Annotated in this window: 46 protein-coding genes, 1 tRNA gene and 1 riboswitch; of the genes, 25 read left to right on the top strand and 22 right to left on the bottom strand. The window is 45.3% G+C overall.

The features are described from left to right. Nucleotides 1-413: 413 nt before the first annotated feature. The 9 genes from QT996_RS20565 (at nt 414) to QT996_RS20525 (ending at nt 11,147) form a co-directional block, all read left to right on the top strand. Entirely contained in the window at nt 414-2,513 is a 2,100-nt protein-coding gene (locus QT996_RS20565) for an SPFH domain-containing protein (protein ID WP_333048604.1), read from the top strand. A 297-nt stretch (nt 2,514-2,810) separates the two neighbouring features. After that, on the top strand, nt 2,811-3,485 hold the full coding sequence (locus tag QT996_RS20560) for a leucine-rich repeat domain-containing protein (RefSeq protein ID WP_333048603.1): 675 nt from the start codon (nt 2,811-2,813) through the stop codon (nt 3,483-3,485). A gap of 394 nt (nt 3,486-3,879) precedes the next feature. Then, nucleotides 3,880-4,686 carry a PspA/IM30 family protein gene (locus QT996_RS20555; protein WP_333048602.1) on the top strand — a complete coding sequence of 269 codons (807 nt, stop codon included), beginning with the start codon at nt 3,880-3,882 and terminating at the stop codon, nt 4,684-4,686. A gap of 102 nt (nt 4,687-4,788) precedes the next feature. Next, nucleotides 4,789-6,186 carry an ABC transporter substrate-binding protein gene (locus tag QT996_RS20550; RefSeq protein ID WP_333048601.1) on the top strand — a complete coding sequence of 466 codons (1,398 nt, stop codon included), beginning with the start codon at nt 4,789-4,791 and terminating at the stop codon, nt 6,184-6,186. A 108-nt stretch (nt 6,187-6,294) separates the two neighbouring features. Continuing rightward, entirely contained in the window at nt 6,295-7,710 is a 1,416-nt protein-coding gene (locus QT996_RS20545; protein WP_333048600.1) for an ABC transporter substrate-binding protein, read from the top strand. 207 nt (nt 7,711-7,917) lie between these two features. Further along, complete coding sequence (locus QT996_RS20540) at nt 7,918-8,496, top strand: Uma2 family endonuclease (protein ID WP_333048599.1); 579 nt, start codon at nt 7,918-7,920, stop codon at nt 8,494-8,496. 38 nt (nt 8,497-8,534) lie between these two features. After that, a riboswitch (cobalamin riboswitch) is annotated at nt 8,535-8,679 on the top strand. Between the two features lie 156 nt (nt 8,680-8,835). Beyond that, a complete protein-coding gene (locus QT996_RS20535) occupies nt 8,836-9,276 on the top strand; it encodes a hypothetical protein (RefSeq protein ID WP_333048598.1) in 441 nt (146 codons plus the stop codon). A 19-nt stretch (nt 9,277-9,295) separates the two neighbouring features. Next, complete coding sequence (locus tag QT996_RS20530; protein WP_333048597.1) at nt 9,296-10,162, top strand: methyltransferase domain-containing protein; 867 nt, start codon at nt 9,296-9,298, stop codon at nt 10,160-10,162. Between the two features lie 136 nt (nt 10,163-10,298). Continuing rightward, nucleotides 10,299-11,147, top strand: coding sequence for an ABC transporter ATP-binding protein (locus QT996_RS20525; RefSeq protein WP_333048596.1), 849 nt, complete (start codon nt 10,299-10,301; stop codon nt 11,145-11,147). 156 nt (nt 11,148-11,303) lie between these two features. On the opposite strand, the gene QT996_RS20520 is transcribed toward QT996_RS20525, so the two are convergent. After that, nucleotides 11,304-12,005 carry a diacylglycerol/polyprenol kinase family protein gene (locus QT996_RS20520; RefSeq protein WP_333048595.1) on the bottom strand — a complete coding sequence of 234 codons (702 nt, stop codon included), beginning with the start codon at nt 12,003-12,005 and terminating at the stop codon, nt 11,304-11,306. A 392-nt stretch (nt 12,006-12,397) separates the two neighbouring features. On the opposite strand from QT996_RS20520, the gene QT996_RS20515 reads away from it, so the two are divergent. Beyond that, nucleotides 12,398-12,679 carry an antibiotic biosynthesis monooxygenase gene (locus QT996_RS20515; RefSeq protein WP_333048594.1) on the top strand — a complete coding sequence of 94 codons (282 nt, stop codon included), beginning with the start codon at nt 12,398-12,400 and terminating at the stop codon, nt 12,677-12,679. Nucleotides 12,680-12,735: 56 nt separating this feature from the next. Here the strand turns inward: QT996_RS20515 and QT996_RS20510 are convergent, their stop codons facing one another. Next, on the bottom strand, nt 12,736-13,692 hold the full coding sequence (locus QT996_RS20510; RefSeq protein ID WP_333048608.1) for a glycosyltransferase: 957 nt from the start codon (nt 13,690-13,692) through the stop codon (nt 12,736-12,738). A 135-nt stretch (nt 13,693-13,827) separates the two neighbouring features. Continuing rightward, a complete protein-coding gene (locus QT996_RS20505; RefSeq protein ID WP_333048593.1) occupies nt 13,828-14,298 on the bottom strand; it encodes a tetratricopeptide repeat protein in 471 nt (156 codons plus the stop codon). A gap of 76 nt (nt 14,299-14,374) precedes the next feature. Between QT996_RS20505 and QT996_RS20500 the strand changes: the two genes are divergently transcribed. Next, entirely contained in the window at nt 14,375-15,706 is a 1,332-nt protein-coding gene (locus QT996_RS20500; protein ID WP_333048592.1) for a glycosyltransferase family 4 protein, read from the top strand. Between the two features lie 37 nt (nt 15,707-15,743). Further along, entirely contained in the window at nt 15,744-17,663 is a 1,920-nt protein-coding gene (locus tag QT996_RS20495) for a hypothetical protein (RefSeq protein ID WP_333048591.1), read from the top strand. 305 nt (nt 17,664-17,968) lie between these two features. Here QT996_RS20495 and QT996_RS20490 read toward each other — a convergent pair whose 3' ends face one another. Together QT996_RS20490 and upp are read right to left on the bottom strand one after the other, a co-directional pair. Next, nucleotides 17,969-18,115 (bottom strand): hypothetical protein, encoded by a 147-nt coding sequence (locus tag QT996_RS20490; RefSeq protein ID WP_333048590.1) that lies wholly within the window; start codon nt 18,113-18,115, stop codon nt 17,969-17,971. A 320-nt stretch (nt 18,116-18,435) separates the two neighbouring features. Then, nucleotides 18,436-19,071 (bottom strand): uracil phosphoribosyltransferase, encoded by a 636-nt coding sequence (gene upp / locus QT996_RS20485; RefSeq protein ID WP_333048589.1) that lies wholly within the window; start codon nt 19,069-19,071, stop codon nt 18,436-18,438. Nucleotides 19,072-19,679: 608 nt separating this feature from the next. Here upp and QT996_RS20480 point away from each other — a divergent pair. Beyond that, the gene (locus QT996_RS20480; RefSeq protein ID WP_333048588.1) at nt 19,680-20,252 is read left to right on the top strand and encodes a DUF4360 domain-containing protein; all 573 of its coding nucleotides are present in this window, start codon (nt 19,680-19,682) and stop codon (nt 20,250-20,252) included. Between the two features lie 35 nt (nt 20,253-20,287). Here the strand turns inward: QT996_RS20480 and QT996_RS20475 are convergent, their stop codons facing one another. The 4 genes from QT996_RS20475 to QT996_RS20460 form a co-directional block, all read right to left on the bottom strand. After that, a complete protein-coding gene (locus QT996_RS20475; RefSeq protein ID WP_333048587.1) occupies nt 20,288-20,503 on the bottom strand; it encodes a hypothetical protein in 216 nt (71 codons plus the stop codon). Continuing rightward, entirely contained in the window at nt 20,484-21,725 is a 1,242-nt protein-coding gene (locus QT996_RS20470; protein ID WP_333048586.1) for a URC4/urg3 family protein, read from the bottom strand. The genes QT996_RS20475 and QT996_RS20470 overlap by 20 nt, the downstream gene beginning before the upstream one ends. Nucleotides 21,726-21,727: 2 nt before the next feature. Beyond that, nucleotides 21,728-22,810, bottom strand: coding sequence for an adenylate/guanylate cyclase domain-containing protein (locus tag QT996_RS20465; protein ID WP_333048585.1), 1,083 nt, complete (start codon nt 22,808-22,810; stop codon nt 21,728-21,730). 89 nt (nt 22,811-22,899) lie between these two features. Next, the gene (locus QT996_RS20460; RefSeq protein ID WP_333048584.1) at nt 22,900-24,147 is read right to left on the bottom strand and encodes a GTP cyclohydrolase II; all 1,248 of its coding nucleotides are present in this window, start codon (nt 24,145-24,147) and stop codon (nt 22,900-22,902) included. Between the two features lie 416 nt (nt 24,148-24,563). Between QT996_RS20460 and QT996_RS20455 the strand changes: the two genes are divergently transcribed. Then, nucleotides 24,564-25,898, top strand: a complete 1,335-nt coding sequence (locus QT996_RS20455) for a cytosine deaminase (protein ID WP_333048583.1) — start codon at nt 24,564-24,566, stop codon at nt 25,896-25,898. Between the two features lie 207 nt (nt 25,899-26,105). Continuing rightward, entirely contained in the window at nt 26,106-26,780 is a 675-nt protein-coding gene (gene queC, locus QT996_RS20450) for a 7-cyano-7-deazaguanine synthase QueC (protein WP_333048582.1), read from the top strand. A 140-nt stretch (nt 26,781-26,920) separates the two neighbouring features. Here the strand turns inward: queC and QT996_RS20445 are convergent, their stop codons facing one another. Both QT996_RS20445 and QT996_RS20440 read right to left on the bottom strand, forming a co-directional pair. Then, nucleotides 26,921-28,351 carry a hemolysin family protein gene (locus QT996_RS20445; RefSeq protein ID WP_333048607.1) on the bottom strand — a complete coding sequence of 477 codons (1,431 nt, stop codon included), beginning with the start codon at nt 28,349-28,351 and terminating at the stop codon, nt 26,921-26,923. A 116-nt stretch (nt 28,352-28,467) separates the two neighbouring features. Next, on the bottom strand, nt 28,468-29,160 hold the full coding sequence (locus QT996_RS20440; RefSeq protein WP_333048581.1) for a hypothetical protein: 693 nt from the start codon (nt 29,158-29,160) through the stop codon (nt 28,468-28,470). Between the two features lie 184 nt (nt 29,161-29,344). Here QT996_RS20440 and QT996_RS20435 point away from each other — a divergent pair. Beyond that, nucleotides 29,345-29,417, top strand: a tRNA-Ile gene (locus QT996_RS20435). Between the two features lie 55 nt (nt 29,418-29,472). Continuing rightward, on the top strand, nt 29,473-29,745 hold the full coding sequence (locus QT996_RS20430; RefSeq protein ID WP_333048580.1) for a hypothetical protein: 273 nt from the start codon (nt 29,473-29,475) through the stop codon (nt 29,743-29,745). A 96-nt stretch (nt 29,746-29,841) separates the two neighbouring features. Here QT996_RS20430 and pyrR read toward each other — a convergent pair whose 3' ends face one another. From pyrR to QT996_RS20410, 4 genes are all read right to left on the bottom strand, one after another. Continuing rightward, on the bottom strand, nt 29,842-30,375 hold the full coding sequence (pyrR, locus tag QT996_RS20425) for a bifunctional pyr operon transcriptional regulator/uracil phosphoribosyltransferase PyrR (RefSeq protein WP_333048579.1): 534 nt from the start codon (nt 30,373-30,375) through the stop codon (nt 29,842-29,844). A gap of 362 nt (nt 30,376-30,737) precedes the next feature. Continuing rightward, nucleotides 30,738-31,817, bottom strand: a complete 1,080-nt coding sequence (gene cbiB / locus QT996_RS20420) for an adenosylcobinamide-phosphate synthase CbiB (protein WP_333048606.1) — start codon at nt 31,815-31,817, stop codon at nt 30,738-30,740. A 352-nt stretch (nt 31,818-32,169) separates the two neighbouring features. Continuing rightward, nucleotides 32,170-32,553 carry a GFA family protein gene (locus QT996_RS20415; protein ID WP_333048578.1) on the bottom strand — a complete coding sequence of 128 codons (384 nt, stop codon included), beginning with the start codon at nt 32,551-32,553 and terminating at the stop codon, nt 32,170-32,172. Between the two features lie 37 nt (nt 32,554-32,590). Continuing rightward, nucleotides 32,591-33,034 carry an Rrf2 family transcriptional regulator gene (locus tag QT996_RS20410; protein ID WP_006635345.1) on the bottom strand — a complete coding sequence of 148 codons (444 nt, stop codon included), beginning with the start codon at nt 33,032-33,034 and terminating at the stop codon, nt 32,591-32,593. Between the two features lie 265 nt (nt 33,035-33,299). On the opposite strand from QT996_RS20410, the gene QT996_RS20405 reads away from it, so the two are divergent. Further along, nucleotides 33,300-33,692, top strand: coding sequence for an AbrB family transcriptional regulator (locus QT996_RS20405; RefSeq protein ID WP_006635344.1), 393 nt, complete (start codon nt 33,300-33,302; stop codon nt 33,690-33,692). Between the two features lie 108 nt (nt 33,693-33,800). Beyond that, nucleotides 33,801-33,977, top strand: a complete 177-nt coding sequence (locus tag QT996_RS20400) for a hypothetical protein (protein ID WP_333048577.1) — start codon at nt 33,801-33,803, stop codon at nt 33,975-33,977. A 26-nt stretch (nt 33,978-34,003) separates the two neighbouring features. Here the strand turns inward: QT996_RS20400 and QT996_RS20395 are convergent, their stop codons facing one another. After that, nucleotides 34,004-34,138, bottom strand: a complete 135-nt coding sequence (locus QT996_RS20395) for a hypothetical protein (protein ID WP_333048576.1) — start codon at nt 34,136-34,138, stop codon at nt 34,004-34,006. A gap of 486 nt (nt 34,139-34,624) precedes the next feature. On the opposite strand from QT996_RS20395, the gene QT996_RS20390 reads away from it, so the two are divergent. The 3 genes from QT996_RS20390 to QT996_RS20380 all read left to right on the top strand — a co-directional run bounded on the left by QT996_RS20390 (nt 34,625) and on the right by QT996_RS20380 (nt 35,583). Beyond that, nucleotides 34,625-34,768 (top strand): hypothetical protein, encoded by a 144-nt coding sequence (locus tag QT996_RS20390; protein WP_333048575.1) that lies wholly within the window; start codon nt 34,625-34,627, stop codon nt 34,766-34,768. A gap of 58 nt (nt 34,769-34,826) precedes the next feature. Beyond that, complete coding sequence (locus tag QT996_RS20385) at nt 34,827-35,228, top strand: cache domain-containing protein (protein ID WP_333048574.1); 402 nt, start codon at nt 34,827-34,829, stop codon at nt 35,226-35,228. A 121-nt stretch (nt 35,229-35,349) separates the two neighbouring features. Continuing rightward, a complete protein-coding gene (locus QT996_RS20380) occupies nt 35,350-35,583 on the top strand; it encodes a hypothetical protein (protein WP_333048573.1) in 234 nt (77 codons plus the stop codon). A 407-nt stretch (nt 35,584-35,990) separates the two neighbouring features. Here the strand turns inward: QT996_RS20380 and QT996_RS20375 are convergent, their stop codons facing one another. Further along, entirely contained in the window at nt 35,991-37,382 is a 1,392-nt protein-coding gene (locus QT996_RS20375; protein WP_333048572.1) for a hypothetical protein, read from the bottom strand. Between the two features lie 183 nt (nt 37,383-37,565). Next, nucleotides 37,566-38,669, bottom strand: coding sequence for a site-2 protease family protein (locus QT996_RS20370; protein ID WP_333048571.1), 1,104 nt, complete (start codon nt 38,667-38,669; stop codon nt 37,566-37,568). Nucleotides 38,670-39,121: 452 nt separating this feature from the next. Between QT996_RS20370 and QT996_RS20365 the strand changes: the two genes are divergently transcribed. After that, the gene (locus QT996_RS20365; protein WP_333048570.1) at nt 39,122-40,198 is read left to right on the top strand and encodes a DUF3616 domain-containing protein; all 1,077 of its coding nucleotides are present in this window, start codon (nt 39,122-39,124) and stop codon (nt 40,196-40,198) included. 81 nt (nt 40,199-40,279) lie between these two features. On the opposite strand, the gene QT996_RS20360 is transcribed toward QT996_RS20365, so the two are convergent. Then, complete coding sequence (locus QT996_RS20360) at nt 40,280-41,917, bottom strand: AAA family ATPase (RefSeq protein WP_333048569.1); 1,638 nt, start codon at nt 41,915-41,917, stop codon at nt 40,280-40,282. 188 nt (nt 41,918-42,105) lie between these two features. Then, the gene (locus QT996_RS20355) at nt 42,106-42,390 is read right to left on the bottom strand and encodes a DUF2470 domain-containing protein (RefSeq protein ID WP_333048568.1); all 285 of its coding nucleotides are present in this window, start codon (nt 42,388-42,390) and stop codon (nt 42,106-42,108) included. A 161-nt stretch (nt 42,391-42,551) separates the two neighbouring features. On the opposite strand from QT996_RS20355, the gene QT996_RS20350 reads away from it, so the two are divergent. Together QT996_RS20350 and QT996_RS20345 are read left to right on the top strand one after the other, a co-directional pair. After that, entirely contained in the window at nt 42,552-42,860 is a 309-nt protein-coding gene (locus tag QT996_RS20350) for a type II toxin-antitoxin system HigB family toxin (RefSeq protein WP_333048567.1), read from the top strand. A 134-nt stretch (nt 42,861-42,994) separates the two neighbouring features. After that, nucleotides 42,995-43,414, top strand: a complete 420-nt coding sequence (locus tag QT996_RS20345) for a transcriptional regulator (protein WP_333048566.1) — start codon at nt 42,995-42,997, stop codon at nt 43,412-43,414. A gap of 82 nt (nt 43,415-43,496) precedes the next feature. Here the strand turns inward: QT996_RS20345 and QT996_RS20340 are convergent, their stop codons facing one another. Both QT996_RS20340 and QT996_RS20335 read right to left on the bottom strand, forming a co-directional pair. Then, nucleotides 43,497-45,659, bottom strand: coding sequence for a flotillin family protein (locus QT996_RS20340; RefSeq protein WP_333048565.1), 2,163 nt, complete (start codon nt 45,657-45,659; stop codon nt 43,497-43,499). A 141-nt stretch (nt 45,660-45,800) separates the two neighbouring features. Continuing rightward, the coding region (locus QT996_RS20335; RefSeq protein WP_445304583.1) for a response regulator at nt 45,801-46,609 on the bottom strand (809 nt) is incomplete at its 5' end.

Here is a 46,609-nt window from a genome sequence, read left to right as displayed (position 1 = left end):
TTGTTCGTAATTCATATTATTAATCTAATTTTTTCTTTTATTTTACCTAGAACGAGCGCACTTTCGCAAGAGGTCTAATGTCGCAAAAAACCCCGTTTCTGCCCACGCACACGTCCAAGACTATTGTTGATAATTCTCGTATTCTCGTTGGTTTAGCGGGCAGGATTTGCATAAGGGCGAGCGCACAATCTGTCAAAAAGTGCGCTCGCCTTCCATTTCCAATATTGGGCGAGAGATATCTTACGCTCATTTTCGAGTACAAACGCTCGCACTTTATGACACAACTCTTATAAATATGACTTTTATGAACTAAATTAATGAATTATATGAATTGACGTTCAAAGAAATTAGTTGAATACTGATTGTAGATAACAACTCTTCGGTACATCTTAGATTAAATCAGGTAGAAAAATATGACTAAGTTAACAGGTTGGTTTCGCAAACTTTTACCCCTAACAGTATCCTTAGCAACAACGATCGCACTAGCAGGCGCGATCGCCCCACCAACTTCTGCACAAGTCAAATCGCCACCTCCGCAACCCCAAGAAGTCCAACCATTGCCAGAAGAAGGGTTTAGCATCCCGATTTGGATTTATCCCGTCGGCGCAATGTTCCTGGTTTTCATCTTTATCCCCAAAATTGGTTGGACTTTAGGCTTGATCGCGATCGGCGAACGAGAAGTAGGAATTGTAGTCAAGAAATTCTCCAGCAAAAACTTACCATCCAGTAGATTGATTGCTCTCGATGGCGAAGGAGGTTTGCAAGCAGATACCCTTCCTCCCGGCTGGCATTTTGGTTATTTTCCCTGGCAATATAGCATTCGCAAAGAACCAGTTGTTGTCGTTCCTCAAGATGAAATCGGTTTAATTATTGCCAATGACGGAGCCACGATTCCTCCCGATCGCATTTTAGGCAAAGTCGTCGATTGCGACAATTTCCAAAATGCCCGCAAATTCCTCACCGACGGTGGAGAAAAAGGACGGCAACTAGCAATTATTACAACTGGTACTTATCGGATCAATACGGCTGTATTTGAGGTAATTACTTCAGCTAATGCCGCTGCAAAAGGTATGGAACCTGCGGAACTTCAACTATACAAACTTGATCCCGATCGCGTGGGAATTGCGAACGTGCTAGACGGGATTCCGATTGATGAAGGTGAAATTGCCGGGCCGATAATTCCCGGTCACGACAATTTCCAAAAAGCACAATCTTTCATCAAGGGTGGCGGGCGCAGGGGCTTGCAAGAACAAGTAATTTTATCCGGTTCTTGGAACCTGAATCCCTGGTTTGTGCAAGTTGAACAGGTCAAAATGACCGAAGTGCCGATCGGCTATGTAGGCGTCGTAATTTCCTATGTGGGAAAATCGCACCAAGATGTAAGCGGCGTCGCTTTTACCCACGGCAATCTTGTCAATAAAGGCGATAAAGGTGTGTGGGTCGAACCGCTTTACCCCGGCAAACATCCCATCAATACAAAAGTGATGAAAGTCGAACTTGTTCCCACTACCGATGTAGTTTTAAACTTCACATCGCGGTTCAGCGGAGAACACGGCTACGACTCCAAGTTAAGTGCTTTGAAATTACTTTCTTTTGACGGATTTACCTTTGAGTTAGAAGTTTTTCAGATCATTCATGTCGGTACTTTGGATGCACCAAGAGTCATTTCGCGGCAAGGTTCCATGCAGAATCTGATTGACCAAGTGCTGCGTCCCATTGTGGGCAATTACTTTCGGAATTCGGCTCAAGAATATACAATACTCGATTTTCTGATCGCGCGCAGCGAGCGCCAAGCAGAGGCGGCAGAACACGTGCGTCAAGCATTGCGGGCCTACGATGTGCAAGCTGTGGACACCCTGATCGGTTTGATTTCGCCACCAGGAGAGTTAATGCAAACATTGACCGATCGCAAAATTGCTCAGGAACAGGAGAAAACCTACGAAGTACAGCGCATTTCAGAGTCACAGCGTCAAGAATTGGTGCGCGCAACTGCGATCGCCAACATTCAAAATCAGGTGGTGGCGGCAGAACAAGGGGTGAAAATTGCTCAACTGAGTGCAACTGCTGCGATCGAACACGCAAGTGGTGAAGCAGAAGGGATTCGGCTGATGGGACAAGCAAAAGCGGATGTTTATCAAGTTGGTGTCAACGCTTTGGGTACGCAGAGTTACACGCTGTTGCAACTGATGCAAGCGGTTTCGGATGGTAGCGTTCGCGTTGTTCCCGATGTCACAGTCAATGGTAATGGCGGTAGTGGGGGTTTGCTGGACGGTTTGATGGCAATGTTGCTGCGGAATGAAACCAGTAAAAATGGAGAAAATGGAGCACAATCACCTGTAATTAATGTCAAAAAATCTAAGTCTGTTGTTGTGGAACCTGTGGCCGAATCACCAGTAGCAAAAGTGCATTCGGTGAAGTCACCGGAGTCTCCTAATCATTCACCAGTTTCTCTGTCTGTGGCTGTTGCTGAGATTGATATTGATTCGGCATTTGGTGAATTGTTAGATATTTGAGTTGATTTGTGCACTTTGTAGAGAGGACGGTTGTCCTCTCTGAAAGCTTTTTGTCTAAAACTTTACTGTTCAGAGAATTAGAGGTGCAAGATTATGACGTTTATGGTTATACAGAAATACGTGAATTTGTCAAGGTTGATGGTGGTAGTTGCTTTTAGTGCGATCGGTCTCGGATCATGTGGAAATGGACTTTCGGTTTTAGCAGCAGAAACGCAAAGCGCAAACAAAACATTTGGTGATTGATGTCGCGAAAAAGCTTCTCTGAGTCCTGAAGCTAAACATACTGTTGAAGTGTTGTTGCGGAAATCTAAGACTACTGAGTGCGATGCGGCTAATCAGAAACTTTCAAGTCTCACAAAACTAGACCTCGATAACAATGACATCAGCGACATCAAACCCTTGGAATCTTTGACTAAACTGACTGAACTAGACCTCAGCCGAAATGAAATCAACGATCTTCAATCATTGCAATCTTTGACTAACCTGACTGAACTCTCCCTCGACAACAATCAAATTAGTGACATTAAACCCTTGCAATCTTTGACTAACCTGAATTTGCTCGTCATTAGGGACAATAAAATCAGTGACATTAAACCCTTGCAGCCCTTGACTAACCTGTTTTATCTCTGCCTCAGCAACAATAAAATCAGCGACATCAAACTCTTACAATCCTTGACTGAACTGGATTATCTCCAACTCATAAACAATCAAATCAGCAACATCCAACCCTTACAATCCTTGACTAGCCTGACTTTTCTCGAACTCAGCACCAATCTAATCAGCGACATTAAACCATTGCAATCCTTGACTTACCTGACTTTACTCAATCTCAGCAACAATAAAATCAGCGACATTAAACCATTGCAATCTTTGACTAAACTTAAGGATCTCGGACTCAGCGGAAATCTGATCGCCCCCAAAACTTGTCCTCTCAAGCCAGAGTCTATCTGCAACTGGGAACTCAGCAATTAAATGCTGCAACTTTACAGTTAAGACAATTAGAGGTACAAGACTATGCCATTTATAGTTGCACAAAAACAGATGAATTTACCATAGCAGTATCGCAACAGGCTGTTGTAGAAGTACAAGGATTAATTGCAACATTTTTTTAAATATGACTTTTATGAACTCGAATATGATGACTTTTATGAGATCAATCAATGAATTATATGAATTGACTTTCAGCGTAGCTTGTTTGATTATGTTAACAGTATTCAATTGAAATTGATTCAAGTTGGTGTCAGTGTTCTCTGGTTATCACTCCAAACACAAACATGAGGCTGCTGGATAACTATATTTTTCGCCGACATAACTTGCTCGATTCACACCAAAAATGGCCGAGTAAACTCATCAAGGAGAATGCCAAATGACTCAACAAAAACCACAGAAAAATAATCCCAACCCGACGGCTTTTATTGTGTTGGGTATAGCGGCGCTGGCAGCACTCAAATTAATTCACGGGCTGTTGGGCAATCGCGGCAGTTACAAACTTAAAGCCGTGTGGAATTGGCTGTGGGGATTGTCCCCTGAATCTGACAGCAAAATGGCGGTGCAAGTTGCCCAAGAATCGCTGCACTCCATGCAGCAGTCGGTGCTTAAGTTAACTGAATCTGTTGCCAAAATTTCTGCAAGTTATCAACAAGCAAAACAGAAATATGACAGCAAACGTCAAGAATTTATGCAACTAGAACAGCAGGCAACTCTAGCTAATTATCACGGCAATGAAGCAGCCGCACGTTTAGCGATGGGAAAAGCGATCGCCATTGACAAATTGCTGCCAACATTAGCAGGACAAGTTGCTCAATCCGAACAAATTTTGATAGCAAATAAGGATAAATTGAATCGCGAACGCCAGCGTTTAGAAACTTACAAAATGGAACTGCAAAACCTCAAAGATTTGTCAGAAGTAAATGAGGCATTAGCGGATATCGCTAAAGTGAACGGCAGCGTCAGTACAGATTCAGCGCAATCGCAATTTGAAGAGGCACAGTCATCCATCCACAAGCGCTACTTGCAAACCAATGCCTTAGTCGAATTATCGGAAAATCCGGCTGAAAAACTGACGGCAGACCTCGACAACATGATGCTGGACGACGAGATTTCTCGCCGACTGCTAGAACTTAATTTGTACAATCAACCGCACGTTTTACCAGTTAAGGAGAATAGGAATTGACCGAGAATTGTAGGTTATTTTATCGTTCCCAGGCTCTGCCTGGGAATACCCGGAGGCTCTGCATCCAAACACCAAACAATATCGCAATAAGAAGAACAAATTATGTCTCAAGATACTAACAAAACAAAAAGTCCGCCGCCTATTGTTTTTATTATTCTCGGCTTAATTGCGTTTGGCGCATACAAGTTCGTTCCCGGTTTATTCAAGGGAAAAAGCTCAGATACATCGGGAGCGATAGCAAATCGCATCAGTTTAGGAAATCAGATATTGCTGACATCCCAAACAACAGCAGCAAAACAAGCCGGCGTTCAAGCTTTTGTCAAGGGAGATTACCAAGCAGCCGTCAAAAATTTTCAGGATTCGCTGCAACAAAATCGCAACGATCCCGAAACCATTATTTATTTGAATAATGCCATTATTTATTTGAATAAGGCCACAGCCACCAAAGGTTCTCCCTTAAAAATTGCTGTCAGCGTCCCCATTGGTAGCAACCCCAATGTCGCCCAAGAAATCCTCCGGGGAGTCGCCCAAGCTCAGGATGAAATCAATACTAGCGGTGGCATCAACGGCGCCAAACTGCAAGTAGAAATTGTCAACGATGACAACAGTCCAGAAGTGGTCAGAGAAGTTGCAAAGACATTGGCACAAGATCAGAATATATTAGCAGTAATTGGACACAATGCTAGCAACGCATCTCTCGAAGCTGCTCCGATATATCAGCAAGAAAAACTGGTAATGGTGACACCGACGAGCTTTGCCAATAATCTCTCTGGATTTGGCAGCTACATATTTCGCACAGTCCCCAATATTAGCGTCATGGCTGCTCCTTTAGCAGAATATGTAGTTAAAACAGAACGCCAAACTAATATTGCGGTTTGTTATGACTCCCAAGCACCCGATAACATATCATTTAAAGATGAATTTGTTGCCTCTCTTACTGCTGCTGGTGGCAAATTAGTTCCCACTGTTTGCGACTTTTCAATACCCTCTTTTAATCCCAACGTTGCCCTCGCCGATGCTGTCAGCAAAGGAGCACAAGCATTGATGCTAGCACCCCACATCGATCGCATCGATCGTGCCATCTCTCTGGCTCGCATCAATCAAGGCAAATTGCCACTATACGGCAGCACTACGCTCTACACCTTTCAAACTTTAAAAGAAGGGCAAAGCGACGTTAACGGCTTAGTATTGCCCGTTCCTTGGCATCCAGAAACCAATCCCGGCAGCCCTTTCCCAGAAAATGCCCGCCGCCGCTGGGGAGGAATTGTGAATTGGCGAACCGCAACGAGTTTTGATGCGACTCAAGCTGTCATCGCTGGCTTGCGGCAAAGCAATACGCGGGAAGGATTGCAACAAGCACTCAGAAATGCGAGTTTTTCGACAGCAGGATCAAGCGAAGAAGTGAGGTTTTTGCCCACGGGCGATCGGGCGGGGAAGCCGATTTTAGTGCAAGTTAAATTAGGAGGAAATACTGGCTATAACTTTGTCCCGCTGCGGTAAGTTTGCTTTCGTGCGATCAAACTAATTATTCTTGTTCCCAGGCTCTGCCAGGGAATGCGTACCCGGAGGAAGAGCCTCCAAACAATATCAAAATAAGGAGAACAAATCATGTATCAAGATACTAACAAAAGAAAAAGTCCGCCACCCATTGTTTTTATAATCATTTTCGGCTTAATTGGGTTTGGCGCATACAAGTTACTTCCCGGTTTATTCGCATCCAAAAGTTCAGATACACCTACATCGGGAACGAGTCCATCGGGGACGAGTCCATCGGGTGCGATCGCAACTCGCATGAGTTTAGGAAATCAGATATTGCTGACATCGCAAACAACAGCCGAAAAGCAAGCAGGCGTTACAGCTTTTGCCAAAGGAGATTACAAAGAAGCTGTTCAAAAATTTCAGGCTTCGCTGCAACAAAATCGCAACGATCCGGAAACGGTAATCTATTTGAATAATGCGAGAGTAAGCGATCGCACTTCTCTGAAAATTGCCGTCAGCGTGCCGAGCGGCAGCAACCCCAACATCGCCCAAGAAATCCTCCGAGGTGTCGCCCAAGCTCAAGATGAAATCAACGCTAGGGGAGGAATTAACGGTGTCGGTTTGCAAGTGGAAATTGTCAATGACAATAACCGTCCAGAAGTTGCCAAAGAAGTTGCAGCAGCATTAGCAAATGACCAGAAAATTCTAGCGGTAATCGGACACAATGACAGCACTGCGTCTTTAGCGGCCGCTCCAATTTATCAGGAAAATAAACTGGTGATGGTGACACCTACCAGCAGTACGAATAATTTGTCAGGTTTTGGCAGCTATATTTTTCGGACTGTGCTAAATAGTGGCTCGACGACTGCTCCTTTAGCAGAGTATATCGTCAAACAAGCAGGCAAAGCCAATATTGCCTTCTGCTACGACTCTCAAGCTGCTGGCAGCGCTTCATTTAAGGATGAATTTATTGCCTCTCTTTCAGCATCAGCCGGCAGATTAGTTCCTATTGTCTGCGACTTGTCAGCGCCAACATTTAATCCCAGCAATGCCATTGCCGATGCTGTTAGCAAAGGAGCAGAAGGATTGATGCTAGCACCCTACATCGAGCGCCTCGATCGCGCGATCGATCTAGCCCGTGCAAATCAAGGCAAATTGGCGCTTTACGGCAGTTCAACTCTTTACACCTTTCAAACGCTCAAAGACGGGCAAAAAGACATTGACGGGCTTGTTTTGGCTGTTTCCTGGCATCCCGAAACTAATCCCGGCAGCACTTTCCCAAAAAATGCCAGTCAGCGCTGGGGAGGAGTAGTAAATTGGCGGACAGCAATGAGTTTTGATGCGACTCAAGCTGTCATCGCTGGCTTGCGGCAAAGCAATACGCGGGAAGGCTTGCAACAAGCACTCAGAAATCCGAATTTCTCAACACCGGGATCAAGCGAGGATGTGAAGTTTTTGCCCACGGGCGATCGGGCTGGTAAGCCGATTTTAGTGCAAGTTAAACAAGGAGGAAGCACTGGCTATAACTTTGTCCCGCTGCGGTAAGTTTGTTAAGTGCGATCGCACTCACATCTTGCACATTCTTAATAAGCCTTTTAGGGGCGGGCAGGATGCCCGCCCCACAATAAAATTCCCTCTTTGTCGAACAGGCATCTTGCCTGTTTTTGAGCATGATTAAAATCTACTTTTCTGTTGGATTAGCAGGAATTTTAAGATAAACTGAAATGAGTAGATTAAAGGAGAGCGTTGTGTATGATCGCGCAAGTTGAAACCAAAACCTACACGGCTGAGGAATATCTAGAATTGGAAATCAATTCTCAGGATCGGCATGAATTTATAAATGGGGAGATTGTTCTGATGGCTGGTGGCGCACCGAATCACAATGAAATTACCAGCATCTTAAATGCTATTTTGAGGGTGAGTCTCAAGGGTAAACCTTACAGTATTTTTGCATCGGATCAGCGGCTTTGGGTTCCGCAGCTTAATAATTACACTTACCCGGATGTGATGGTGGTAGCGCGCCCGATCGAGTTGCAATCTGGACGGACGGATACAATTACGAATCCGCTGCTCATTGCTGAGGTGCTGTCTAAAGGTACTAGAGCTTACGATCGCGATGAAAAGTTTGCTGCTTATCGCAGTATTCCTAGTTTTCAGGAATATTTATTAATCGATCAATATCGGCTACAGGTGGAGCAATACTCTAAAACTGATGCGAATAAGTGGATATTTTCGGAATATAGCTGTATGGGCGATCGGCTGATTTTAACATCTGTTGCTGTGGAAATTTCGCTAGCCGATTTGTATGAAAATATTGAGTTTGGTGAATAGGCGGACGGTTTTTTGTCAAACATCCCAAATAGTGGTAATATTCCCGTATATCGATCGGCTCTGATGGAGAACAGTCATCAGACGTAAGGGGGAAAGTTCGGTGCGAATCCGGCGCTGTCCCGCAACTGTAATGAGATCGTTGGAACTCTGAGTCAGGATGCCCGCCGATTTGTTTACCTGTTGTTTTTCATCTGCGAGGTATGGATGATGGTGAGTTTATTATTTTTAAAATTATTGGATTGGGGTTTTTTAACCGCAGATATCCGCAGATAAACACAGATGAACGCTGGTGTAATTTGCTCTGTGTTCTGAAGCATATCTTATTTTAATGGAAAAAAAATGCGAATTGAAGATAGTGTTTGGCAGGGTAGTTTTGGCTACTGGCAAAACTTGTTTATTCACCAGAATATTTTGCCGATCGGACATACTGCTTGGAATGGCTTTTTGCATCGAGGACGGGGCTTGGTTGCTTGCAAAATTAATACTCCCATTAACGGCTATGTGAATTGGAGCGTAGATACTATCAAGTACGATCTGCTATTTATTTCCGACTTGGAGGCAACCGTTTATTTGCAACAACTAGAAATAGAGGAAAACACTGTTTCAAATTTGCTCCAAATCATTGCTGGCTACGAACCCAAGGAAGCAATTATATTTTTGTCGATCGCCAACGGTCAGATTGATATCAATTTATTGCAAAACTTGGCAATTTCTCCTGTTGAGTGCTATGAACAAGTATGCAAGCGCTGGGAAGAATTTCAACTCTGCCCTAAATCCTAAAACTTACTAAATTTTCCGAATGTCGCAGCCAAAATCCATCGAAATTTCCAAGGTAACTCGCTACCAAAATGCAGCGCTTAATTACTATTTGGGCCTGACAGATTCGCCCTACCTTCACTACGGCTATTGGGAAACCCTACCTGTGCCCGCTGACGAACTAACGATCGCACGATTGCGCCTCGCTCAGCAAGCTTATACTGTAAAACTGTTGGATGCAATCCCCAAAGGCACTCATACGATACTCGATGTGGGCTGCGGGATTGGCGGAAATGCGGCTTATTTGCTCGATCGAGGTTTTGCAGTCGAAGGGCTCGCACCCGATCCGTTCCAACAACAGCGCTTTCTTAAGTGTACGGGCGATCGGGCAATCTTCCACCTCACAAGGTTTGAAGACTTCAAAGCAACCCATTTCTATGATCTTATTCTCTTTAGCGAAAGTAGCCAGTATATGTCGGCTGTTGATATTGCTAACGGTGCCGCCAAAATCCTCAATCAGGGCGGTTACGTTTTGCTGGCTGATATGCTGCGATCTGATGCTAATTATAAAGAGGGAATGTTCTCTAATTGTCATGTTGTTACGGAACTTCATGCAGCATTAAAGCAGGCGGGATTCACTTTAGTAAAAACTGAGGATATTTCCGCCCATATTTTGCCAACAATTGATTTGTATGTCGATACTTTCCGCAGATATGGACTAAATACAATGATCTATGTTGCAGATTTAATTGCGATAACAGTTCCGCCAGTCCACAAATTCCTGCGCTGGATATTTCGTCGCTGGTTCAAGAAGCTGGTGGTTGAAGGATTGGAAGCGGGCAAACTTTTTGAGCAGCATCTCTGTTATGAAATTCAACTTTGGCAGTTGTCAAAATCCGATATAGGCTGACACAAATACAATGGAAATCGGTAATCGGTAATTGGTAATCATTCATCGGTAATCGGTAATTGGAGGCATAGCCTCCGGGTATTTATTCCCAGGCAGAGCCTGGGAACAAGGCTATAAAAAATAAAAAATAACGAATATGTCTGAATGGATTCTCGAATTCGATCGCACTTCCTACTCCTATCCCTGCGGTTCGCGAGTAGCAATTCAGGGTTTAAATCTAAAAGTCCCCGCTGGGAAACGCTGCGGGCTGATAGGTCAAAATGGCTGTGGCAAAACAACATTTTTTCTGTTAGCAAATGGCTTATATCAACCGCAACAGGGAATCATTAGCTGGCAAGGTGAACCCTTTCGCTACGATCGCAAATCTTTGATGCAACTGCGCCAACAAATCGGACTCGTCTTTCAAAACCCCGAACATCAATTAGTAGCTTCGACGGTAGAAGAAGATATTTCCTATGGATTGTACAATTTAGGCTTAAGAGAATCCGAAATTGCTCAACAGGTGCAGCAGGCGATCGAGCAATTCGATTTAAGTCAACTCGCCCGCGAACCAATTCACAATCTCAGTTTGGGGCAGAAAAAGCGGGTTTCCATCGCCGATATCATGGTTCTCAAGCCCAAACTGCTGCTGTTAGATGAACCTACCGCTTATCTCGATCCGCGTCACACCCGACAACTAATCGGTTTACTCCAACAAATTCACAATGCCGGAACCACTATTCTTTTAGCAAGTCACGACCTCGATTTCATCTACCGCTGGGCAGATTGGGTGTTTGTAATGGATCGAGGAAAATTGATTTTAGAAGGAACACCGGAAACAGTTTTTGCTCAGCGGGAGGTTTTGGAACAATTGCAGCTTGGCGTACCGCTGGCGATCGAGCTGATGGAGCAAATAAGAGCCATGTTTCCAACAGACGATCGCTCAAAAATCCCCGCTTTCGAGCAATGGCAACAACAAATTTTACAAGCACGTCGGCTGCTTTAACGAGACTTAGACCATTGATAATGGGCGTTACTGATTCACGGTATGAATCACCTTTGATCGGAAGTTACAAAACTCACTCTCCGAGGGTTTATAGCAATTGCGGAATCTTGAATTCATACCTGTATTCAGCAACGCCCTCGTGGGGGGAAGTTCAGATTACACATTACTAATTATCAAAAATTGATTTAGGAAAAAGGCGATCGCCCCACTGCCGATCGGCACAGTCAGATTGTCAATTCCCAGCTTAGAAACCGACTCCAAAGTAGCAGCAACCAAAGCTACAACAGCCGACACCGCCCAAGTTTGCCAAATATTGCCTTGAACCGCCAGCAAAATCAAACTGCTAACCGCAAAACTCACCAAATACATAGTTGCAGAACCTTCCCAACTCTTCTGAATTCCCCCAACTCGATAAATATGTTTGCCGTATTTCTGGCCGATGACAGCAGCCAATCCGTCGCCCCAAGTCATGACTAAAATGCCCAAAGCAGCGTATTCCTGATGTTGCAGCGGCCAAAACCAAGCCACGAGAACGCTGATACTAACAGCATAGAAAAAAGTCCCCCAACTCTTCCGGTTGATACTGTTAAGACTGGGCAAAATCGGAACTTGGTAAGAAATTAGGGCGATCGCACCTGCTAAAACCCCTGCCGAAATCCCCACCCAACCGGGTATTTCCAGCCACCAAGCCAGCAAAATCACATTTCCAGTACCGATGTGAACAACCTTCCGCGATACCTCAGCATCGACAGAAGTAAAGCGATTTAAGCCCTCAGCTACCAGTAAAATCAAGCCCAGCCAGACTCCCACGAGGGAAATTTGCAACCACACAGTCGGAATTTCAGAAAATATAGACACGATATTTAGGAAAAACTTAGATCGGGCACTGTTTACTACTTTAAACGTAAAGTGCGATCGAGGTTATAACCCCGCAGGCTTAAAGTGGTGCGGGGAGCTGGGTGTTATGTCTTTTTAGGTTGGTCTACTTAAAACCTGTGCTATGCTATAAGCCAGTCTAGGGAAAAAGCTCTGACTATTTTAGTAGAAGAAATTTTGAATACCTTTGAGCGATTAACAGAGTCAGAGCGGTTAGATTTGGTAGGAAAAATTTTGAAACAGACTGTTTATTTAGACTGTCTGCCCCTGTCTGATGACGCTTAAGTTCTGAATGTTGAGGGGTTTTTTCTAGAGTTAGATGAGGAAGAAGCCGAACCCTGGAAGTTGTGAATTTCTCGGAGAATCTGATTGGTATGCAATATGTATTAATCGTTCATGAAGTAGAAAACTATGAAGCTTGGAAAAAGGTATTTGATAATGCTGAAAGCATCCGAAAAGAGGCGGGCGAGCGTTCGTATCAAGTCTTGAAGTATGAAAATGAACCCAACAAAATTGTTCATTTTTCAGTCTGGACATCAATCGCAGATGCTCGGGCGTTTTTTGAGTCGCCTAGACTGGTTAAAATTAGAGAGGAAGCGGGAGTTAAAGCTCCTGAGTTTATCTATCTAGACCAATTAGAATCAGGAGTATTGTGAAAGTAATCAGACTTGGCGGTTGAAACGGCCGCCTATTCTGTAGAAATCCTACGCCTTCACAACTCCCGTTTCAACAACTCCCGCACAAACTCAAACGCCCTTGGACGCAACTCGACGGGCAGCAGCGACAATCCCAAACCCGCCCACATTTTCGCCGTAGAAACAGACTTTCCAGCTCGCACCATCAGGCGCCCTTTTGCAGTTTCACCCACCTCAATCAGCCGCAAACCGAGCGCTAATTGAGTTTCGGCAATCCTTTGGAGCCTGACTCTTTCCAACTTCTCGGACTCAAATTCGTAGCCTGTCAAATAGCGCAATTTATCACTTAAATACGGAATTGCCCGATCGACTCCTTGCTGTCCTGCGTGAAATCGATACTCCATCAACAGCTCCGGTAAGTAATAGCATTTTTTGCCCGAAATCGCAAGTCTTACAAACAAATCGTTATCTTCGCAATTTTGCAAATTCGGCCGCAGAAATCCGACTTCTTCCAGGGCGCGGCGGCGAAATAAAGTTGCCCCTATTTGCAAACTTTGTCTCAGAAAAACTGCGGAGAGCAAATTTTCAATAATTCCAGCCGACAACTCGGTGCGCCCCCAGCGCTGCGAATTGAGCTTTGTCTGGCTTTCGTCAATATAATTGTTAATGTCGATCACCCAGTGATCTGTACTGACAAAATCGATGCTGGGGTCTTTATCTAAAATAGCAGATGTCCGCTCTAGAAATTGCGCGCTGAGGCGATCGTCATCGTCAAACTTGATAAAATATTCGCCCCTTGCTGCCGCAAAGCCCGATCGCATATTATTACTCTTGCCGATATTCTGCGGGTGGCGAATGTAGTGAATCCCGCGATCGACAAATTCCGACATCAACAGAGGAGTGCTGTCAGTAGAACCGTCATCACAGATAATTAATTCAAAATCTGTATAAGTTTGATCTAGCACGCTGGCGATCGCACAAGCCAGCAGATGCACTCGATTGTAAGTAGGAATGCAAACGCTAATTTTCGGCACTAACTTAGACAATTTGAGATTTGAGATTTAAGATTGCAAAAAAATCCTGAAACCATTGATTTTCTTCCTTCTTCCTTCTTCCTTCTTCCTTCTTCCTTCTTCCTTCTTCCTTCTTCCTTCACTCCACAGTTGATTTTAACTCAAACGAGCAGTACATTCGAGAATTAACTTTTGATTCACCAAAGCAAACGGTTGAATTTCCAAAGCGCGACGAAAAGCTTGAATAGCATTTATGTATTCTCCCAAGGCAGCGTAGCACAAACCCAGACCGTGCAACGCCCCAAAATGAACCGGGTTCAGTTTGAGGACGGTTTCGCAGTCCTGGATCGACTTTTTATAATTGCCTTGGGTATAGTGAAGTACGGCGCGCCGGTTCCAAGCTTCAGCAAAATCCGGCGCTTCGGAGATCAGTTTCGTCAGCAAATCCAAAGCGTGGCTAACATCGCCTGCATCCAGTGAAACTTGCGATCGCCTGAGAATTTGCATCCCATACTCACCCTTTTGGTTAAACCAAGTGCGCCAGAGTTCTGTAGTTGCCCGATCGCGCACGCTTTCGTCGGACTTTTTCAAGTCTTCGAGCAGCGCCTTAACAGATAATTCGTCCATAGGTGCGAAGATTGTTAAAAAGATTTTATCAATCAATTTTATCGCGCAAGCGGCAACTTTATTTATTCCACATCCCATGAAGATTTTGATGCTTTCCTCGACTTTTCCCTATCCGCCAAGCCGCGGAGGAACTCAGGTAAGGACGTTTAATTTATTGCTATACTTGAGTCGGCGGCATGATGTAATTCTCGGCACTGTGCGATCGCCCGATGTCACCGACGCACAAATCGACGCATTGCGCCAGCAAGTCACAGAATTAGCAGTTTTTCCTAGCCCGCAAGTACCCCCCCAACCCCCCCTTGTCAAGGGGGGGCTAAGACTCGATCCAGAACCCGATGGGGATTTTTTGCCGGAACCCCTTAACCAGGGGGGGTTCTCTGAAATAATAGGAAAATTCCACAGATTCAGTCGATTTTTGTTGTTCGGGACGCCTCCGAACGTACTCTCAAGCTACTCCCAAGCAATGCAGAATTGGGCAGACGAATTGGTAACAGCAGACAAATGCGATGCTGTCACCTGCGAGCATAGCGTTAACGAGATTTACGTGCGTCCAGAATGGCGGCAAAAAGTGCTGACAGTGGCAAACATTCACAGTTCCGTTTGGGGAACTTGCAGGGAAATGTTAGCAACCGGAACCTCGGAAAAACCGCTGCGCGATCGACTAAATTTACCGCTACTAGCCCGCTACGAAAAACGCTACTGTTCCAAATTCTCCCGGATTGTTGCCACAACATCCACAGACAGAGAGCAACTCCTAGAATTACTGTTGCCTCCGGTTCGGGTGCGAGGAAAACAAGATTTTTTTGTACCTCCCATTGATGTAATTCCTAACGGCGTAGATTTAACTCAATTTCCGTATCGGTCGATCGATCCGGGAGGACATACCTTAATTTTTGCAGGCGCAATGAACAATTTGCCCAATATTGACGCAGCGCGGTTTCTCAGTTTGCAAATACTGCCGCCTTTGCAGCAGCGCTATCCCGATGCTACCCTCACCCTTGTCGGGGCCTCGCCAGTCCCGGAAGTGCTCGCCTTGGGGGAACTTCCCGGAATTCAAGTAGTAGGCCGGGTGCAAAGGGTGGCAGAATATTTGCATCAAGCTGCTGTTTGTGTGGTGCCGATGCGGATTGGTTTTGGAATTAAAAATAAAACTTTGGAGGCGATGGCGGCGGGAACTCCCGTGGTTGGTAGCGATCGAGGTTTGGAGGGTTTAGCCGTCGATGGCGGCCCACAACTGATAAGGGCCTTGCGGGCGAACAAAGTTCAGGAGTATGTTGAGGCGATCACCAGTTTGTTTGAAAATCAGCAGCTAAGACAGGAGCTCTCTGTCAACGCTCGATCGCTCGTTGAAAGCCAATACACTTGGGATATCATAGGTCGGCAGTACGATCGGCTATTGCAATTTTAAACTCTAAATTCTAAAATCTAAATTCTTAAATGGGACGATGGAACAAAAAATTAACCCCTCAAAAAATCGAGCCAAACCCCCAGAAAATCGAAAAGTTGCTCCTCCTCCGACAAGACGCCGCCGCCAAACCCGACGCCCCAAAAATCTTCAAGAGTCCCAGCTTCTAATACCTACTCCCCCAACTCGCGCCAGATATCCCTGGAAAAGACTGATAGCTAATTTGACAGCCCTCAGCATCTTGGGTGGCTGTGCAGCTTTAATGGGAGGCGGCGCTTGGCTGAGTTATCAGCTAATTGTCGATCCTAACGGCAACAAGTTGATCTCTCAGTTTGTACCGGGATGGTCGCGCCTGCCTACAGGTAGCAGAGATTCGATCCAAACTCTCGATCAAATCAAAGCCAGCGTCCGCAAATTGGGATTCGTAACCGGAGAAGCCTTGCCGCTTCCGGTTGATAAATCCGGCGATAATTCTCTTTCCGATTTGCTCTTGCCGGTGATGGTGGAAAGGACGGTTAATGCTTCTACTGTTTGCAAAAATCCTTGCCGTCAAATTGTCGAACTTCGAGTGTACAAGCGGGTGCAACTTCCCGATCCAGATTCCGATAAACAGCAGTATTTTCAGTTAGCCAGTTCTGTGAATCTAGAAGGCCCTGCGGAATCTTTTGTCATGGCTTCTTTAGCTGACTCTACATCTAACAATCAAGCCTCGAATCAGCCGCTACCCCTAACAGACCTGCGCCGCTTTGACGGAAAGCCCCCCGCCTCCGGCATTTGGTTTAATGTCAGCGGTCAACTAAAGCAGGGCGACAAGAAAATTCCCTACGGACAAGTCGTTCGCTACAACCCCAGCCAAAATCATTTAATGCCACTGTTGGAGTGGGCGAGTGCGGCTGGACAACCGCCGAATTGGCAACAAATTGTTAAGGGTTCAAATCCGCAGTTGACGATCGACCAAACAGTTGGTTTAGAGCCGCAATTTACCCTTTATCAAATTGGCCCGCGCAAATTTTTGCCGAACCCCGTTCAGTTAACGCCGATTTCTTTAGAAGAAATTGCTTTCAATGACGAGACTTACAAAAATGGGCTGCGACTTGCCAAAAGCGGGCTGTGGTCTCCAGCATTAAATGTCATGCGTTTGGCGAAGGGGAAAGCCGGCAAAAATTGGCCCGCAGTCGCACAAGCTCAGCTAGAAACGATCGAATTTCACGCTAAAATTACTCGGGCTCAGGCGATTGCATCTTGGGCCAGTCCCGGTCAACAAGTTCTCGCAGAATTGATAGACGGCCGTTGGAGCGAAGCTTTGCAAGTATTTGAAGCCGATCCGAGCAACAGTCACGAAATTGCCACAACCCTCAAAAAGGACAGCGGGCGGATCTGGAACCGCGTAGACGCCGCCTTGAGAGTGAATTCCGCTGACGCCGATGTCAAGGCTTGGGGCGCCCTGATTGTAGCGTCTCAAGACGGAACTCGCGAGGCGATGAATTGGCTCGACCAGCAATCAGATACCGACAGCGACACAAGAAGTCGAATTCGGAATTTGGTCAACAAACTTGAGGAAGCAGTTTCTCAGGCTGAAAATCTAGAAGACCACAAAAGTCAAATTATGGGTTCTGCTACTTTAATTAGCAGTGTCAATCCCGCTGATTGGCTGGAACCAGAACCGAACAACGAGTTAAAATTAGCAGGAGAACAAGTTTGGTATCAGGTGCAGGTAGCGAGTTTTTACGACGGTAGCCGTTGGGTTAATTCGCCCTTTTCAGATGTAGAAGTGCGCTCTTTTCCTGCTACTCAAGTCAAGTGGCTTTGGGGGCGGCTGGGCTTGCAGGCTGACCCCAAGATTAAGATTGAGGTAGCGATGGCTAACGGTCAACAAAGAGTTGCTGTGGGAACGGTGAAAGCAGTGCAGATTCAAGACGGAAGTCTGCGCTTGCTGGCAGCGGTGGACAAGCGATCGTAATCTGGCAGAAAGCCTTCCGCAGAGGGAAAAGTCCCGGAGGCACTCTTAACACGAAGAAACCGGGGTTTTTTACCATTTCTGCCGATTGCAACAGAAGTATTTTCGTAAAAAAAACCCGGTTTCCTTCCACCCGTGGGTCCAAAACTAGGAATAAGGAAAATGCTTTCTTCTCCCCCTCCCGCAACTCCGAAAGAGGCGCAATCTCAAAACTCTTCCCCTCCCCACTTATCGCTCTTGGACAACAATGCAGACAAAAATTTTGTTAATTTAATTAACACAAGTTGCACACAAAAAACCCAGAGATGTCAAATCGCGCCCTTTTTAGAGAGTGCTGCAATCATCTGCCGTTTCACCGCTTTAGCCCAAAGCTCAAACTCCAAACTGTTGATATTGTTGATTTTCACTTCCTCAACAGGCTGAGTTGGGGCTTCTTTCTCTGCTGTAGTCTCCATTGTTTTTTTCCTCGTCCAAAAAATGTTAGTAGTCGATCGCAAACGGTTAGCATCATACATCTATCTTATGAAGTAATTCCTGCGATTAATTACACTAAAGGCAGAGATTTTACCCATAAGATGCAGTAAATACATCTAGATAATGCAATTTACGAATTTAATGTAAGAAAATCCTACAACCCTTGCTATATATAGGCTTTTCCTGACATTAAAATCTTACAATTTACATTGTATGGCACTATCAAACCAATAGTTATGTTAGTTAAATTATTTTTTAATGAATGTATTGGCATATACAGCCCAAAATCATTTTATTGAATTCACAGAGTGCCGTAAAGCCGATCGCCCGCATCTCCGAGGCCGGGTACAATATAGCCGTGCTCGTCTAAACACTCATCAACTGCCGCCGTATAAATCTGCACGTCAGGGTGTTGTTCGTGAAAGTGCTTAAGTCCCTCCGGTGCCGCTAGCAAGCACAAAAATTTAATAGACTTCGGATTAACTTCTTTAAGCCTATCCACTGCCGCCACTGCTGAATTACCAGTAGCCAGCATCGGATCAACAATTAAAACATCTCGCTGTTGGATATCCTGCGGAACTTTGAAATAATATTCGATCACCATCCGAGTTGTCGGATCACGGTACAAACCAATATGTCCTACCCTCGCAGACGGAATCAGCTCTAAAATACTATCTAACAGTCCCTGACCGGCGCGCATAATTGAAATAATAACAATTTTCTTTTCTGCAGCCAGCACCGGTGCATTCATTTTGGCGCTCGGCGTTTCTATTTGTTCGTATTTTAGCGGCAAATCTCGCGTCACTTCATAAGCTAGCAGCATTCCAATCTCTTTCAGCAGTTGGCGAAATTTTGCCGTGCTCGTTTGAGTTTGCCGCATTAGAGTTAACTTGTGCTGTATCAAAGGATGGTCGATGACAGTAACTTTAGCACTCATGTTTTTAAACAATTAATCTGCTTTAGCTTTATTCTAACTTATCAGTCCGTTACGCACTATTGACGCGAAAAAAACCCGGTTTCTAGCGCCGCTGCGACCAAGACTACTTATATGACACCCCTATTTAAAACACCAATACCGCGCGAATAAAATTGCTTCTACACTTGCCTTTCATCCGCCCAGGGCGACACTAATTATCCGAGGTTTGAAAATACACCAATATGTCATTCTCTCCTTTCCTCTCCTTCCTGCACTCTTCCTAAGAAGGCAGATCCGGGTCCAAAAGCCTCCCCGCTGGTTTCGGTGTCTCGCGCTCGCTCCAAGCCCATTAACACAGATCCGGATCTTCGCACCGAAATCTTCCGGAACTTTAACCAACAGATATGAATCTTAAGAAGTATCAACAGAAAACCTATTTTTTCGATTAATTCACTAATCGAAAAAACCTGAATATAAACTGCACATGAGGTCATAAGCTTGGCTTGACTGGCTTTTCATCTTTCAACATGAAGGCGGCAAGATCCAAGTGTAAAAAACATTACCTAAAGTCAGTTCCAATTTTTTAGGGTGCTTTTAACACACAACTGAACTTATTAAGGAGAACATCCATGAAGTTTGTAAAACTATTGCTAGCTACGGCATTAATGACTGCTTCTATTAGCCCCGCCTTGGCTAATCCTGCCGTTCAAATTGTAGGTGCAAGCTATGGCGGTAGTGGTTGCCCCGATCGCTCTGCCAGCGTCAGCGTCAGCCCCGACGGTCAAGAACTCACCATCCTATTTGATAAGTTTGCAGCCCAGGGAAATATCTCAACAGAAACCCGAAAAAGCTGCAATCTGAGCATTCCCATCAAAGTACCCCAAGGCTACCAAATTTCTATCTACGATGCTGATTACCGCGGCTACGTGGCTCCTAAAACCACAGGCAACCTGCGAGCAGAATACTTTTTCGCTGGAGCCCGCGGCCCAGTTTTTAATCGGAATCTCAGCGGCGAAACTAACTACAATGTTCGAGATAGCTTAGCCACTGTAGCTAATGTTTGGTCTCGCTGTGGCGACAGTGTAAATATGCGAGTAAATGCTTCGATGACAGCCCGCGGTGCCGGCACGGCAACCGTTGACTCCTTCGATTTGGCTCATCGCGGTTTAGTTTATCACGTCCAATATCGCACTTGCCGGTAAGCAGCTTGTCGGGAGTGTAGTGTGAGGAATAGTTTTCAGGTTTGAATTTTGAATTTTGAGTTTGAAAAAGGAAGATGGGATAATTTTCCTTCTTCCTTCTTCCTTCTTCCCTCTTCCTTCTTCCCTCTTCCTTCTTCCTTCTTCCCTCTTCCTTCTTCCTTCTTCCTTCTTCCCTCTTCCTTCTTCCCTCTTCCTTCTTCCTTCTTCCCTCTTCCTTCTTCCTTCTTCCTTCTAAAACACAGTGCCGTCACTTTCAATCTGAATTGGCGGTACTCCACCAGCCCTCAGTTCGCCCGCAATTTTCCGCCCCGCCGCCCAAGTTCCTCCTTGCAAAATCTTCACCAGCGGCAATTCTGTCGCACTCAAATGCAGCTTTTCTCGAATAGCTGCGGCAATTTTATCTAAAAGATTCACAGTCAGCGATCGCCATTCTACTATAACTTCCGAACCCGGCAAGTAAGTCTGCTCAAAAATAGCCGAATCTTTTGCCCGCAGCAGCCCGATATCCAAACACAAACCGCCGTTGCGGTACTCCGGCAATCCCGTTAACTCATCCAATCCCGCGACTTCTAAACCAAGTTCTTGCAGCGGTTCCAACAGCGAATAAGTCAACCACTGCGAGAGTTTGTGAAACGGCACGAATTCATCTCCCAGATTTTCTCCTGTTAAAGCCCGATGCCGCCACACATCGCCTAAATTAACGCCACCAATTGCATATCTTCCCGGCCAAATTTCCCCAAAACCTGTCAAAACAGCGCTCAACACGACCGCAGCATACACAGTTTTGACTCCAGAAACCCGATTGTCTAGCAAGTATTTTGCCAAATTGCCCGGGCGCGGGTTTTCACTACCAAATAATAATGGATGCTGGCAAATCGCATTTCCCAAACGCTGCAATAATTCTAATCGGCCTGTTAAACCAACTAGCGGATTGTCTCGACTTACCTGAAATCCAGCAGCTAAGGTTTCTAGTTTTAATTGAGAAAGTCCCTGAGAATCAGCTTGCCAAGGGAAATCGGGATTGCTGGAAAAAACACCTTGACAAAACATCCGCAAGCTGGCTATTGCTAACCCTTCAGAACGGCAGTAAATCAGCCCGGTTTCTGGTTCGCAATACTGCCAATCTGTACCAGCACCGGCATCGAGCAAAACGCTGACAATTGCTAAATCAAATTTGATCTTAGCTTGCTCTATGAGGGCAAATTCTGCTAAAGCTGCATTTAATTCGGCGAGGCGCGGCAAGTTGCCGGCTTCAAAATGTCGCCAGCGACTGTGAAATGGAATGTTAAAATCGGGATACTGTTCCTGCGTTGTATCAATTACATAATTTGCAGCTTTGTCGAGTTGGGATAAATCGACGCGGAAGTAGCGGAGTTTGTCCCGGCTGGCTAAATCAAAAAGCCGATCGCACTTTTTACGAATAGCAACCGGTGTTCTCAGATATTCTACAGTCTCAAGTTCAATATTTTTCAACTTTATACCACCAAACAACGGTAAACATCGTTTTCTTGAAAAAAGTCAAACTGACTGTAATCTAAAAGATTATCTAAAATCACATTTTTATCTAGTTTGATCAGCTTATATTCCCACTTCGAGCCGCTGACTTCGCGTTTTATTTGATCGGAAACTATCACCGAGTTTTTTTCGGTCCTGGGAGATACTATTTTACTTAAATCTTCCAGTCTGTCGGCTATGTTAATATCTTTTCCGTAAGTGCAAGACCTAAATATATATAAATTTCCCTTAGCAACTCCCACCGACAAGCCGCAAGGTATTTGATTGGCGTCAATAAAAAGTTTCCAATTCTCGCACAAACTTTCCATTGCTGCTAAGGCTGAGTGAGCTTCCGGGAAAGTCAACAAATGCGAATCCCCAACAATACTCCGAATTGTGCCACCGTATTCTTCGCAAATTGTTTTTTCAAAAGTATCAAAGTTGGTGAGCAAATATTCAACGTCTTTGATAGAATTAGACTCTTGATAAGCAATAAAACCTCTCAAATCCGCTTTAATTATTGCTTGATTTTTTATGATTCGCGTTTTGTAACTTTGGTCAACTTTGTAGACTTTTTCAGGTTCGCTCATCCCTTTCAAAGAAAACTCGTTGACAAAAGATGTTTGCACTTCGGCTTTGTTGAGCGCCAACCATGCTGCTTGGGACAAATATATTTCATCCGGCGGAGTTACTGATTCTATGCGCGCTGTTAAATTCACCGTATCGCCAAAGATATCTTTATCTTGATGCAAGACATCTCCTAATGTAATCGACACGCGGATAGCCAATCGTTCGTCGTTCGCCTTGCTAGATTGTTGCGCTCTCAATTCTTGCTGCATTTCTATGGCTGCTACCGCCGCTGCTGTGACGCTGGGAAAAATTATCCAAAATGAATCACCTTCCCCTTTAATCACGCTGCCTTCATTTCTGGCGCTAATATCTGAAACAAAATTTTTATGCTCGTTTAACAAACTACTCAAGTCCGACTGAGATAATTTTTTGACTCTGGCGGTATATCCGCAAATATCTGTTTTTACGATCACACTAGAACGCAAATTAGCCATAACCTACCCTGACTGATCAAAAACCAGCAATAAATTTTATTTAGCAAAGACGCGATTGTTCGCGTCCCATCGGTCGCGTCTTTGCCCTCTTAATCTCCTAAATCGCGTCCGATCGCTTCTGCAAGAATTGTAGCATCTGGCACAGGGTCGGGCGTGTAGTAGCCGGCAGCTTTTTTGGCGACAATTTCGACTTGTGCGTCTGCGGGAATCCAATCTTCAGGAATGGGGATGCGATCGACCACCTGAATCCCAGAATTGATAATCGCATTGTATTTCATATCGCTCATCGAAACTAAACTGTCTATTCGAGAGATCCCCAACCAGTGCAGCACGTCTGGCATTAGTTCTTGAAACCGCATATCTTGAACTCCCGCAACGCATTCAGTGCGCGTAAAATAGGCATCAGCGCGATCGCCGCCTTCCTGCCGTTTTCTGGCATTGTACACCAAAAACTTAGTCACTTCCCCCAAAGCTCTCCCTTCCTTGCGGAAGTAAACTATTACCCCAGAACCGCCTGATTGTGCCGTTTGGATGCAAATTTCAATCCCGTGTACCAAATAAGGGCGACAAGTGCAGATATCGGAACTGAAGACATCTGAACCGTTGCATTCATCGTGTACCCGTACCGCCAACTGCTTATCCGGGTCAGAAATATTCGCGACATCGCCAATAATATAAACCGTAGTTCCGCCAATTGGCGGCAAGAAAACGTGCAAGTCCGGCCGCGTCACTAAGTCCGAGAACATTCCGCCTGTTTGCTCGAACAGGACACGGCGAAGAACGCTTTCTTGGGCCCCGATCCGCCGAGCAATTCCTGGCAAATACCACACCGGATCGATCGCAATTTTAGTTACTGCTAAATTGCCACTGGGTTTGACTATTTTGCCATCAATTTGCACTCGCCCCTTAGCGATTGCATCTTGTAATTCCGGCATATTAATATGAGCTTTAGTGACAGCAATTGTGGGTCGAATATCGTATCCCTGGTGGAACAATGAAGTATAAATTTCGCTGACTAATCCTCCAAACGGATCGAGAGAAACAATTAAATTAGGATCGCCCCAACTCGCGTGCGGCCCGATGTGTGCGGCCGGAGAGGTGTTGGTAAAATCCGGGCGGTGATCTGCTTGGAGTGCGCCGGAAGCAACTGCTAGCGCGCGATAAACAGAGTAGGAACCCGAATGAGTGCCGATCGCATTCCGGTGAGACGATTTGGTGAGGCTACCAATCACAGGCCCCCGTTTCAGCGGATCGATTTCTCCCCAGTAAATGGGATGAGGTTTTGTGCCGGATCTGTCGGGATGGGATGTTAAAACTATATGCTTGGGTTTTGACACAGTTGTTTTTGGCTCTTGCTATGGATGCTGCTGTTAGTTGAAAGTGAAATTGCAATTTGAAGCAGTGATTTATGATAGCAAAAGGATTCAGGCTCTGGAAGTATCCGGCATAGCCATACTCGTGACGCTGACTTTCGCGCTGTCCTGAAAATATAAAAATTTTGCATAAATGCTTCAGTGATTAGGGCGGGAGTACCAACAGCAAAGCTACCTATTTAATCCAAGTTTCTCTAGCATTTGTATTTTCTTTCTGCATGATATTTGTTTAACTAACCGCAGAGGGCGCAGAGGGCGTAGAGAATCTAGAAAAGAGAGAAAGAGGAAAAGAGAGATTTTCACAATTCCTGCAAGGGTTGCTATAGTTACAACTGGTAGCGCTGAATTATCAAGAAAATACATACTAACTCACAAAATTAATGTTGCCAAGTACATCTAATTATTTGCTCAAAGATGGTCGCGTACCCGCATCTCTTCTAGAGATGAAATCGATCGCGCCCTCAGCTTCTACTGTGGCGACAACGGGGACTGAGAACAATTTTTGTTTGGTGGATTTGGAAATTGCAGCAGGGGCGATCGCCAAAATTATCCCAGCAGGTACAAAACCTGTATCCTCCTCTGGAGATATCTCAGTTGTAGATTTGCAGGGAGGCTTAATCTGGCCTTGTTTTGTGGATATGCACACCCATTTAGACAAAGGCCACATTTGGGAACGATCGCCCAATCCCGATGGCACTTTTGCAAGCGCGATCGAAGCGGTAGGCGCTGATGCTCAAAAAAACTGGAATGCAGAGGATGTTTACCGGCGAATGGAGTTTGGCCTCAAGTGCAGCTACGCCCACGGAACCAAGGCTATCCGCACTCACATTGACAGCGCAGGGGAACAGGGAACCGTTAGTTTAGCAGTATTTGAAGCGCTGCAAGCCGAATGGGGCGATCGGCTGATCTTACAAGCAGCTTCCTTGGTTTCCCTCGACTATTACCTGACACCTGCCGGCGAAAAATTAGCCGATCGCATTGCCCAAATTGGTGGCCTTCTCGGCGGCGTCGCCTATATCAACCCCGACTTAGACAAACAACTCGATCGAGTTTTTGCCTTAGCCAAAGAACGAAATTTAAACCTCGACTTCCACACCGACGAAAACGACGATCCAAAATCAACAACACTGCGAGAAGTAGCAAAAACCGCCATCCGTCATAATTTTGCAGGTCAAATTATCTGCGGACACTGCTGTAGTTTAGCCGTACAACCTCCCGAGTTAGTAACAGAAACTCTGGAATTAGTCAAGCAAGCAAATATTGGCATTGTCAGCTTGCCGATGTGCAACCTTTACCTACAAGACAGACAATCTGGGCGTACACCGCGCTGGCGGGGAGTCACGCTGCTGCACGAACTCAAAGCAGCAGGAATTCCCGTTGCAGTTGCTAGCGACAATTGTCGCGATCCGTTTTACGGATTTGGCGACCATGATGTTTTGGAAGTTTTTAATATGGCAGTCCGCATCGCTCATTTAGATAGGCATTATGGAGACTGGCCCTGTGCAGTTACAAAGACTCCAGCCGCTTTAATGGGATTGCCAAAATTAGGAAAAATTGCCGTTGGTTTACCTGCTGATTTGATTTTGTTTAAGGCGCGGAATTTCAGCGAATTGTTATCTAGATCCCAGGGCGATCGCACAGTTTTGCGACAGGGCATTAAAATTGATACAACTTTGCCCGATTACCGAGAACTAGACGACTTGTTAGCAACTTAAACTTATAGCAATCCTCACATCAACTGTGAACTCTTTCTCTTCTGTTCTCTTCCTACCGTTCGGGAACGGCTTCGCCGAACGCGTCCTTCGCGTCTTCGCGGTTCGTTCAAAAAAAATCTCTTTCACCCACAATTGATAATTGATCTCTTGTCAATTGACAAGAGATTTGATATAAAGATAAAACTGATTTGAGTGAGGATATTTTAAGTGAAAGCAGTTATTTTATTATCAGGAGGGCTGGATTCCTCAACTGTTTTGTATCAAGCCAAAGCCGACGGCTGCGAGTGTTACGCTATTTCCTTTGACTACAAGCAAAGACACCGGCGGGAGTTGAAATCAGCAAGGGCGATCGCACTTTCGGCGGATGTTAAGGCGCATCAGGTGGTAAACTTTGACTTGACGCTTTGGGGCGGTTCGGCTTTGACGGATGATGAGATGGAATTGCCGATCGACCGCAATCTTGCAGAAATGTCTCAAAACATCCCCATTACCTACGTTCCAGCTAGAAATACAATCTTTCTCAGCTTTGCCCTCGCCTACGCAGAAACTCTAGAAGCTCAGCGAATTTACATCGGTGTCAACGCTTTAGATTATTCCGGCTATCCCGACTGTCGCCTCGATTACATCCAAGCCATGCAGGAAGTATTTCGGTTAGGAACCAAGCAGGGAAGAGAAGGAGAAGCTATTAATATTGTAACACCTTTAATTGAACTTAAAAAAACCGAAATTATTCAATTGGGCAACAAGTTGGGAGTACCTTGGGAGCAAACTTGGTCTTGCTATGCAGGCGGCGAAACTGCGTGCGGTGTTTGCGATTCTTGTCGGTTGCGGCTGGCGGCTTTTGAGGAATTGGGATTAAAAGATCCGGTGTCTTATGCTTAAACAGTATTCCGACTCGGCGGTTGAAAGCACTCCTCCATAAACTATCGTCCCTCTCTAAGAGACTACAGAATAAACGGGGTTACTAACTCAGATTAGGTATAAAAAGTTGCGCTATTTTGCTCGCCCTTTTCATCAAAATCTTAATGAGAAAAATTTCCCACACTACTCAACCCGCTATTCTTTCGCCCTTTTGCCCCAACTTCCTCATCCGCTGCTGCAACTGCACTCAAAGCTCGATCGCCCGCAGCTCCTGACAACAAATGAATTTGAAGTTGATCCAACCGCGGCCCGGCTCCAGAAACAACCGTAAGTTCCACATTTTCTCCGCGCCAAACTTCCCCAACGGCCGGCATTCTTTGCAACTGATAACTTAAAAAACCCCCAATAGTTTGGTATTCATCGGTTACTGGCAGATCCAAATTCAATATTTGATTCACATCATCTAAATTTAACTGCGCTTGCACTAAATAAGTGCGATCGTCCAATACTTGCAAAGCAATTTCTTTACTGTCGGGCGACTCGTAGCTGCGGCCGATAATTTCCGCAATCAAATCCCGCAGTGTAACTAACCCGGAAATGCCGCCAAATTCATCAACTACGATCGCAATTTCTTCCGACGAACTCTGCATCAAAGGCAGCAGTTCCCCCAGCAGCATCATCTCCGGCACAAACCTCACCGAACCCATCCAATTTAAAATTGGCGTGTCGGGAGATAGCAAACCTTCAGCTAGAGGTTTCGCAAGTTGTTTGAAGCCAATAATGCCGAGAATATCGTCTAAAGAATCTCCCGTCACGGGATAAAGGGAGTGGTTAGAAATCGCCATTTCGTCGAGCAAAGTTTGAAAGGTTGCCGTCTTGGGAAGTGCGACAATGCTAGGCCTCGGCACCATTACTTCTTCTACCCAAACTTCGCCAAATTCAAACACGTTGTTGAGCAATTCTCGCTTTTCTGCTTCCAAGCCGCTGGATTCGCTGGAAGTAGCTATAATTAATTGCAGTTCTTCGGGAGTAACCGGCCGGTGCCTTAGATCGTATTCGATGCCCGCAAACCGCAAGAGCGATCGAGTAGATTGATTGAGAAACGACACAAAGGGCTTGAACAAACGGGAAATCAATAAACTCGGAGGCCCTAAAGTTCTGGCTAGCTGTTCGGAATACAGTAACGCTACAGATTTGGGAAAGAGTTCGCCCAGTACGATTTGCAGGTAAGCTAGCAACAAAAAAGTTACTATTGGTATGCTAAAAGAATGGGCGATCGCCGACTTGATGTAAATTGGCAGTGGCAAATAGCCGATCGACATTCGGACTAGCACGGCGATCGTACTTTCCCCAATCCAGCCGAGAGCTAAACTAGAAAGAGTGATTCCTAACTGCATTGTCGAGAGCAATCGCTCAATACTTTGCTGCAAAGATTGCACCGTTAAAGCTGCAACGTCGCCAGCTTCCACTAACTGATTGATGCGCGATCGGCGTACCGTCACCATCGAAAACTCAGCCGCCACAAAAAAAGCATTAATCGCAATCAGCAACAGCACTGACAGCAACCGCGACAGCACCTCTGTCAAACTCATCGCGGGTAAATCAGATATCTCCTGCACTCTCGCCCCTAAAAGTGACACAATGCTCCCTAAAAAAACTTTCTCGATCAAACCTGAGAATCCGTCTGCACGTTTGGTCTTCTTTTATTTTACTTCGCCACTGGAATGCCAGATATTTGCAACTGAAGTTTTTGACCTGGATAATCTGTCAGCGTCAGCGAAACTTCCTTAGCATTTTCCAGCAAAGCTGTGGGAATACTCACCGTACCGTAAAACACCTGCCCGTTGGGGGGGAGTTCCGACGGCAAATCCTCGGCAGTCGCGCTCAGGGCCCGGCCACGATCGTCAGTGACGTTCAAGAAACTGTAGAGAAACCTCACAGCTTGGGAGCCTTCATTTTTCATGCTCACGTCTAGCAGCATGGAATTGTTGCGCTGACTGGCCGCGCTCACTTCCAGGGTTATTCCCCCGTCGCGACTGTTCAGGGGAAACTTGGCGCTGGCATTTTGTGCAGCCGGTTTTTTGGCCGCGGCTGGTTTAGAGCTGGCCTTCTCTGTTTTAGTATTTGCCCCGGCCGTTGTTTTTTCTGGATCGCGACCTTCTACCCGTGCTTTGACGGTTGTGAGAATGTCTTTTTCTTTCAAAATGCTCACTTGGTCTTTGCTAGCCGTCGTTCCAGGCTTGCCGCTGCCAGCATTGTTGCTGGGGCGAACGTCGGGTTGAGTCGTTCCTTTCAAGGCTTCGCGACCTATAGTAAATCCCCAAACAGAACTCGTCACGCCTGCTCCAAACATCAGAGCGAGCAGAATTAGAGTCAGCACTACTGTCGAATTCACTGCCATTGCCTATAAGTTTATGCCGAGTCGTAGAAACTGCTTTGTCCGGTCGATCGGCTCCAGCACATTGGCTAACAGGCGATCGGAACTCAGCAGATCTAAAGATTTTGATTTTTGTTCTCTAGTTCTAGCACGGACTGGGAAATTATGTTATACTTCATTTTCAGTTAGGTCGAACAAATCGATTTAACGGCAGTTGGCCGAGCGGTTTAGGCAGCGAACTCATAATTCGCCCCAGGCAGGTTCAACTCCTGCACTGCCGATTTTTAATAACTTAGGACGCTCCGCGCGCGAAAAACCGCGTTTCTTCGTAGATACTTGGTTGCTCAAGCCAATATTCTTGTAGAAACCTGGTTTATTTTGCCAAAAATCGGTAACGACACTAAAAATCCGGTTTCTGCCCGCTGCGACTTTGATGATAAAGCGGCTTTTTTTACCGTTTCTGCTGGCGGCAACGAAGTATTGCTGCCAAACAACCCGGTGGATTGCCACCCGTGCGTCCCAGACTCTCAATCTTTTTGTAGGGCGTTGCTCCTAGCGCGCCCCAAATATACTAATTTAGTCGAACAGTCAATCGATTTTAGATTTTAGATTTTAGATTTTAGATTGAAGCATTCACCCCACCGATAAATTCGGGGGCTTGTATCCTGGATGCTTTTGGTCTGTTTTGCCCCATCTCAAATCGTATCAACCCTTAATTAACTCCACTCCGTCCCGCCCGTCGAGCTCTTGAACGTAAACCTTAACTTGTTCTTCCTTTGCAGTCGGCAACTTTTTACCTGTAAAATCCGGCTGAATCGGTACTTCTCGGTGACCACGATCGACTAATACCGCCAACCAAATTTTCTCCGGCCGCCCATAATCGTTTACCGCATTCAAAGCCGCTCGACTCGTTCTGCCTTTATAGATAACATCATCTACCAACACCACGGTTTTGCCCGTCAAATCGAAAGGAATTTCTGTTTTAGCCGGTGTCCGCATCGCAACTCGATCCAAGTCATCTCGGTAAAAGGTAATATCCAAAGCGCCCACGGGTACTTTGACTTGTTCGAGGACTTCAATTTGATCTGCCAAAATTTGAGCTAAAGGCACTCCTCTACTATGAATGCCCAACAGCACTAACTCCGAGGGATTCCCTGATTTTTCGACAATCTGGGAAGCGACGCGGGTGAGACTGCGCCTCACTTCATCAGGGGATAAAATTTGGATAATTTTAGTCATTGTTTGCTGCGAGCTAATTGTTGGCGGTTGGCGGATCGAACAATTTTAGATTTTAGATTTTAGATTTTAGATTTTAGACTGACTTGACAAATGAGACATCTTGCATTCATTCGCTCTCCATCGCAAATTATCTGCGTTTCTCTGTGTTTATCTGCCATTATCTGCGGTTTATGTATCAATCAAAAATTTGTGCAATTGCTCGTCTATGAATCTGGGAGTGGAACGATTTGGAATTTGAGCTTTGAAATTTTAGATTGACTTGATAGATGAATCTGGGGGTGGGAACTACTAACGTCAAAAGTTTTTTTGCTCTCCCAGAGTCCTGTTGAGAGCTTGTATCTGTGGTCGGGTGCAGTCAGCAGTTACCGGCTCAAACATAATAAGCTATAAACAAGCAATGATAGTCCCAACCAAATCAGAAAGCAATACCGAGTTAATTGCAATGCTTGGCAAATTAGCGGCGCTGTGATCGGGTGAATCGGCTCCCCTAACAGCGGTTTGTGTTTGAGAACTCCGCGATAGGAATTAGTACCTCCTAGTTGCACTCCCAAGATGGCGGCGTAAACGCACTCGCTCCAACCGGAATTGGGACTGGCATCTTTAACAGCATCTCTCTGACAAATCTGCCAAATGTAAATCGGTTTGCCAGATATAACGGCTAAAGTAATCACTGTTAGCCGGCAAGGAATCCACGTCAGCACGTCTTCTAGTTTGGCGCTAAACCATCCTAAATCTGTGTATGGCGCTTCTTTGTAGCCGATCGTAGAATCTAATGTGCTGGCTGCTTTGTAAGCGATCGCCAAGGGGACGATCGCACTTGCCCACATCGAGTTAGGATCGATCGGGCGATCGGTAAAACTTAATAATAGATGCGGCAGACCGAACCCAACTAACGCATAAAATAGCGGTGCTGTCACACCATCGACTGCATTCTCTGTTACAGTTTCTAACAATGCTCGCAGAATTTCTGGCTCGGATAAGTTTTCGGTATCCCGGCCGACGTAAAGGCTCAACCGTTCTCGCGCCTTGACTAAATCTCCAACATTTAAAGGTGCTAGCACATCCTCCGCAGCCGCCCTCAAACTGCGACCTGCAAAACAGCTTGCCAGCAAAATGGTGTCTAGGGCAATACCTAATAGAGGATGCACCCAACTAGCAGCTTGGACGATCGACCAACTGACAGTATAACTGCCTAGAATCAGCCCGATCGCTAGTATTGTACCAGCACATCGTAGCAGCAGTTGGGGCCGAGCTCCAGCGGGACGATCCGCTGCTTCAGGCATTTTGCCTGCGGGATTATTCCATATATTAAAGACAAGTCGAGTATAGCGGTCGATCGCCCAACCCATCGCCTGCACTGGATGCGGCCAACCCCAAGGATCGCCGATCGAATAATCCAACACCGCAGCTAAAATCAAAACAGGAAATTCATCCGGCATCATTATATATTGTGTCAAACTTGATAGTCCGTCAATCGATTTTAGATTTTAGATTTTAGATTAAAGAATTGAAGAAAGCGACCCCACCGATCAATCCGGCGACTTGCGATGGGGAGCGAGGAGCTTTTTTGTCGCTCCACGGATGAATCCAGGGGCCCGAACCATCTTCCTTTATTGTCAGAGCAGGAGCGATCGTCGCAGAGAGCAGATTTTAACTCCTGCTACCCTTGCGGACTTGGATTGTTTGAGGGGCGATTTTATAGTAGAAGGAAGAAGGAAGAAGCAATAAAGGCAAGGGTTTGAACAGTTCAAAACCTCATCATCAGGCGTGGTTGCTATAAATGCTGAGATTACTTTAGTCGCGAAGCAAGTGTACATTCTGCTCCCAATTAACACCGTCAAAGGGTAGGATCTGAAAGTGTTCGATGGCATCTGAGTCAAGACAGCGGACGTTGACATCGAAATGATCGGGATGCGATCGGGGGCGATAGAACGAGTGAATGCCACAAATTCGGCAGAAAGTATGTTGAGCAGTTCCTGTATTAAATGTATAGGTGGTCAAAACATCTTCGCCACTGAGCAAGGTAAAACGTTCCGGCGGCACAATGAGGTGCAAAAATCCTTTCTTTTTACAGATAGAGCAGTTGCAATCAGATGCTTCGTGTTTGTCAACGGCGACACGGAAGCGGACAGCTCCGCAGTGACAGCCGCCAAAGTAGGTAACAAGTGTTGCGTCCATGTGTGATTGCTGGCGATCGAATGAATGAACTTACCATTTAAATGATAAAGCTAGTTTCTTCCCCAAGAGCCGCTTGCCAACTGCGGACATCATAGTATAAGTCTTCGAGGGAAATACTGTACAGCGCTTCGGCAAGTTTTTTGTGCAATCGGTTCCACAAACTGAATGTTACCCAGTCCTCTGCTTGCGTCGCGTCGGGAAAATGTCGAGGTAAAGGTTCAATAGTTTCACCTACAGCCTCTAAGATTTGTCCTAAAGAGATTTGAGCTGGCTGGCGGGCTAATTGATATCCTCCTTGGGAACCCCGAACAGATTGGACTAAACCGGCTCGTCGCATTTCAATCAGCAATTTTTCTAGATACGGAGCCGGTAACTCCTGTCGCTTCGCTATCGATTTCACCGATGTCGGGCCAAAGCGAGGTTGCAAACTTAGATCCAGTAATGCTTTGACACTGTAGTGTCCGCGTGTCGTTAACTTCATGGGATTTTAAGAGTGGGGCAAATATTCAGCTAGCTGATAGCTGATAGCTTATGCTACCGAGTTTAGAGATTGCTCGCACCGGCTGCCGCTACTCCTTAAGAAAGACAGCAGGTTGTTAAAAATATTTAGATAATAGTGGTTAACAATTGAGCCGATCGGTGTAATATAGTTTTACGACCAGCTATAAAGCTAAAGTTTCTTGGTCTAACCAAAAACCAACCGAGAAAAAATCCGTACACCAGTTGAATATTTCAGGACTCAGTAAATGGCTAAAAAGAAAAATATCGAACCCCTTGAAGGCGAAGATCTGATCAAAAAGGTCAAAGACCTAGAGAACCTTACCAAGGAAGAAAAAGCTAGAGCCTGTGGCTACTACACCGTTACCAAGAACGGCGTAGAACGGGTCAACATGATGAAATTCCTGAATGCGCTGATTGATGCAGAAGGCATTCAGCTAGACGGGAAGCAAAACGGCAATGGACGCGGCGGACGCTCTGCCAGCTATCGGATTAGCGTTCAATCTAACGGCAACTTACTGATTGGAGCGGCCTACACCAAACAGATGGAACTCCAGCCGGGAGATGAATTTGAAATCTCTCTGGGACGCAAGCACATTCACCTGCGCCAAATTGATCGAGAAGAAGAAGAAGAATCCTAGGCTTTTACGACTTGCTTTGACTTCTTGCTTGAACTGGTTGGTTTGACTTCAAGCATTGACTGCAAGCAGAGAGTTGGCTCTGAAATCTTTCTGTGAGCCTAAAAAAGTATGGCTTCTATAGATGGCAATGGCTCGACAAAAGCCAGTGCCACCACTTTATATTTTCCGAGAATACCTATTCTCGCCCCTCGCTATATCCGTTTGGACAAGCGGGGGATTTTCCGCGTAGCTGTTGAAGAGAAGTTATGCAGCCAATTGTGTACGGGATTTAACGGATGTAATTGATGAACCGAAGAGGTTTTAAGGAAGAATTAGGTTTGGTTGAGGTAGGAAACCCACCACAGCCAGAAAATGGCAGAGGTATTCTCAGCTAACAGTGCGTCATACCCGTTGAAAAAAAGAATGCAACTGTAGCGAAGCTCGAAAGCACGAGCTTGATCATTCATTCCGAATTATTTAACCTAAAATCTAAAATCTAAAATCTAAAATTTTATGTGTCTGTGTGGGAGGGGTTTTGAAGGCAAGGAAACGCCTCGATCGCCCGTAAGTGAAATTACAGGCTGGAACAGTTAAAGTGTTAGGGAGCAATTAGTCATCAGCCTATGCCGTTGGCCCGATTCGCGAGTAAAACTTCTCAACACCAAACAAAAATCCCCCTGCGTCGCCTTCTAGTGGCCTCTTTTGTGCTGTAAATCGTCGCAGCAGTCGGGATTGTCGGGTATCTGTCCTTTCGCAACGGAGACAAAGCAGTCGAAGAGCTCGCCGAGAAATTGATCGCGGAGACAGGGAAGAGAGTTGAAGAAAAGCTGATTTCTTTTCTCGAACATACCCAGTGGGTAAATCAACTTAACGCTGAAGCGATCGACCGCAGTGAATTAAACTTACAGTTAGAAAGGCCCCAGCCTCGGGGAGAAAAGTTCCTTTGGTAGCAAATGCGATCTTTTCAAAGCATTCAGTGGATATCCTTCGCTACAGGAAAATCAGGAGAATATCTCGGCAGTTGGCGCAACCACATCGACAACAGCTTGCCAATTGTCGCAGCCTCGAAGTCTACCAACTCTCACAACATATACTAAGCTACAGACAGCCTAGGTACTCGCACCGCTAAATTAAAGGCAGAACCGGCAACCTACGATGCCCGCCTGCGCCCTTAGTACAAAGAAGCTGTCGCAGCGAACAAACAAAGCGATTTGGACGAGTATTTATCCGGCTTTTACTCCTGGGACTGTTTTTATTGCTGCCAGCCAACCGATTGGCGATCGAAATGGTAAATTGCTGGGAGTTAGTGCCGTAGACTTTTCGCTCTCGGAGCTTCAGCAATATCTCGCTCGCATCAAGCTTAGCAAAACGGGACAAATTTTCGCGATCGAACGATCGGGCTTGCTGGTTGCCAGTTCAAGTCAAGAATCACCCTTTAGAAAGATGCGAGGAAAGCAGCAAGCACAATCAACTGAATGTTTGAGAGAGCCAAACTCCTGTCATTCGCACCGCAGCCGAGTATTTGTACGATCGCTTCGGGGGCTTTGGCGACATTAAGCAGCGGCAGCAACTGAAATTTAGCCGATACGGGCAGGAATATTTTGTGGAAGTGGTGCCGTTTTCTGATGTTTACGGTTGAAAGTGGCTGATTGCGATCGCAGTTTCCGAATCCCATTTCATGGCGGAAATTAACAAAAATACCCGCCCTAGAATTTTACTTTGTGTGGTGGGGCTGCTGCTATCGACAATTGCCGGAGTGATGACAGCTAGGTGGGTAACACTGCCGCTGCTGCGACTCAACGAAGCCGCTAAAGATATCGCCGCCAGAAAGTTCGATCGCGCTTTTGCTGTCAGTAGGCTCGATCGAGTCGGCGAATTAGCGCAGTCTTCAACGAGATGGCACCTCAACTGAAAAAAGTTTTTTCCAGCTTTGGCAGAAAGTGAAGAAAAATTTGCCCAACTGATATAAAATTTACTGGTTGGAGTATCCGCGATAATTCCGGGCGGCGCATTTATTTTCATTAATGTGGCGGGAGAGCAAATATTGGGTAGGGGATAAATGCCCGATGCTAGCGCCCAAGAGCTACCACAAGCCGATCAAACTTATATAAATTAGCGCACACTCTTCCCGGAGAAGTTTGGATAAACTAATCCGCATTTAAATTGCAGGGTAAAAGAAACTTTCACTCTTGTGGGGAGTAGGGGTTGGACCCTAAAGCCCGCCCTCAACCTACAATTTAAATGCAGTACAGCTTACCCTATAAACTTGCTGTCGGGTTCCCAAGCCGCACCTAATGACTAATGATTGATGAATCATGACTAATCTTTATCTTTTCTGAGCTGTTTGTGTTGAGAAAAAACACGACAGTTATTGAGGTCAATAAACAACTGTTCTTCTTCATGCTTTTCGGACATATTCACTAAATTATATTGAACATTTTCTCCATAAATAGTTAGAGCAATTTGGGTTACTTCTAAAAACTTAATCAGCCACTGACATTCAGTATCCGAGTTATCTTGATAGTATTGAATTAATCGAGCGCAACAAAGTTCTACGTAGGTTCGGGAATGCGGTGAAATCAAAATAATTTTGAGAATTAGAATTGCTAGTGTTAAAGGATTTAGTTGAGTGGCGAACAGTAGAAATAAGGCTGTTGGTTCCCCAGAATTTTCCACAGTCAAACATTTGATTAGATAATTGCAAGTTCTGAGATGCAGGCCGCTCTTCAAAATTTCTCCGTCATTTTCTGGATGAAAAATTTCTAAAATATTAATTATTTGGGCTTGGCAAATATCAGTAGACAAAAAATTACCTTGGTAATCAAATAAATACTTAACCAGAGATTCCTTAAACTGCTTGTAGGTAATATTTTGACTCTGACTCAGAAAAATATTGGCTAAGCTGCGATAGCTGAAGGCTCCTCGATTGACTAAAATTAGTTTGATTAAACGCAGGGCTTCATCTCCTAAAAGTGTGGGATTATGATAATTTTTTAATTGGGATGTGGCAGACTGAGAGCGAGAGGTATACATTGCTAGGTCAAACTTGTACTTTTCTTTGAGCTGTTGCGACAATAGTCTGGCAGTTTGGCGTTCTTCGGGGGCGTTGTTAGCATCTAGATATTGAGCGGCTAGCAAATAAGGCTGATACCGAGAAGTCCAGTGATTTTGTAGCGACTGGTAATCCGCGTACTTTAATACAAATAACTTGAGGTCTTCATAGTCTTTGCTGCTGAGAAAATTTGTCAGCCACCCTCTCAGTATTTTGAGAGAATTGTCCGGGTGGGGCTCGCTAAAGGTTCTCTCGCTAAGAATTTTAATTAAGTCGCGAGCAAATTGGTATTGCCTCTGAGTGATCCAGTTATTTAATAAGATGTAACAGCAGCGTTTAAATAAGTTGTTAAATTCTAGTTGACTGTCAAATTCACTTATTGTGTGTAAAGCTTGAATTAATTTGGGGTGGGCGGGAGGAGTCAGGTAGATAAATATTTTTTTAAAGTGCTGCAAAACTACTTCGGCTTTCGAGTTTTTGATATGATATATAAAAAAATTGTAAATAATATCTTGAGATGCTGAAACAGTCAGCTCAGAATTGTTTAATTGAGCTGTTGGTTGAGGCGCGATCGCCTGGGGTAATATATTGTTTGTGAGAGCAGGCAGAACTTTTGACTCTGTGGTTTCGGATTGGGAGGAAAAGTGCTGAGATGGCATAGCGTCCTCGCTCAGATGATCGATAAACTATTATAGTTACGATCCTTGATTTGCAGCTAATAATTTAGTGTTTGACTGGACTTTTGTGCAGCTAAAACAGTTAAGCCCCCCGATCGCCCTTTTAATAAGGAGAAATCGAGGGGGTTAACTGTTATTTGTCAAGTATCTGAGGATCTGAGGATATTAAGCAGGATTCGCTTCAGCTCGTCTTTGCAACAGGCGGGCAATTTCAGCTTTTTCTACAAGTCCGACGAGGACACCGTTTTCGCGAATGACGGGGAGTTCTTGTACTTTTAGTTGTTCCAGAAGGGTGACGACTTCGAGGAGGGATAATTCTGGTTTGACTGTTGTGGAAAATTCGATCGGCTTCAGGAGTTCTTTGACTAAAACTTGGGGCCAAGTTCCGGTAGGAATGGTTTTGAGGTCATCAAGGTCGATCGCCCCTACCAATTGTCCGGCATCATCTGTTGCCAGGAATCTGCGCCAGGTTTGAGTGCTACCGATCACGTAGTTATTGGCAAATTCTCTGAGGGACAAGTCTTGGGAGACGATCGGGCTTTCGGGGGTCACAGCATCTGCGGCTGTCAGGCCTGCCAGTTGATTTTGGACTGTGGCATATTGGGCAGATTGACCGGCATTTTGCAGTAAGAACCAACCGATTACTAGATTCCAAATATTGCCGAATATGCCTGTAGCAATGGCAATCCAACCAATTATTTGACCAACGCGGCTAGCAAAAATTACACCTTTGTAAGGGTTGCCAGTAATTTTCCAGACGATTGCTTTGAGGATGTTGCCGCCGTCGAGGGGCAAACCGGGAATTAAGTTAAATAAGGCTAAAGCTAAGTTGATGGAAGCTAAAAGTCCGACGATGGCTGCTGCGGGACCTGTAAGGGCTGCACCGACGCCGATAACTGTTAACAAACCCGACAAAAATAGGCTAACCAACGGGCCTGCAATGGCTACCCAAAATGCTTCGGCTGGCGTTTTCGATTCTCTTTCCAAATTAGCCAGCCCGCCAAACAGAAACAGCGAAATCGATTTCACGCCAATTCCCTGTTTAATGGCTACCCAACTGTGTCCTAATTCGTGGGCTAAGACGGAAGCAAATAACAGTAACGCTGTGAATAATCCCAGCATCCAGGGCGCTACGGGGCCCAATGTGGGAAACAGGCCAGCTAATGCACCGCCGTATTGCCAGGTTACTAAACCCAGGACTAGGAACCAAGATGCGTTGACAAAGAAGGGAATCCCAAACAGGTTGCCGACGCGAAATGTACCGTTCATAATGGCTACCTCTGATTTTACGAATGAGAGGTTTTTCTCTCTGTCTCCTTATCGTAACGAAACGTAACGGCGATGGTAATGCTTCAATTAGGGTGTTATCCGTCTGTGGAGGTTCGGTTTGCGGAATAATCACCGCCAACTGCGCTTTGGCCCGCTAGCGGTTAAAAATCCTTATCTCAAAACGAAAGTTGTCGCTATGAGGCTTGAGGAGGATATTTGTTTTAGTTTTCTGTTTTAGTTTGCAATCGCTTTTAACTCACGCCCAGAGCACCTCTGTCATGAACAGGCTTTCCGGCCTGTTCCACAACCGATGAATTTTCTTTATTTTGGGGAGTAGGGGTTGGGCTTCTAGCCCGCCCATAAAAGCATGATTGAGAATGGTGCCACCTATGAGTTTCAAGCAGATTTAGCTATAATGACTCACCCTAACAATACTTTTGGTGCTAATAATTATGCCCGAATCTTTTTTGCTCGGCCGGCTGCTGCTGCAATTCAACAGCGAAGCCGCTGATATTATTACAGACTTATCCGCTGTTGCTTTAACTCCCGATGGCAATTTGTGGGTAGGTTCCGATGAAACGACTTCCATCGAGCGTTTGTCGCCTGTCGGGTCTCATGTTTTTGGAGAACATCAAAGATTTGCGATCGCAGATTTTCTCGATCTACCTGGAAAATGCGAAATCGATATCGAAGGAATTGATTTCAACAGCGATTATCTTTGGTTTGTGGCTTCTCACAGCACCAAACGCAAGAAAGCTAAAGGCAAAGACCCGAATAAAGATATTCAAAATTTAGCAAAAATAGAGACAGAGGTCAACCGTTACTTGCTGGCACGAATTCCTGTGAAAAACGGGACTTTGTGCAAGTCAATTGCCCATCCTGAAAATCCCCAAAACCAACTGAAAGCCGGATACCTTCAGGCGACTAAAACAGGGAATTTGCTGACAGACGCGCTGAAAGATGACAGCCATCTCGGTCTATTTTTATCTGTGCCGATTCCGAGTAAAGAAAATGGTTTTGATATTGAAGGGTTGGCGGTGCGCGGAAATCGGATTTTTATTGGTTTACGGGGGCCTGTACTGCGGGGTTGGGCGATAATTTTAGAAATAGAAGTGCAAGAGTCGAAACAGGGAGTTTTAAAGCTAAAGGCTATTGGGGCAGAAGGCCAATTGTACAAGAAACATTTTGTTGATTTGAACGGTTTGGGCGTGCGAGAATTGTGCTGGAATGGGGAAGATTTGATTGTGTTAGCCGGGCCGACGATGACTTTATCTGGGGCGATGAGGGTTTTTCGGTTAAAGGGGATTTTAGGGCGATCGGGCGACAGTATTACTGGACAAGATGGGGGAGATTTGGAGGTATTGTTTGATTTGCCTTTTAAGGTTGGTACGGACAATGCTGAGGGGTTGTCGCTGTTTCCATATTTGGCGGATAAGAATTCGCTGTTAGTGGTTTACGATTCGCCGAGTGCGGGGAGAATGGTTGGGGAAAATGCTATTTTTGCTGATATTTTTAGGTTGGGTTTGTAGTTGCGCGTGAGAGAGGGGGTGAGTTTTGGTGAATCAGGGCTAAAAACTAAAGTCCTCACTACAAACAGATGTTAAACTTGGTCAATTGTCGATCGCATCCCTTCGCCGCTGGCTGTAGCGTTTCAATTCATCAATTAAGTGAGTATCGTTAGAAGCTGTTCTCGCGCCCGCTTCCGCCGCCCAGCGCTTCAAATCTTCAATTTGCGATCGCGCGATGGCAGCTAAAGGTACAGTATCCTCGATCGACCTCAAAATATCCTCGGTCATCAAATCCCGGCGCTGTCCGTTTACAAACGTTCCAAAGGCCCGATACAATCCATCAATTACAACTTGCTCGATTTCTGCACCGCTAAAATTCTCAGCGCGTTTCGCCAAAACTCCCAAATCAAACTCCCGCAATCTAGTCGGCCGCAAACGCTGCAAATGCACTTTAAAGATATCTTGCCGTTCCGATTCTGAGGGCAAATTCAAAAAGAAAATTTCATCAAACCTGCCTTTTCTCAGCAACTCGGCCGGCAAAATCCTGACGTTATTTGCAGTTGCGACAATAAACACCGGACTGGTTTTTTCCTGCATCCAAGTGATCAAACTGCCGAATACCCGCCGCGAAGTTCCCGAATCGCCGTCGCCACCGCTGATAATGTTGCCGAAGGCTTTATCTATTTCATCGATCCACAAAACGCAAGGTGCGATCGCCTCTGCTAATTGTATCATTTGCCTGACGCGACTTTCGCTTTCCCCGACCACGCCGCCAAACAATCTCCCAGTATCCAATCGCAACAGTGGCAAACGCCATTCTGAGGCTATTGTTTTCGCAGATAAAGATTTGCCTGTGCCTTGAATTCCTACTAACAAAACTCCTTTCGGATTCGGTATGCCGTAGCGACGCGCTTCGTCAGTAAAAGCATCTTGCCGCATCTTTACCCACTGTTTCAAATTCTCCAAGCCGCCCACACTTTTTAGGGATTCTCTGGAGTTAAAAAACTCCAAAATTCCCGTTTGGCGAATTGCTTGCTGTTTTTCCTCCAAAACTCCGTCAATATCTGACTCGTTAATTTGCTGTTTGGCGGCCAAAGCTTTAGCCAAAACCCGCCCGATTCTAGCGCGACTCAAACCCTGACAAGCTTTAACCAACTGTTCCCTTGCTAAACCGCTAACTTGTAACTGTTCCGGCTTTTCCACAACGTGGGAAATTAAACTGTCGATTTCTTGGACGTTAGGCAAAGGAAAATCAATTACTGTGACTTCTTCTTTCAATTCCTCCGGCAATTCCAGCGTGTGAGAAGTAAGAACTATAGTTTTTTTGCTGCGCTTCAATTCCCGCGTTAAATTCCGCAATTCTCGCACTACCGCCGCATTTTTTTCGCTGTATGGATATTTCAAAACTGGGTGCAAATCCCGCAGGACAAATATGGTATATTCTTCTACAGCAGTTTTGCTGACGCGATCGAGCGCCGCCATTACCGAACCTTTCCCAGAACCGTTATCCTCCCAACCGCGCACAAGATCCCACCGCAATACCCGGCGCGCGGGAGTTACTTGCAGCGCTACTTGGGCAATTACGGCTTCGACCGGTTCCTCCTCCGCGCCGACAATGTACAGCAGCGAATAGCGGGCGCGAATCATCAAATCTAGTCGTTTTACCAGTGCCTCGAAATGGTTATTTTTACTCCCCTTAACGACATCTAATGCTTGGGAGTTTTGGTAATTTTCTGTCATTTTAGTGGATATTGTAGAGGGAAATTCAATTTTATTAAAAATTTTGTTCGCAGTCAGGATTTTAGTCTTTAAAATGATTTAACCCAACTAAAGGTTTGTAGTAAGGAGATTAGTCCTTAACAACTATTTAACCTGACTAAATTCCGTACTGCAAACGTTAAAATTATAACAGCATAGTACGCAATTGACTACTTAGCAACTTTTCGAGCTTGTTTCACCATTTCAATGAGAGTGTGGTGAGCATCTTCGGCGTCTTTTAAAGTGCGCTCGAAATTTACTCTGATCGGCACTTTTTCGTCATTGACTTTAGCGGTTAAATCCATGCCGTTGGCATCAATAGCGAGCATTTGAGCTTCCGTTGCCTGCGGTTGGTCGCCAAATGCTTGAGCATATAGCACGACAGCACTAGCGTGGTCTTCGTTCATGTGAGTGCAGATGCGATCGCTAATCTCAGTAGAAAACGGTTCTGACATGGGAGATTCCTCAGATGCAATATGGATCGATTGTACTGCGATCGGTAAGACAAATTCGCAGTTGACAAACTACTTCGCAATTTGCTAAGATAATATAAAGACAATTTTATAGGGAGTCTTATAGATTATATGAGTAAATTTATTTGTTATCGAGGAAATATATGCACGTTATTTCTCAATCAGCACTCAGGAAATTCTGGGAAAAGTATCCTGATGCCGAAACAAGCCTGCGGTATTGGTACAAACTAGCAACAACAGCAGAGTGGTCAAATTTAGCTGAAGTGAAAGCAGTTTTTTCCTCAGCCGATAGAGTTGGCAACTTTACTGTTTTTAACATCAGAGGTAATAATTACAGACTGATTACGTTCATAGATTATGAATATCGACCTAAAAAAATTTTTATTCGCTCTGTACTTACTCATGAAGAATATGACGAAGATAAATGGAAAAAAGACCCGTGGTATGAATGATAATTTTCTCCTTTTAAAACTTACCAAATAATCCTAGGGATAGGGGCAACCACGGGGAATTGCCCCTACACTCACACCATACATATATTGAGGAGCTGCGTAATTCCTGTCCTTTCTTAATATAGGATACTCACATGAACAACTCTAGCGCTTATATCGAACTACTCAAAACATTTCCTCCCCGACCTATAACGGCTGAGGAGGAATTAATGGCAACTCAAAAAGCGATCGATTCTCTGTTGGACAAAGGCCAACTGACTTCAGACGAACGCGACTATCTAAACGTACTTGGAACTCTGGTTTATGAATACGAGCAAACTTTAGAACCCATACCTGACATTTATGGGATAGAACTGTTAAAAGCTTTAATCGAAGAATTTGACCTGAGACAAAAAGACCTAGTTCCTATTTTTAAAACTGAGTCTATTGTCTCAGATATCCTCCATGAAAAGCGTCAACTTACAACAGAACACATACAAAAACTTGCAGAGTTTTTCAGTGTCTCGCCGGCTGTTTTCTTTCCACTCCATCAAGTTGTTGGTAATGCTGCCTAAAATTGTTTGTAGTAAGGAATTTAGTCCTTATTGACTAAAAGCTTTCATAGAGGACGATCGTTCTCACTACAAACTGCACAGCCTAACTAAAAGATCGATCGTCAAACGGCAATTCATCAAACCGCGAATCAATATCAGCCTCAGCATTCGCAACAGGGGAATTAGTGCGAGATTCAGGCGGCTTAACAGAATTCACCTTTGCTACTGGTAACTTTGTCGCAGATTCCGATTTCTGTAGGTTAACTAACGGTAACTCCCCGCCATTTTCTCCATTTTTGCTCGTTTGATTCCACAGCATCATTCCCAGCAAACCATCAACCAAACCACCACCGCTACCGTTGCCTGTTACCGCAACATCTGGCACAACTCGCACATTGCGATCGCCTATAATTTGCATTAACTGCAAAGCCGTATAACCGGAACCTCCCAAAGCCACAACACCCGCGCGATAAGCTTCAGCTTGAGCATTTCCCTTCACCCGAATCGACTCAGCTTCGCCTTGAGCTTGTTTAACCTGAGAATTCGCTTTCAACTCAGAAATCTTCACGCCTTGTTCGGATTTCACCATCTCTTGTTGAATCTCAGCCAGCGCGGTTTCCCGCACCAATTGTTGCCGCTGAGTTTGTGCTATTTGCTGCACCTCATAAGTCTTGCACTGTTCCTCAGCAATTTTGCGATCGGTTTGAGTTTGCATCAACTCTGCCGGTGGCAAAATATCCCCGATTAAAGTATCAATTGCTTGCACGTCGTAGGTACGCAAAGCTGCTTTGATATACTCCGCTGCTTCTGCTTGCCGATCGCTCCTGGCCGACAGAAAATCTAATACAGAATAAGCTTGAGCAGAATTGCGGAAATAATTGCCAATTGTCGGCTGCAAAACATGGTCAACTAAGTTCTGCATTGAACCGACGCGAGAAATCACTTTCGGAGCATCCAAAGCGCCGACGTGAATAATCTGAGCTACTTCTAAATCAAAGGCAAAACCGTCGCGAGAACGCACCGTCAAAGATGAAAGTTGAGAATCGTAACTGTGTCGTTCCGTTTTACTTGACCAATTCAATACAATGTTTGTCGTCGGCACTAACTCTACTTTCAAAATGCGAGTATTCAGCGGATGTTTCCCCGGATAAAGAGGAGTCACCCACACCCCTTTGTTGCCCACATTTACTAAATTTCCGTGAGTGAAAGCAGCACCGCTCACATCTTCCGAGGTTTTGCCGACATAGGAAATAACCGCGCCGACATAGCCGATCGGGATTTCGGTCATCGGTACTTGGTCAACTCCGACAAACCAAGGATTTAAGTTCCACGAACCGGAAAGCAAAACCTGTTCCTGCAAACCGCGCCGCCCGCCGGCAGTGATAAATTTCTGCGCGTTTTGGAAGTTGTCGTGATTCGGAATAATCGGGCCTGCAATTTCGCCATCTTGGATCGGAACGCCGTCATACGTTGTCACGACGCCCACTTTATCTGGAGCAATTTTGTAGAGTTTCAACTGTTCCGCTGTCATCCCGTGTTTGGGGGCATTAGCTGCTGTAATTACCGTAAATAATGCCGTATTAATCCGATAGCTACCGCCCGTCAAGATGCCGAGTTGCCGACCTTTTTCGCCACCTCCTTTGAGGAATTTGCGCGCATCTTGAAAATTGTCGCATTCTGTGATTTTGCCGAGAATGCGCTGTGGTGGATTGGACTCGCCGCCTGCTGCAATAATTAAACCAATTTCACCTTGGGGAACTACAGTTAGAGACTCTTTGCGAACGTTGTACTGCAAAGGCCAATAACCCCAGTGCCAACCGGGGGGCAAAGTATCAGCTTGATATCCAGCTTCTCCGTTTAAGGCAATTAAATCTCCCGGCGGTAAAGACTTGCCGCCGAAGCTAAACTTTTTACTGACAATTCCGACTTCGCGATCGCCAATTACTACCAATCCGCCAAAAAATAATGGCAGCACCAGAATAATTATCATACCGCCGATCGCGATCGGGATAAATCCGCCCGGAGCGAGCTGCATTGTCTGCACGGGAACAGTGGTACGCAACTGCCCTAGCTGGAAACTAGAATCAGGTTTTGCGGCTAGCTGAGTGGAGGTTTGATTTGCGGGGGGGATATTGCTAGTGGCTAATACCGGCGAGGGTTTCAAACTGGTTGTTGCACTAAGAGCTAAAGACGCCGAAACAGCGGCTGCTAACTGTTTTAAAACGCGGATTTTGACTTGAGATTTGGACAAAAATGAATAAAGCATTTTTTTTGAGCAGGGCTAATTTGTCCTAGGAGTTCCAGCTTAGCCTTAGTAAAAAGTTTTTACATAAAACTTAAGGTCTTATTTATGTTATTTGCCGTCATAATAGTCATATTTCTCAGTAAAAAAATACTGCTCATTAAACTACAGGCTGACAATCCCCCGTTTGAATGCGGAAATCGCGGCTTGCGTGCGATCGCTAACTCCCATTTTGCTCAACATATTGTTGACGTGAAACTTGACGGTGCTTTCCCTGATGGGCAAAACTTCACTAATCTCGTTGTTGCTTTTACCAGCGGCTAGGAGGCGGATGACTTCTAATTCGCGATCGCTCAATTCAGGTCCACTCAGGCGATCGGCTAACTTAACACCCACTGCCAGCGGAATATACTTTTTACCCTCAAAAACCGCCCGAATTGCTGCTAAAAGCTCCTCTGGTTCCGCATCCTTAAGCAGATAGCCCTTTGCACCAGCTTGCAATCCGCGATAGATGTTTTCATCGCCGTCATAAGTCGTGAGTACCACAATCCGCGCGCTGGGAAACTCCGCACAAATCGCAGCAATGGCGGCGACTCCATCCATCACCGGCATCCGCAAATCCATCAGCGTTACATCGGGCTGATGTTGGCGGAACATTGTCACAGCTTCTTCGCCGTTGCTTGCTTGCGCCACAACTTTAACATCTGATTCCTGCTCCAGCAGCGCCACTAAACCTTGCCGCACAATATAATGATCGTCGGCAATTAAAACGCGAATAATATTTGATTGGTTAATCATGTTTCCCGTGTTAATTTTCTCAAAAAAAACCTGAAAATTCACTACAAACTTACTATGTATGGTGCGAAATGTGCACCTTACTTTACTGGCGACTAACTGATACCAATTTTCAAAAATCATGCAACAGTAGCTAGGGCTGACAAAATGTAATCCCATCCAGTTATAGATGCTATTGT

The organism is Microcoleus sp. S13C4 (assembly GCF_036700865.1).
Taxonomy (GTDB): Bacteria; Cyanobacteriota; Cyanobacteriia; order Cyanobacteriales; family Microcoleaceae; genus Microcoleus.
Note: the sequence above shows the minus strand (reverse complement) of the source record. Positions and strands in the feature narration are given on the sequence as shown.

What these genes read in the sequence shown, in the direction of transcription:
- QT996_RS20540 (WP_333048599.1), top strand. Translation starts at nt 7,918, where the DNA reads ATGATCGCGCAAGTTGAAACCAAAACCTACACGGCTGAGGAATATCTA.
- QT996_RS20440 (WP_333048581.1), bottom strand. Translation starts at nt 29,160, where the DNA reads ATGGCAGTGAATTCGACAGTAGTGCTGACTCTAATTCTGCTCGCTCTG.
- QT996_RS20565 (WP_333048604.1), top strand. Translation starts at nt 414, where the DNA reads ATGACTAAGTTAACAGGTTGGTTTCGCAAACTTTTACCCCTAACAGTA.
- upp (WP_333048589.1), bottom strand. Translation starts at nt 19,071, where the DNA reads ATGAGTGCTAAAGTTACTGTCATCGACCATCCTTTGATACAGCACAAG.
- QT996_RS20530 (WP_333048597.1), top strand. Translation starts at nt 9,296, where the DNA reads ATGTCGCAGCCAAAATCCATCGAAATTTCCAAGGTAACTCGCTACCAA.
- QT996_RS20410 (WP_006635345.1), bottom strand. Translation starts at nt 33,034, where the DNA reads ATGAAGTTAACGACACGCGGACACTACAGTGTCAAAGCATTACTGGAT.
- QT996_RS20505 (WP_333048593.1), bottom strand. Translation starts at nt 14,298, where the DNA reads ATGGACGAATTATCTGTTAAGGCGCTGCTCGAAGACTTGAAAAAGTCC.
- QT996_RS20370 (WP_333048571.1), bottom strand. Translation starts at nt 38,669, where the DNA reads ATGAACGGTACATTTCGCGTCGGCAACCTGTTTGGGATTCCCTTCTTT.
- QT996_RS20415 (WP_333048578.1), bottom strand. Translation starts at nt 32,553, where the DNA reads ATGGACGCAACACTTGTTACCTACTTTGGCGGCTGTCACTGCGGAGCT.
- QT996_RS20490 (WP_333048590.1), bottom strand. Translation starts at nt 18,115, where the DNA reads ATGGAGACTACAGCAGAGAAAGAAGCCCCAACTCAGCCTGTTGAGGAA.
- QT996_RS20480 (WP_333048588.1), top strand. Translation starts at nt 19,680, where the DNA reads ATGAAGTTTGTAAAACTATTGCTAGCTACGGCATTAATGACTGCTTCT.
- QT996_RS20550 (WP_333048601.1), top strand. Translation starts at nt 4,789, where the DNA reads ATGTCTCAAGATACTAACAAAACAAAAAGTCCGCCGCCTATTGTTTTT.
- QT996_RS20465 (WP_333048585.1), bottom strand. Translation starts at nt 22,810, where the DNA reads ATGGCTAATTTGCGTTCTAGTGTGATCGTAAAAACAGATATTTGCGGA.
- cbiB (WP_333048606.1), bottom strand. Translation starts at nt 31,817, where the DNA reads ATGATGCCGGATGAATTTCCTGTTTTGATTTTAGCTGCGGTGTTGGAT.
- QT996_RS20400 (WP_333048577.1), top strand. Translation starts at nt 33,801, where the DNA reads ATGGCTTCTATAGATGGCAATGGCTCGACAAAAGCCAGTGCCACCACT.
- QT996_RS20385 (WP_333048574.1), top strand. Translation starts at nt 34,827, where the DNA reads ATGCCCGCCTGCGCCCTTAGTACAAAGAAGCTGTCGCAGCGAACAAAC.
- QT996_RS20390 (WP_333048575.1), top strand. Translation starts at nt 34,625, where the DNA reads ATGCGATCTTTTCAAAGCATTCAGTGGATATCCTTCGCTACAGGAAAA.
- QT996_RS20340 (WP_333048565.1), bottom strand. Translation starts at nt 45,659, where the DNA reads ATGCTTTATTCATTTTTGTCCAAATCTCAAGTCAAAATCCGCGTTTTA.
- QT996_RS20405 (WP_006635344.1), top strand. Translation starts at nt 33,300, where the DNA reads ATGGCTAAAAAGAAAAATATCGAACCCCTTGAAGGCGAAGATCTGATC.
- QT996_RS20380 (WP_333048573.1), top strand. Translation starts at nt 35,350, where the DNA reads ATGGCGGAAATTAACAAAAATACCCGCCCTAGAATTTTACTTTGTGTG.
- QT996_RS20360 (WP_333048569.1), bottom strand. Translation starts at nt 41,917, where the DNA reads ATGACAGAAAATTACCAAAACTCCCAAGCATTAGATGTCGTTAAGGGG.
- QT996_RS20495 (WP_333048591.1), top strand. Translation starts at nt 15,744, where the DNA reads ATGGAACAAAAAATTAACCCCTCAAAAAATCGAGCCAAACCCCCAGAA.
- QT996_RS20535 (WP_333048598.1), top strand. Translation starts at nt 8,836, where the DNA reads ATGCGAATTGAAGATAGTGTTTGGCAGGGTAGTTTTGGCTACTGGCAA.
- QT996_RS20555 (WP_333048602.1), top strand. Translation starts at nt 3,880, where the DNA reads ATGACTCAACAAAAACCACAGAAAAATAATCCCAACCCGACGGCTTTT.
- QT996_RS20395 (WP_333048576.1), bottom strand. Translation starts at nt 34,138, where the DNA reads ATGAATGATCAAGCTCGTGCTTTCGAGCTTCGCTACAGTTGCATTCTT.
- QT996_RS20355 (WP_333048568.1), bottom strand. Translation starts at nt 42,390, where the DNA reads ATGTCAGAACCGTTTTCTACTGAGATTAGCGATCGCATCTGCACTCAC.
- QT996_RS20445 (WP_333048607.1), bottom strand. Translation starts at nt 28,351, where the DNA reads ATGAGTTTGACAGAGGTGCTGTCGCGGTTGCTGTCAGTGCTGTTGCTG.
- QT996_RS20500 (WP_333048592.1), top strand. Translation starts at nt 14,375, where the DNA reads ATGAAGATTTTGATGCTTTCCTCGACTTTTCCCTATCCGCCAAGCCGC.
- QT996_RS20515 (WP_333048594.1), top strand. Translation starts at nt 12,398, where the DNA reads ATGCAATATGTATTAATCGTTCATGAAGTAGAAAACTATGAAGCTTGG.
- QT996_RS20545 (WP_333048600.1), top strand. Translation starts at nt 6,295, where the DNA reads ATGTATCAAGATACTAACAAAAGAAAAAGTCCGCCACCCATTGTTTTT.
- QT996_RS20375 (WP_333048572.1), bottom strand. Translation starts at nt 37,382, where the DNA reads ATGCCATCTCAGCACTTTTCCTCCCAATCCGAAACCACAGAGTCAAAA.
- QT996_RS20455 (WP_333048583.1), top strand. Translation starts at nt 24,564, where the DNA reads ATGTTGCCAAGTACATCTAATTATTTGCTCAAAGATGGTCGCGTACCC.
- pyrR (WP_333048579.1), bottom strand. Translation starts at nt 30,375, where the DNA reads ATGACTAAAATTATCCAAATTTTATCCCCTGATGAAGTGAGGCGCAGT.
- QT996_RS20350 (WP_333048567.1), top strand. Translation starts at nt 42,552, where the DNA reads ATGCACGTTATTTCTCAATCAGCACTCAGGAAATTCTGGGAAAAGTAT.
- QT996_RS20365 (WP_333048570.1), top strand. Translation starts at nt 39,122, where the DNA reads ATGCCCGAATCTTTTTTGCTCGGCCGGCTGCTGCTGCAATTCAACAGC.
- QT996_RS20525 (WP_333048596.1), top strand. Translation starts at nt 10,299, where the DNA reads ATGTCTGAATGGATTCTCGAATTCGATCGCACTTCCTACTCCTATCCC.
- QT996_RS20345 (WP_333048566.1), top strand. Translation starts at nt 42,995, where the DNA reads ATGAACAACTCTAGCGCTTATATCGAACTACTCAAAACATTTCCTCCC.